The following is a 57,671-nucleotide window of genomic DNA, read 5'->3' on the forward strand; positions in this document are numbered from 1 at the left end:
TGCAACTCTAAAAACAGTATCAAAACCTTTTTCTAAAATATCCTCCAAACGGGTATTGATCTGGTGGATTCTCCAGGACTCCAAAAGGGAATTTTGAAGCCATTCAAAATAAGAAACGGTAACGCCTCCGGCATTGGCTAAAATATCAGGAACAACTAATATATTTTTTTCGTGAAGAATGGTATCGGCATCAGAAGAAACCGGGCCGTTTGCGCCTTCTACAATAATTTTAGCGCGGATATCGCCTGCATTTTGTTTCGTAATAACGTCTTCTTTTGCCGCAGGAATCAATACATCAACTTCTAAAAGCAATAAATCTTCGTGTTTTATGGCAACTGAATTCGGATATCCTTTTATCGATTTATTATTCAAATTATAATACAAAATTAATTCTGGAATATTCAATCCATCCGGATTATAAAATGCTTCTGAAACATCACTTACCGCTACAATTTTTAATCCTTTTTCATATAAAAACAAAGCCGAATGCAAACCAACATTTCCAAATCCTTGAATCGCTGCGGTAGATCTTGCCGGTCTCAATTTTAGTTTTTGAAGCGCCAAAAGACTAATAATACTTACGCCTCTTCCTGTTGCTTCTACTCTGCCCAAAGAACCTCCAGAATGCAAATGTTTTCCGGTTACAACGCCGTGAATGGGTTTTCCGTGTACCAAAGAAAATTCATCCATCAGCCAGCCCATTTCGTCCGGACCTGTTCCCATGTCTGGTGCCGGAACGTCTTTTTCTGGTCCAAAAATATCGGATAATGCTTTGGTGTAAGCTCTGGTTATTTTTTCTAATTCTGTTTTAGAATGTTTTCTCGGATCGCAAATAATTCCGCCTTTTGCGCCTCCAAACGGAATTCCTGTTACGGCAGATTTCCAGGTCATCCATGCTGCCAAAGCTTTTACTTCGTCTAAGTTTACGGCGGTATCGTAACGAATTCCACCTTTTGACGGGCCTAAAGCTGTATTGTGAATAACACGATAACCTTCAAAATTCTCAACATTTCCGTTGTCTAACGTAATGGAGAAATTAACAACAATTTGTTTTTCGGGTCTTTGCAGTTTCTGTCTGATAGACTCATCAAGTTTAAGAATATCTGCTGCTATATTAAAACGATCAATCATGGATTGAAAGGGGTTCTGTTTAATTATTTCTGCACTCATATTATATGTTTTTAGTTTTGGGTTTATTTTTAATTTACATCGCCGCTGCGAAATTTACCTTGATCATTTTTCCATGCATACAACATGGAATTTTAATAAGACAACATCGCATATTGCTGTTTGTAATTCGGTTAGGTCTCATATTTCGATTTTTTAGGGTTTAAAAAAAAAGCCTTTCATGGTGCAATGAAAGGCTAAAAAAAAAATAACTAACAAGTACTTTCTCTATTAACGCCATTTCAAAACGTGATTCATCATGCAGCACATCGCAAGGCTGCAAGTAAAAAACGTCATCATATTTCGGCTATAGTCTTTCATTGTTATTGCAAACGTACAAATAATATTTATAAATTCTATAGAATTAGTAGAGTTAATTTTTACGATATTTAAATCTTAACACAAAACGAACTGTAAACTAAGGTTTTAGATAGTTAAAAAAAATACTACAATTGCGAATAAACGATAAAAACGATAGCAATTAAAGCTAAAAGTAGTCCTGAAAAATTCATTTTGGATAATTTTTCTTTAAAGAAAAACAGTCCAACAAGACTTCCGAGAATAATAACTCCCATGTTCATTCCCGCAAAAACGGTTGAAGGATTTTCTGCGAATGCTTTGTGGGCTTTTAAATAAAACAGAATGTTTCCGAAATTAAAGATTCCGACTAAACCTCCGAAAAGAATATTTTTAGATTCGAATTTTACTTTTTTAAAGGCGGTTTCGTAAATCACAATTAGTATTGCGAAGAATAAAGAAATCGCAAATACCACAAATAAAGAAGTGGTATAAGGAAGTGTTGTAAAAAGGGCAATTTGTTTGAAAAGAATATCGATTAATCCGAAACCTACTAAAACTACCGCAGGATAAATCCATTTATTCTGCGTGTTTTCAGATGGTTTACTTAAGATCAATAAAAGTGCAAAAAAGCCAATTATGAGTCCGATTACTTTATAAGTATTGAATTCTTCTTTAAAAATAAACCAAGCTGCCAAAATCGGAATGAATAATGACAAACGCTGTGCAGCATCTGTTTTTACAATTCCCATATTTTTAATTGAAGCTGCTAAAAAGAGAAAAACAACAGGAAGTAAAATCCCGACAGCAAAATAAATATTCCACGGGGAAGCTGCGTTTACTTCGCTTAAATCCGGACTGAATGTCAAGAAACAAAGCAACAACGCAAATATATAATTGAAGGCAACAATTTGACTTGGATTGGCATTGTAACGACGGGTTATTTTGAAAATTACACCCACAATTACACTGCAAAATATACTGAGAACAAGAAATAACATAGCATTAAATTTGATTGCAAAAATAAGGTTTATTGCGTTATTTCGTTTTATTTTTGGTTTCTTTTACTCCTGCTTTTGTAATTATTATTTGAATTGTTTTTCCTTTTTTATTTTGAATAAATTCAACTGTTCTGCCATTATCATCAGAACGGAAAAATTTAGTTTTAGATTCTGGAAATAATTCTATATCAAAATCTTTATAATAAAGTTTGTTGTCTTTTTTTAAAATTTGAATGCTTTCATATTCGCCAATATATTGATCATAAACAACAGTATCTATTTTTATTTGATGATGCTGGTAGGGAATTTCGACTTCTTTACCAAAACAAATTCCTGCAAGACCGTATGCAATAAAGTGAGACGGCGATTGATTGTTTGACAAAACAGTTATAAAAATATCATCTTTTGTAAATTTATTAAAAGAAGTTACTGTTCCATAAAAACCGCCATCGTGTGCAATTAGCTCATGACCATGATTGTAGAACGGATTGATCATAAATCCTAACCCAAAATTTTCTTTATTATAAGAAGTAAACATTTTCTTTTTTGAAGTTTCAGACAATATAATATTGCTATCAAAAAGCGCTTTATTCCATAAATACAAATCTTCAACTGTAGAATAAATACCATCATGACCAATATTAAAATTCCAGTTGATATAAGGATTTTTAATTAGTTTGTGGTCTTTAAAATAATACGTTTTAGCCAATTTCTGAACGATAGAATCATTTGAAGAAATTCCTGTGTTTTTCATTCCAGCTTTATCAAAAATGTTCTTTTTCAGATAAATAGCATAAGATTCATTTGATAATTTTTCTATTATTCGGGCCAACAAATAATAACCAATATTGCTATAAGCCGTGTTTGTTCCTGGCTCAAACAAAAAAGGTTTTTGTTTGATGTAGTTATAAACACTGTTTTCGTCCAGCGTTGTTTTTGATCTGTACAATTCATCATAATCCATATCTAAGCCAGAATTGTGAGTTAACAACATTCTGAGCGTAATTTTTTCTCCATTGGGGAAATCAGGAAAATAATGGGAGAGCTTATCGTCAAGCGAAAGTTTTTTATTTTCTTCTAATTGTAAAATGGCTGTCGCAGTAAATTGTTTCGTAACAGAGGCCAAACTAAATTTAGTGTCTATTGTATTTTTTACCTGCCATTCGTAATCGGCCAGGCCATAGTTTTTTTTAAGTAGTACAGAATCTTTTTTCGTTATTAATACTGTGCCTCCAAAATTGTTAATTGTCGCTTCAGCATTCATATAATTCTCTAATTTTTCAATCAGTTCTTTTTGTGCAAAACTTATAGAAGTGATAAATAAAAGCAGCAAACTTAATCTTTGTTTCATGATTTATTTTTTACAATTTGTAATTATTTTGTTGAGCATTTTATCAAGCAATTGCAACTCTTCTAATGAAAAACCGTCTAATGCCGTTTCTCTGTTTATTTGAACAATTGGCTGTATTATTTGAATCGTTTCTTTACCTTTTTCAGTCAATTCAATATTAAATTTTCTTCTGTCTTCCTGATGAATGGTCCTGATTAAATAATCTTTCTTTACCATCAATTCGATCATTCTTGTAATCGAGGCATTATCTTTAAAAATTAAGCTTGCCAATTCGTTTTGAGAAATTTTTGAATCATCATTTAGTATCATTAATATCAAACACTGATCTACAGTAATATCTTTTACAGCCTTAGAAATGTTCTTTTGTGCAATTTTTCGATATTCTTTAATAGTATGTTCAATCGAATAAAGGACTGTTCCTGTTGGGTTTTTAAGTTTCATTCCATTTTTATTTGATACAAATATAATTGATATATCAAATAAAATGATAGAAAAATAAATTTTAACATTTAAAAACAAAAAATCCGATAGACGTAAACGCTTATCGGATTTTTTAAAACTGTATTTTAAAACTAGAATTTACTTATATAACTTCCGTAAATATCTCTAAACTGACTGCCTTGTGCAAATCGGTCTTTGCTTAGTTTTTTGTATTCTACTAACGCCCAAAGCACGAATTCTTTCATAAAGTAAACATCTTCTTTGGCTAAATTAGGCTGGTATTTCTTAAGTAAATCATGCAACGGACTAACTTCGTCTAATATTTCTTTGTATTCTTTATCCGAAGCATCGTCTAATAATTCAAAACCACTTTCTGCGAAAAACCAATCTACAATATCAGAGTATGGCGTTTTTTCGTCTGGTTTTTCCAGTTTTTCTATTTTAGGAAAATGCGTTGCAAATAACGTTTTTATGGCAGACCCAATTAAACTTTGCGCAACAGCATCGGCTCCCTCCTGCTCTCCTTCGTAAACCAATTCTACTTTTCCGGTAATTGCGGGAATAATTCCAATGAAATCTGATAAGCGCAAAACGGTTTTATCTGTTCCAGAAATCAACGCGCGACGTTCTGCTGTACTTATTAAGTTCTCAAAAGCAGTAATACTCATTCTCGCACTTACACCACTTTTATTGTCGATGTATTCGCTTTCACGCGCTTCAAAGCTTATTTGCTCTAAAATATCTCTTGCCAATTCCGGTACATAAACCAATCCGCTTTGATTTTCATCAAGTTTAGCTTCTTGTTCTGTAATAGTTCTTGCAATTGCAATTGTTTCCGGATAATGCGTTAGAATCTGAGAACCAATTCTGTCTTTTAATGGTGTAACAATACTTCCTCTATTGGTATAATCTTCCGGATTTGCTGTAAAAATAAACTGCATATCCAATGGCATTCTTAATTTAAATCCACGAATCTGGATATCGCCTTCTTGCAAAATATTAAACAATGCTACCTGAATTCTGGCTTGTAAATCGGGTAATTCGTTTATAACGAAAATACAACGGTTTGCTCTCGGGATCATTCCGAAATGAATTACGCGGTCGTCTGCGTATGATAATTTTAAATTCGCTGCTTTTATCGGGTCAACATCACCAATTAAATCGGCTACAGTTACATCTGGAGTTGCCAGTTTTTCGAAGAAACGATCGCTTCTGTGCAACCATGAAATTGGAGTTTGATATCCCATTTCTGCAATTAAATCTTTTGCAAAGCGCGAAATCGGATTAAACGGATCGTCATTGATTTCTGAACCTGTTACAAACGGAATATATTCGTCAAGTAATTCGACCATTTTACGTGCCAAGCGTGTTTTTGCTTGTCCGCGAAGTCCCAATAAGTTGATGTTATGACGAGATAAAATCGCTCTTTCTAATTCCGGAATTACAGTATTTTCAAATCCGTGAACGCCTTCAAAAACAGGTTTTCCCGTTTTGATTTTCTCACGAAGATTTTCGCGTAATTCGTCTTTGATAGATTTGGTTTTATATCCAGCGGCTTCTAATTCGCCTAATGTTTTTATATTTTTTATTTCCATTTTATTGATTTAAAAAATTGAAGAATAAATACTTCTAACTTCTTTTTGTATTTTTTTATTGTGTTTTTTGTTTGTTCTCGCAGATTTATATATCGTTAGTTAGACGCATTGCAGTGTGTCTCTACAGAAATCTTTGTCATTTTTATTTTCTCACGCAGATCTTGCAGATTTAGCGGATTTATTTGCCGTGTTAGACATACTGTCGTACGTATTTACAGAGCCTTTGCTGCTTTTTCTAAAAAACCTTAGTTACTTAGAACCTTAGCAACTTAGAACCTTTATTTAATCCTTTTCTTCCTATTCGTTTCATAATCCTCAAAAATCATTTCGCCTAAGCCTTTAAGCCCAGTGTAAAACGCTTTTCCTTGATTGGCTTCTGTAAAATGATTCACAAAACGCTGTAAATACGGATCGTTTGCAATCATAAATGTCGTAATCGGAATATGGAGTTTTCTGGCTTGTTGTGCCTGCGTATAACATTTATCTACGATATATTCGTCGAGGCCGTTACTGTTCATATAATAAGAACCGTCGCGTTCGCGCACGCAGCTTGGTTTTCCATCGGTAATCATAAAAATCTGCTTGTTGGTATTTCGTTTTCTACGCAAAATATCCATTGCCAATTGTAAACCGGCAACAGTATTTGTGTGATACGGACCAACTTGCAAATACGGTAAATCTTTTATTGGGATTGTCCAAGCATCGTTTCCAAAAACCAAAATATCAAGTGTATCTTTTGGGTAGCGCGTTGTGATTAATTCCGCTAAAGCCATTGCCACTTTTTTGGCTGGCGTGATTCTGTCTTCTCCATACAAAATCATACTGTGGCTGATGTCGATCATCAAAACCGTACTCATTTGTGCTTTGTACTGCGTTTCTTCAACAACCAAATCATTTTCGGTAAGCATAAAACTTTCAACGCCGTTGTTGATTTGAGCATTTCGTAAACTTTCTGTCAGGGAAATTCTTTCTAAACCGTCTCCAAAATTAAATTCGCGGAATTCGCCCGTATGTTCGTCACCATTTCCGGCATGTTTAGTTTTATGATTTCCATTTCCGGAACGTTTTAAATTTCCGAAAATCTGATCCAAAGCCTGCTGTCGAATCGCACGTTCTGTTTTAGCTGTGATTGCAAAACCAGAAGTTCCATCGTCTTTCGCTTCGTCTTTTATGTAACCTTTCTTTTTTAAATCTTCGATAAAATCATCGATTGTGTAGTTCTCGTCGGTCAGTTTATATTCTTTGTCCAACTCCCGAAGCCAGTCTATAGCTTCATCAAAATCGCCCGAAGTATGGGTGATCAGCTCTTTGAAAATGCCAAAAAGTTTTTCAAACGGAGACTGAAACGGAGCTTCGTATGTCTTAAAATAAAAACCTTTTTTTAGTTCGTTTTTCATAATCCTAAAATTACACTATTTTAGAATTATGAAAAAAGAAACGTTTATTAATTTTTAGTTAAAATTATGAAGTAAAATCTAAGGTTAACACTGTTAAATATAACAATTATTCAAACTTTCCATCAACATAAAACCATGCATTATTTTCAAATTTAAAAGTTGAAAATTCGTAATGCGTTTGTGATTTATTATTGGCATCCAAAAAATAAGCTTTAAATTCTACTGTTGTTTCAGTCGAACTTAAAATCTCTAGTTTTTGCCATTTATTAGCGGTTGCCCATTTTAAAATTTCTGCTTTTGAGTAATATTTTCTTTCGGAAATATAAGTTGTTTCCATCAAATAATCGGCATTATGTGCAGCATACGCCGAATATCTAGAACGCATTAAGGCCAAAGCAGAAGGTGCTTTTTGATTATTTTGAAGATACAATCCGCAGCAATTTTCAAACCATAAACCGGTATCGCAAAAGCATTTTTTACTCTCCATCAACCTGCTCTTCTCCATTGATTTTTACATGAAGCTGATTCAACAAAACCTGATAACGGCTGATTTCTCTTAAATCTTCGTCTTCTTCTGCATGATCCAGCATTTCATCTAAAGTTTCGTTTACTTCAAGTAATTTATTGTTGGCTTCTCTATCGTTTTTAGCAGCAATTAAATCGATAATTTCCTGCACGCTTACTTTTAAATCTTCGAATTTCATATTTTGTTTTTTTGTTTCAGGTTTCAAGTTTCAGGTTTCAAGTTCGCGAAAACGTGAAACTTGAAACCTGAAACTTTTTATTGTTCTTTACTCTCGTTGTATTTTTTAATTATTTCTTTTAATTGCTCTTTACGTGTAATTTCTGCCTGTTTTACCTTGTTTTGGGCTTTGTGCAATTTGTCATTGTGCTTTTTGATATTCCTTTCGTTGTTGCGTCCCATTATATTTCTCTTTTAATTTCTTCTAAAGTTTTCTCGGTGTAAATTAATTCCGTTATGATCTGTTTTCTTAAGTCATCAATATCTTCATAATCAAAATATTTTGCCCAAGAAGTTAATTGCTGCAGATTTCTAATTTGTTTGATGCGTTTTGTAGTTTCAAAACTAGTCCTCAAAACTGCTTTTTTATCATATAAAGGATTATTTCTATGCTGATAATTTACAGTGTTTTTATCGTAATCAGCTTCAATATAATATAGCTTTTCTTCTGCATTATCAGGATGAAATTCGCTCCATGCCGCAAAACCTATTTTTGTTTTCGATTCTGTTTCTGGTTCACGCGCTATAAGACGCCATTTACTGTTTGCGAATCTTCCCCAATGATTCGAAACGCGATACATTCCGGCTTCTGTATAATAATACGTACTTCCGGCTTTACTTTCAAACTGTTTCTTTAAACCTTCAATTTCATTTGGCAGCACTTCATTAAATATACAAAATGTATTTTTGAATGAATTAGGGTGTGGCTTAAAATTTTTCTGCATGTGCAAATATACTGAGATTGTCCCGAACTCCCTAAACAAACAATATATTGCGTAACTTTGCCATATTAATATTAAAAATAAAAGACATGTCTAAAGGTTCACACGAAAAAATGCTGCAAAAAGGAGTTTATACCGGCATTATAGAAAAAGATGAAAACAACAATTATTTTTGTGGCGAATATCTTTTAGATTACAAATTAGCCAGCTCAAACTTTGCTGTAGGTGATTGGATTACTATTAAATCAATAATTGAAAACCCAAGCGATATCAGCTACGATAAATATCCAAAAAAATCTAAAAACTTCGATAAGGCAAATTATAAGCCGGAACAATAGTTTTTTGTTTATTTTATTTATTTTGTTTCAGGTTTAAAGTTTCAAGTTTAGATCCGCAACAAATATTTAAACGCAAAGAACGCAATGTTTCTTTACTGGATTTATTGTATTAACTATATTTAAGTTCGCAAAGCTGGATCAATACAAAGCTTTGCGAACTTTGTACTTTATAAACTACACTTAAATAAAAACTTAGCGCGCTTTGCGTTTAACTAAACTTGAAACTTTAAACCTGAAACAAAAAACTAAAGAATTCAAATATTTTTTCCTTCAAAACTAAAAAGTTAAAAAAAAGTGTACCTTTGCAAAAAATTTGTCGATTTGAACTAATTAATATCGATTTCAAACTAATAGACAAGTAGTTACCTTTTATTTATGAAAAAAATAGTTGAATACCGCAAGTTACTAAACGTAGAAAAAACAGCAGAGCTAAAAGATTTAAAAACAATCTATCGTAATGCGATGAAAGAATCTCATCCTGATAAGTTTCAAGGTGATGATGCTGGTTTAAAAGCTGCAGAGGAAAAAAGTAAAGCTATCATTGAAGCTTACCACTTCTTGGTAAGTATTAATCCTGAGACGATTAAACTTAACTTACCAGAATATACTGAAACGATTTCGACTTGTACTATTACAGATTATAAATTTGTAGAAGGTCGTTTAATTATCGATTTTTCTAACGGAAGTGTTTACGAATACATCAGTGTTCCTAAAGCTACTTACGTGAAAATGGTAAATGCTGATTCTCCTGGAAGATTTGCAAAGAGACATATTTTGAACTCTTTTACTTGGAGAAAGAAAACAAATCAAGAATAGATTTATACCAAAATACAATTAAAAGCACTCTGACATCAGGGTGCTTTTTTTATGCTTAAATATCAGAAAATTGTATATTTAAAAATTAAATAACAATATAATTAAGAGTTTTAAATCAAATTAAGCAAACAAACAAGCTGTTTATAAGACATTTAGAGAGCAAAAAACTATAACAAAATTTTAGGTTACAAAATTCTATATGTTTTATATTTTTAGATACTTTTGTTGCACAAATCAATTAACTAATTAATTTTTTATAATGAAAAAAATACTTTTTTTATTTATTGCTTCTGCAGCGATAATTTCTTGCAGCAAAGTTAAAGACGGAGAATATCTTATTACAGGTACCGCAACAGGAGTTGAAAACGGAAAAACTATCATCTTACAAGGTCAAGATCCTGCTACAAGAATGACTGTTGCACTAGATACAGTGAAAGTTGAAAACGGAAAATTTGAAATAAAAGGAAAAGTAACAGAACCAGCTTTCCATACTTTAATCCTTCAAGGTGCAAACGCTCCATTAGCTTTTATCTTAGAAACTGGAGAAATTACTGTTGCAATTGATAAAGACAGCATCCACAAATCTAAAATTTCTGGTACTTATAATAATGACGAGTATGTAAAATTCAACGAAGATCTTACTAAAACTCAAAAAAGCTTAATCGATTTTCAGAAAAAAAATACTGAGAAAATGAAACAAGCTCAACAAGCTCAAGATACTGCAACTATCAATGGTTTGATGAAACAATACATGACTATTCAAACAGAAGTTCAAGAGAACTCTAAAAAGAAATATTTAGCTTATGCTGAAGGTCACCCAAAATCTTATATTTCTGTTTTGATCATCCAAAGTATGTTGAATGATCCAAGTGCAGATGCTAAAAAAGGAGAAGCTTTATACAACTCTTTAGACGAGTCTTTGAAAAACACAACTCCTGGAAAAGAAATCAAAACAAAATTAGGTCAAGCAAAAATGCCTGCAGTTGGTGCAACAGCTCCTCCAGTTGGCAGCGCTAAATGAAGAGCAGATTTTTCAGCTCCTAATCCAGAAGGAAAAGTAGTTTCACTTAAAGAAAGTTTAGGTAAAGTAACTATCGTTGACTTTTGGGCTTCATGGTGCGGACCATGCAGAAAAGAAAATCCTAATGTTGTAGCAATTTATAAAGAACTACATGCAAAAGGTTTAAATATTATTGGAGTTTCTTTAGATAAAGAAGCTGGTGCATGGAAAGAGGCTATCGCAAAAGATGGATTAACATGGACACACGTTTCAAACTTAAAATATTGGGACGAGCCAATTGCAAAACAATACGGTGTTGAATCTATTCCGGCAACTTTTATTCTTGATGCATCAGGAAAAGTAGTTGCTCAAGATTTAAGAGGACCAGAATTGAAAGCAAAAATCGTAGAATTATTAGCAAAATAATCCTACTTTTACAAATAAGATAAAAAATCTCCCTAGTGGAGATTTTTTTATTTTATTCAATTCCAATGAATTAAAAAATAACTTAAAAATAACTTTAAATTAAGTCTTATTTTTGTTTGGAAATCTAGAAAACGTTGCTATCTTTGCCACCGCTAAGAACAACAAGCGCTAGGCCAGAGACGGGGAGATACTCAAGCGGCCAACGAGGGCAGACTGTAAATCTGCTGTGAAAACTTCGCAGGTTCGAATCCTGCTCTCCCCACTTAAAAGTCCTAATTTATAATTAGGACTTTTTTTATGGGTAAATTTTAAAACCTGCAAATCTTAAGATTTGCAGGTTTTTTTTATTTTACTGCATTTTTCAATTCTTATAAAAGTACTTAAAGTTTCTATGGCAAAATCGTAACATATTGCTTTTGGAGTTGCCTTCAAATTTACCACAAACCCTAAGGCGGTTTTAAGAAAAGAGATTAACGGTTTTTTTGACGCTATAATTCTTAAGATAAAAACTAAATAGTCTCTAATTTATGCTTATGAAAAAAACAAGAAATCCTCCACCAATTAAATTGAACGAAGCGTTTCATTATATCTTAATCTTCTGAACCTATTTAATTCTGACAGTGAAGATTCAAACGTTTTGTAAATCGGAAGAAATAAAAAATGCAGGCTGTCGCCTGCATTTTTTATCTACCTTCATTTGAAGCCAATAACTTCCAATTTATATACATTTAATTTATTTGGGAAGATTTGCTAAAAATGCCAATATATCACTTCCAATTTCCTTTACATGAGTTTCCAGAGCAAAATGACCTGTATCATAAAATTTTACAGTTGCGTCAGGAATATCTTTTTTGTAAGCTTTAGCACCCGCTGGAAGGAAAAATGGATCTTTATTACCCCAAACCGCTAAAAGTTTTGGTTTGTATGTTCTAAAATATTCCTGAAATTTAGGATACAATGCTACATTTGATTTATAATCTCCTATAAGATCAAGCTGAATTTCAACAGACCCCGGACGATCAAGAAAATGCTGATCGAGCGTATAGGATTCCGGTGCAATTAAAGTCACATCTGAAACTCCTGTAAAATACTGAAATTTAGTCCCTTCAATAGTGTAAGTATCTCTAAGAGTATTTCTGTTAGCCTCTGTATTATCACGCCAGTATTTTTGGATCGGATCCCAGATTGTACTAAGTCCTTCTTCATAAGCATTTCCATTCTGAGAGATGATGCCTGTTATTTTTTCAGGGTTGGCAAGCGCCAGACGAAAACCTACCGGTGCACCGTAATCGAAAACATAAATCGAAAATCTCTTAAGTTGTATTTTGTCTATAAAAGACTGCATCGTTTTTGTCAGATTATCGAATGTGTAGGCATATTTAGTTCTGTCAGGAGCGTCGCTGAAACCAAAACCAGGCAGGTCAGGAGCAATTACGTGATACTTCTCACTAAGTATAGGTATCAAATTGCGAAACATGTGGGAAGATGTCGGGTATCCATGCAGTAATAAAATCACTGGTGCATCTTTTGGACCAGCCTCACGATAAAAAATAGTCTGTCCGTCAATATTGATCTGACGATTGTGAACTTCTGCAGCCGAAGTATTTACGGCTTTGTTTGTTTTTGCTTGTGCCATCATTGTTGAATTTACTAAAAAGAGAGCCATTATTGTAAAGGCTGCTACTTTCATTTTATTAATTTGATTCATAATTTATTTTTTATCAAAAGTAAGCCGTATATTTGATCACTCAAAACGATTTATAATGATTTAATAAATCATAAATAATGATACATGAATTTAAATGATCTAAAGTTATTCGAAGCGGCGGCACAGCACGGCAGTTTTACAAAAGCAGCAGAAATGATGTTTACGGTACAGTCTAACGTAACGGCACGCATAAAAAATCTCGAAGAAGAATTTGGAGCTGTTCTATTTACACGGTCCAATCGAAAAGTAGAACTGACACCTGCGGGAGAAATCCTGATGCTTTACACTAAGAAACTGAATCATCTTCTCGACGAAGCCAAACGCTCTATTGGTAAAAGCGATGTTGTAAAAGGACAAGTAAAAATAGGATCTCTTGAAACAATGATGACCATCAAAGGGCCTGAACTCATCAATTACCTTGCTTTGAAATTTCCGCATGTTGATTTACAGTTAAAATCTGACATGAGAGCTGATCTTATAAATGATGTAATGAATTATAAATTAGATGCAGCTTTTGTTCCAGCACCATTGGATATACCAGAACTGGAGCAGATTAAAATAAAAGACGAACAAATTGTTTTAGTCGTGCCTTCAAATTATAAAAATGCAAATGAGCTTTTGAAAAAGAGACCTTTAAAAGCTATTGTATTTGATCAGGGTTGTGTATTCAGAGCTAGATTAGATTCATGGCTAGTAAGCAAAGGAATTTCGCAATACCATAAAACGGTCATGAACTCAATTGAAGGAGTTGTAAATTTTATTGAATCTGGTATTGGATTCAGCGTTTTACCACTCGACATCGTTTCTAAATTTTATAGCAACAGAAACATTAAAACATTTCCCCTTCCGGCTGAACTTGGGCTTATGACCACAATATTAATTTATCGAAAAGACGTTCCGCCCTCGCCTGCTCTTGATGCCTTTATAAGTGTTTGTGAAAATAAATCAGATAATTTTACACAATAAAAAATGACTTTGGACTAGATGTCTTTTACGTCATAAAAAAATAAGGTCATTTTATTTTGATCTTCTAATCCAAATTTAAAAAAAACTGCCCTTCTCAATAATTAGTGAAGGGCAGTTTTTTTTACATTACATCAAAAGTCTTTTGGAGCATCACTATTAAATAATTGTTTAAAGTCATGTTCACTTTAGTAACATATAATGATTTTCAAATGATTGTTTATTTTTTTATTATTTTTAGTGCATGTCCCGGCCAAAAACTTTCCGCTAAGACCATCAATAAAAATTAAATTATTCCATTATGAAAGAGGATTTTATTGCTGTGTTACAGGATTAAAACGATCCAGAAAATCAAGATATAATGGCACGCTTCGTTCAACCCATTCTTCGGATGGCTCAAAGGTCATTCCGTAGTAGGCAAAAAGTGGCTGATAATCGGCTTTTACCCAATCAAATAATGCTTCATAAGGAGTGGTTAAATCTTTAAGATTAAATTTTAAGGGTGTTCCTCGTTGTAAATGCTCTTCTTTTAACCCTAATGTAATAGCCAATGCCACTTTCTTTGCTCTAAACGCAAAAATACTTTTACTTCCATAAGCCCAGCCGTGTGTAAGAACTTCGTCTAACCATTTTTTTAATAATGCAGGACCATAATACCAATAATATGGGAACTGAAAAATGATATGATCGTGTTCTTCTACCAGCTTTTGCTCTGCTAAAATATCAAACTTCTGATCAGGATACACTTTGTGCAATTGATGAATAGTAAACTTATCCGGAAATTTTTCTAATTCCTCAAGCCACTTTTTGTTTATCACTGAGTTATCAATATCAGGATGTGTAATGATGATTAATGTCTTTTTCATTTTTTTTAATTTTAATTAATTATTCTATATCTCTAAATTGGTTTTCAAAGAATACTGAGTACCTTTTTAACTATTGAATTCCAATTAAATACATCTATTTGTCTCAATTAAAGAACCTTGCTTGCAATAAGACAAAATTAGTTTCCTGTTTGGCTCGCCTAATTCTTAAAAAGTTCAAAAAATATCGGTTAAAGTTCAAAGTGAATCTTTGGAAATGATCACACAAAAAGAGCAGAAAAAAATAAACCATATAAGACTATCTAAATCATATCTGGTAAAACCAGCTGTCTATCCAGATAACCCTTATATGGTAAATAAAAGTTTTTAGCATTTAAAACATTTCGTTTTCGCTAAATTTAAAATCGTAAATTATTGCCAGCCGCCGCCCAGAGAGCGGTATAAACCGACTACAGCATTTAACTGTTCCGTTTTTATAGAAGCCAATTCCAGTTCACCCTGAAGCAGAGTACCCTGTGCTGTTATTACTTCCAGATAATTTGCCATACCGCTTTCGAACAACAAGCTTGCATTTTTTGAAGCTTCCTGAGTGGTTTGAACACGTTTTTCGGCTATCTGATACTGTTCTTTCAACTTTTCGATTTTGGTCAATTCATCTGATACTTCACCAACGGCTTTTAATACGGATTGACGAAACTCAATTACTGTTTTTTCACGGTCTATTTTAGCAATCTCAAAACTGCTTTTTAATTTTCCTCTTTGAAAAACAGGCTGTGTAATTCCTCCAGCAACCATACCAAATAAGGAAGCCGGAACATTGAACCAGTTACTGGTTTTGAAGGAGTTTATACCGCCGTTTGCTGTAATAACCAAAGACGGATATAAATTTGCTTTGGCTACTCCGACAGCTGCATTGGCTCCCTGAAGTGCTAATTCCGCATTTTTAATATCGGGTCTGTGTTGCAGCATCGCCGATGGAAAACCTGCATTCAGGTCTTCAGGAATCTGTACGTTTTCTAAACGAGCCTTTCTGTCAATCGCTTTTGGCGCAGTTCCAATCAAAACACTTAAAGCGTTCTCCTGTATAGCTATAAATTGTTCCAATCTCGGAATCAGTTTTGCGGCGTTTAACTGCTGTACTTCTTGTTGCTGTACAGCAAGGGAAGTTACCTGGCCGGCATCAAACTGCAATTTTATAATTCTTAATGTATGATCATTCAGCTGCAGATTCTTTTTAGCAATTTCTAGTTGTGAGTCCAACATCAGCAAATTGTAATATCCTTGTGAAATATCTGAAACCAAACGCGTCTGAACTGCTTTACGCGCTTCTTCGCTTTGCAGAAAAGCCGCTAAGGCACCCGCTTTTTGACTGCGAATTTTCCCCCAGATATCGGCTTCCCAGAAAACACCCAGATTCGCATTGTAATCTTCGATATGTGATTTTCCGGTAAACTGTTTAAGTGTCAATCCATTCAGACTGTTATCCGAAGGACAGCTTGAATTTGCTGCAACTTGTAGTCTGACTTCAGGCAGATTTCCAAGTTTTGATTGTTTGAACAGTATTTCAGCGGCATCTATGTTTTTCAGCGCAAGCTGTAAATCATAATTGGCAACCAAAGCAGAATCAATTAAACTTTGAAGTGTTGCATCTTTGATAAAATTTTTCAAAGGAATTGAACCTATACTTGAAGAATCTTTGGCCGCAAGATCCCGAAAGGTCTCAGGCGCAGCATCAGGCAGCGGCGTATCTTTCGAAACCGAACATCCCATCCATAATAAGGATAGCATTAAAATCGTGATAATATTAAATCGTTTCATAACTGTAGTTTTTAAATGACTGCTCTGATTAAAGAGCAGTCTCATTTGATTTTTTTGATACTTTTTCCTGTAAAAATCGGAAGACTACAAAAAGTACCGGAATAATAAGTAATCCTAAAACAACACCGGAGATCATTCCTCCTGCAGCACCAATACTAATGGAGTGGTTACCCTGCGCTGAAGGACCTGTCGCGCTCATCATTGGTATTAAACCAACCACAAAAGCAAGTGAAGTCATAATAATTGGACGTAATCTTAATTTTGCAGCTTCTATAGCAGCATCGACCAGTGATAATCCTGCATTTCTTCGCTGTACGGCAAATTCGACAATCAGAATCGCATTCTTGGCCAGCAGTCCAATAAGCATGACTAACGCTACCTGAACATAAATACTGTTTTCGATTCCTGTTAAACCAATAGCTACAAATACACCGAAAATACCGGTTGGAATAGACAACATTACAGCCAATGGAAGTATATAACTTTCATATTGTGCAGCAAGAAGGAAATAAACGAATACCATACAAAGAATAAAAATCAAAGTTGACTGGCTTCCAGATGCAATTTCCTCACGCGTTTGTCCTGAAAATTCAAAACTGTAACCTTCCGGCAAATGCTCTTTCGCTACTTCCTGAACAGCTTTAATAGCCGAACCTGAACTATAACCAGGTTTTGGAATCGCATTAACTGAAATGGAATTGAACATATTGTATCTAGAAACAGTTTCTGAACCATAAATTCTGCTCAATTTCACCAATGTATTAATAGGCACCATTTCACCATTTTTATTTTTTACAAATACTCTGTCAATAGACGAAGGATCAGAACGGTCAGCAATATCAGCCTGAACAACCACTCGGTAATATTTACCAAATCTGTTAAAATCTGATGCCTGTACACTTCCAAAATATGCCTGCATTGTGTCAAGAATATCTTTCACATTTACGCCTAACTGATTGGCTTTGTCATCATCAATATCCAGTTGAAGCTGCGGATAATCGGCATTGAAACTGGTAAAGGCTGCACCGATTTCAGGACGTTTGCTTAATGCTTCTACAAATTCTTTTGAAATAGCACTGAACTTATTCAATGTTCCTCCATTTTTATCCTGAAGGACAATGTCTAAAGCTTCCACATTACTGAATCCGGGAACGGTTGGAAAACTAAAAACAAAGAAATTACCCCCGCTGATTCCGCCTAATTTTTTTCTGGCCTGATCCATCACTTCATTTATATTTTTCACTTCTCCTCTTTCCTTATTAGGTTTTAAAAGAATGTAGATAATTCCTTTTGACGGACTCATGGAACTGGTCATGACATCAAATCCAGAAATCGCAGTCACAAAGCGTACAGCATCCATTCCTTTTACTGTGTTCTCAGCCTTGCTCATGATTTTTTGAGTACCGTCCAATGTTGTTCCCGAAGGCGTGTTTACAGCAATCGCAATAAATCCCTGATCTTCTGTTGGTATAAAACCTGACGGAGTTGTTTTTACCATAATTACTGTAGCAAACGCAACAAGTGCCAGACCACCCAAACTCCACCATTTGTTTTTAATCAGAAACTTTAATCCGCCTACATAACGGTTGGTTAGATTATTAAAACTATTATTAAACCCGATGAAGAATTTTTCTTTGAAGTTTTTTGGATGCGATGTTTCTTCTCCATGTTTATGGGTTTCTTTTAAGAATAACGCAGCCAAAGCAGGACTCAAAGTCAAAGCGTTAATTGCCGAAATTACAATTGCAATAGCCATCGTAAAGGCAAACTGACGGTAAAAAAGTCCTGTAGAACCTTCCATAGAACCCACCGGAAGAAATACTGCTGCCATCACTAAGGTAATAGAGATAATTGCTCCCGAGATTTCGTGCATCGCTTCATGGGTTGCCGCCGTCGGGCCTATATGTTTGTGTTCCATTTTGGCATGTACGGCCTCGACGACGACGATCGCATCATCTACGACAATACCAATAGCCAGAATCAATGCAAACAAGGTCAGTAAGTTAATCGAGAATCCAAAAAGATGCATAAAAAAGAACGTACCTAAAAGCGCAACCGGAACGGCAATCGCAGGAATCAAAGTTGACCTGAAATCCTGAAGGAATATGAACACCACAATAAAAACCAGAATAAAGGCTTCAATCAAAGTATGTTTTACCTGATCAATAGATTCATCTAAGGCTATTTTTGTACTGAAAAATATTTCATGTTTAATTCCTGCTGGAAAACTTTTTGAAGCTTTTTCCATTGCTTTTCTAACCGCAATCTGGGTTTCATTGGAATTGGCTCCCGATAATTGAAGAATTCCGATTACAACTCCTTTTTTCCCGCTCAAACGGGTTAAACTGTTGTAAGAAAAGGCTCCTAATTCTACTTTCGCCACGTCTTTTAGTCTAAGAAATGATCCATCTTCGTTAGCTCTGATTGGAATATTTTCATACTCTTCAGGTTTAGATAATTTTCCTTTGTATTTGATTACATATTCGAAAATCTCTTTACTGTTCTGTCCAAATTTACCAGGAGCAGCTTCTAAGTTTTTATCTTGAATAGCTTTCAAAACTTCGTTTGCCGTAATCTGATAATTACTCATTTTTGCCGGGTTCAGCCATACTCTCATCGAATAATCTTTATTTCCGCCGTACAAACTTGCCAAACCAACTCCCGGAATACGTTTAAGTTCCGGTATAATGTTGATTTCAGCGTAATTTCCAACAAAAGTCTGATCATATTTGGATTCATCATCGGTATACAAACCGATTCCCATCATAAAAGTAACATGCTGTTTTGAGGTCGTAATTCCTTGTTGCACTACCTCGGCGGGCAAACGGCTTAGTGCCTGAGAAACCCTGTTCTGAACGTTAATTGCTGCCTGATCCGGATCTGTACCCAATTTAAAATAAACTGCAATAGACAAGGTTCCGTCGTTACTGGCAGTAGAATTCATATACGTCATATCTTCTACTCCATTAATTGATTCTTCAAGAGATGGCGCTACTGAACGTAACACCGTTTCTGCATTCGCACCAGGATACAATGCGCTTACCATTACGGATGGCGGCGCAATATCCGGAAATTGTTGTACTGGCAGTTTTACTAAACTAATTGCACCTAATATTACCAATATGATGGAAATAACGGTTGCCAGTACGGGTCTTTGTATAAATATCTTGAACATAGCTGTAAAAATTAATTTTTGTTACTTAGCTCGACAGCTACTTTAGCTGCCTGTTTTTGAGGCTGGATCTGCTGTCCTTCCTGAAGTTTGTCAATACCGCTTAATACGATCTGATCTCCAGATTTCAAGCCATTTTTTACCAAATAGCTCGTACCGCTTTTCCCGATCACAGTAATTGGGATCTTATTTACTTTGTTGTTTTTATGTAATGCAAAAACGAAAACCTTATCCTGCATTTCTACTGTTGCCGATTGCGGAACCAACAGCACGTTGTCGTGTTTTAAACCTAAACGGATTTTTCCTGTATTTCCTGAACGCAGGTTTCCTCCGGTATTTTCAAAACTGGCTCTAAAAGTAATTGCGCCAGTATTTTTATCAAACTGACCATTTATCATATCAATTTTACCTTTTACAGGATAAATCGAATTATCAGCCAGAACCAACTCAACTTGCGGTAAGTTTTTAATTCTTTCTGCCGGTGTTTTTCCTTCGTAGCTGTTATTAAAGATGCTAAAGTCATTCTCCGCAAGGGCAAAATAAACATGTACTTTCTTAGTATCTGATAGCTGTGTTAAAGCTGTCGGATCTGATGGAGACACCAGGCTTCCCTGTTTTTTAGGAATCAAACCGATATAACCGCTTACCGTTGCTTTAACATTGGTGTAACCCAAATTAATCTGCGCTGATGCCACACTCGCTTTAGCTTGCTCCACATTTGCCACGGCAATTTTATAAGTGGCTTTAGCTGTTTTTAACTGATAATCTGAAACGACTTTATTCTGAACCAAAGGCGTTAATTTATCCACCTCTAATTGTGCATTCAAAACGGCTGCTTCTGAGGCATGAAGACTTGCTTTAGCATTATTGAGCGCTTCTTTAAAAGGCTGTGCGTTAATTTCAAAAAGTGTCTGTCCTGCAGTTACATAAGCCCCTTCTGAAATCAAAACTTTTTGAATGTAACCGCTGACCTGCGGACGTACTTCAATATCGACTACGCCCTGAATAGAAGCTGGATACTCTGAAAAAGTGGTTTCTGAACTTTCATTAATTATACTCACCGGCAAAACGGGCGGTGCTGTCACAGCCGCTTCATCTGCTGAGTTTTTACAGCTGGCAAAAATGGCAGCAGTAAGAGATAAAACAATCAGGTACTTAATCTGATTAGGCCATTTAATGGCTTTAAGTGCGATAAAAAAATTGTAGATAGTTTTCATAAAATTTAAATTATGTTAAAATGATTTTTGTTGATTAATAATCTAACGGCATTAGGTAATGAGATAAAAAAAAGTTAGCCGTTGATCGAGATTGTTATGCCTTTGATGGCATCTTTTAAAATATGCTGATTAAGAGCATCAGTTGTTCCTGAATTCAGATGAATGAGATTAATCGATACTAATCCATGAATGATGGACCAGTAGGTATTGTATTTTAAACAGATTTCTTCTTCGGTAGCCTGTCTTTTCTGAAAAAGTGATTTAATAACTTCTGCCAGTACATCATAAAGTGTATCCGTTTCAGAACTACAGCTTTTATCGGTACAGCGAACCATATCTACTCCATACATTAACCGATAAAGCTCTTTGTTGGTAAAGGCAAAATTCCAGTACGCTACCCACATCGCTTCCATTTTCTTTTCGGCTTTTTGGTGATTGTCACGAGCCTGAATAATGTCTTTTATAAGAATCAGAAAACCCTTTTTGGTGAGTTCCATTAGAATACCGTCCTTATTGGTAAAATATTCATAAATTATAGGAGCGGTATATTCAATCTGATCAGCAATTTTTCGCATGCTTAACGCCTGCCAGCCTTCTTCTTTTGCTGTGTTTAAAGCGGCATCCAAAATTTTTGTCCGGGTCTGATCTTTTATTCTCAAGATTCTTTCTTTACTTCCCATGATCAATATTTGTTATGTTATTAATTCCTTTATTGGTGTTATAAATCAACTTTTGATATCTTAAAGTTGTAATGTTTTAACACAGCAAATGTAGGATCGGGATAAAGGAGTCTATTTCATCAAAAGTTCAAAAACTGTTCTGTAGAGTTCACTATAATTGATGGAGAAATGTTTAAAAAGATCCTGGAGCAACAAAGGTTTGCCATCCTCGTAAATGATTTATAAAACGTTCGCTTAATCCTCTCTGACGGAGATATTCTGCTTTTACCGGAAGTTTTGGACTTTCGTAAAATGGGTTTGCCGCTACCTGAAGAGGAAAGTCCTGTTGTAAAATACCTGCTCGTCCAATTAGTACAAAATCACAGCCTTCGTCCAATAATTCTCCGGCACGTTGTGCACTCATAATTTTTCCGGCAGTACCTAGTCTAACCCCTTTTCTGTTCAGTTCTGTAAAAACACTCAACATTGTTTTTCCCTGAAATTTACCTTCCTGAACCATCTGAGCCGAATCCCACAGTGCCAGATCTAGATAGTCGATCATTTCACGATCAAAAATTTCTGCGGTAACTTCACGAAGTTCCTCAAGTCGAAGTCCGTATCTTTCAATAGACAAACGCCAGCCGATCTGAAAATCCGGTCCGCAGGCTTTGCGTATACCTTCTATGACTTCGATTGTAAAACGGGCACGATTCTGCAGACTTCCGCCATATTTATCTTTGCGGTTATTTAAATAAGGAGACATGAATTCGGAAAGAATCCAGCCAAAAGCGCCGTGAACCGCTACGCCATCAAATCCTGCCAACTGTGCTCTTTTTGCTGCTGTGATAAAACTATCGCGAATGCGTTCCACTTCTTCAGTAGTAATTGCATTTGTATCTGGTACAACGCCATTAGAAGCAGGAGCCGGAATTCCTCCTAACTGCGGATTAGCACGATGGCCTGCGTGATGTAACTGAACAGCCGATAATCCGCCTCCATTACTAATAGCTTTGGCCATTTTGGACAAACCAGGTAAATGTGCATCACTGTGAATTCCTAATTGACGGGCAAATGCAATTCCTCCGGATTCAACCGTTGTCGCACAGGTTTGAACTAAACCATAGCCGCCATTTGCAAGTTGTTCGATCCACAATTGATCATATTCTGATGCGCGTCCATCATATTCACTTTGCTGATTAGTAAGAGGAGCCAGCATAAAACGGTTTCGCATTGCAGGGCCGTGTAAAAGTGTGAGGGGTTTAAATAAATCGGAAACTGACATCTTGATTAATTTTTAATTCAACTTTAATTTTATTTACAGGACAAAATTAGAGTGATGGCAAGGGAAGCCATTTCATGAAAAGTTCAAAAAATATCGGATAAAGTTCAGGTGAGATACTATTTGAGGTTAGCACAAAACCCGGCGAACCATGTTAAACCATGATTATCATCAAAGAAGAGAGTAAGTCGTCTTAACCTCTTTAACTTTTGTGGTAAAGAGGCCAATCCGAACTTAAAGTGTCATTTTTAACACAAAATAAATTTTATAGATATAGAAATACAATACCCTTTTTACATTAAAAAGGGATAACATTAATTTTAGAATTTAGGCACTTTGTCCTCCATCTACATTAATCGTTGTACCTGTAATATACTGTGCATCGTCGCTTGCCAAAAAAGCTGCTGCAACACCAATATCTTTCGGCTGTCCGTAACGTCCCAGAGCTACAGCCTGCAGCATATGATCACTAAAAGGACCGTCAGAAGGATTCATATCAGTATTGATAAGACCGGGCTGAATAATGTTTACGGTAATATTTCTGCTGCCAAGGTCTCTTGCCCAGCTTCTTGTATAGGCAGATAAGGCAGCTTTAGTTGCAACATAATCTCCCATTCCCGGATACGGACTACGGCTTGCCCCTGTTGAACCAATGGTAATGATTCTGCCTCCGTCATTTAAAAATGGCAGGATTGACCTTACGGTATGGGCTACACCAAATACATTGACATTCCACTGTCTGTCATATTCAGATACATCTACGCTCTGATCGTCTACTGTCCCGTTGATAAACAAACCGGCATTGTTCACCAGTATGTCTATTTTTCCTAGTTCAGCTGCTGATTGGATAGCCATTTCGATATTCTGTTTATTTCCTGTGTCGGCTTTTATTGCCTTTACAGTAACACCTAATGACTCGATCTCCTTAACTAATTGTGCTGCTTTTTCATCCGAACTTACGTAGGTGAATATGACATTGGCTCCTTGTGCTGCTAACTCTCTTACGATTCCTTCGCCAATTCCGCGGCTTCCGCCTGTTACTAAAGCTGTTTTGTTTTTTAATTTTGACATGATTATAAATATTAAAGATTGATATTAAATAAAATTGATCCTTTTGTCAGACCGGATTCAAGATCCTGGTGTGCTTTTGCAGCATCAGATAAGGAATAAATAGTGGGGTTTATTTCCCCAAGAATGCCGGAACGAAATGCATCAAAAACATCTTTAGCTGATCTTTTCACACTTTCCTGATCAGGCAGATAACTCCCTAAATTTGGCTGTATAAGTTTTATATTTTTTGAGGTGATTAAAGACCTGTCGATAATTGGACTTCCGGAAGAAAATCCAAATAAAAGAGCTGTCCCTCCATTTTCAAGTAAAACAAGAGACTGATTAAATGTAGCCTGTCCAACTCCATCAAAAACGGCCTTTATTCCTTTACCTTTTGTAAAAGAATAAACGGACTCCTGCAGATCTTCGGTATCTAATGTGATAACGTGGTCAATGCCGTGTGCCAGCGCATATTCTTTTTTGGAGCTGCTTCCAACGGTACCTATTACTGTTGCGCCCAGCGCTTTTGCCCATCGGCTGATTAAGGAACCTACACCTCCTGCAGCTGCATGAACAAGGATAATATCATTTTTCTGAACCGGATAAGCTTCTTTTATAAGCATTCTGGCTGTCATTCCTTTGGCCATTAATGACGCTGCCTGATCAAAACTGATATCGTCCGGAATCGCAATAAGTTCCTGCTCATTAATAAGTCTACGCTCAGCATAAGCACCTAGAGAAAAGAAGTAGCCAACCCTATCCCCTGGCTTAAATTTTTTAGCAAGTGGACCAACAGCCTCAACTGTACCAGCAGCTTCAACTCCGATAATTGTTGGAAGATTACTTAATGGAAAACTTCCGTTTCTAAATAGAACATCAACAAAATTTAAGGCAATCGCTTCTTGTTTGATTAATACTTCATTTCCCTGCGGATCTGCAATACTATCTTTCGTATATTGCAGTACAGATGGTGGTCCCTGTCTGTTTAAACGGACTAAGCTGCTTAGTGATTTTGAATTCATTTTAATGTGTTTTAAAATTTGACATTTTCATAATTCAAAATTGCATTTAAGTGAAAAGATGGATATTGACAAATGCAGGTAAATAATCTTGACATTTGTCAAGTAAAAAGCAGTAAAAAAATATCATACTTTTACAGAAATTAAACCTAAAACTGTTTCCATTGCTTATTATATCACACGAACCGCTATTTTCCTATATAGAATCCAAATCGGGTTTGGAGCTGACTATGTCTGAAAAAGAACTCGTTGCAGCTGTTTTTATGACGAAACATTTACGAAAACGACAATATCTTTTACAGGAAGGCGATATCTGTAAATACATGTCTTTTATTATAAAGGGTGCTGGTCGAGTGTTTGCAGTTAATGACCGCGGGCAGGAACATATCTTTCGTTTTGCGGTAGAAAATTGGTGGCTTGGAGATTTTGAAAGTTATAATTTTAGTACTCCATCCATTTATAACATCGAAATGCTTGAAGATTCTGATGTGTTAATGATTACAAAAGACCATTTGGATGAATTAAGGAAAAATGTTAATGCAGTCGATATTATGATAAGAGAGATCGATAAAAAAGGTGCTGTAGCGACCCAAAGGCGCATTCATTCTTCTATTAGTCTTAACGCAGAAGAACGATACAGCAATCTGCTGCATACTTATCCTAATTTCCTGGAGCGTTTTCCACAGGTCATGATCGCTTCCTATCTTGGTATTACTGCTGAAACGCTTAGCAGGATCCGAAAAAATTTACTAAAAAAATAATACTTTACTGAATAGTTTTTTTGTTTTAATTAATGATGAAGATGCTAAAAAAAAGGAAAGTAATAATTATCCATTATAATGTCAAAATTGTCCATTTGATAAACACATACGGCGATACAACTTTGTAAATCATTAAATTCTGGCTAAAATCTACGATTATGGAAAATCTTAATTGCAATGTTATTATAAAAGAAACTCCTGATGTTTTCTCTTGGAATGAAAGTATTTTTCTCTTCCACTATAAACAAAAGCGAGAAATTAAGATGGCAGATATGTGTGTTCACATGAATCTTATCAGCGTAGTACTAGAGGGAACAAAAGAGATTTTAGATCACGGAAGTAAAATGATTGTACCGGCTGGTTCAGGCTTTTTTATGAAAAAAGGTTCTTATCTGGTTTCCGATAAAGTCGAAGATCCCGATAAAGGTTTCGAATGTATTATAATCTTTTTTTCTGATGAATGGCTTCAATCTCAGGTTGACAGTATATTAGGCAAAAATGCTAAATCAGATTTTGAAAATTGTCCGCAGAATGATCGGGATATGGCGCTGCTGGAAGAAGATGGACTCTTATCTATTTTTATGACACAACTTCAAAGCTGTATGGCTACTAAAAATGATACAAATCGCTTACAGTCATTACTGCCATTGAAAATAAAGGAACTATTACAAATATTAATTTCTGCGCCCAACGGACATCTTTTTGAAGCGCAGCTTCGCAGTCTGGATACACACTTAAATCCAGATTTAGTAAAGCTTATGCAGAGCCATTATAAGGAAAATATATCTCTTGAACAATATGCATTCCTTGCCAACTACAGTTTGTCAACTTTTAAAAGAAAGTTCACCCAAACCTTTAAAATGAATCCCGGAAAATGGATCATGCAGCGCAGATTGGAAGAAGCATATGAATTGCTGAAATCGGAAATGAACGTTACCGAAGTTGCCTATGAAGTTGGTTTTGAAACACCGGCGCATTTTATATCTTCCTTTAAACAGAAATACAGAGATACGCCCAAACAGCTTCAGCAAAAGTTTTAAATTCTAATTTAATCTAAACTTTACAGAACATTTTTTGAACTTTTCATGAAATTCTAACTTTAAGGATGTGGCTAATTTTGTATTGACAAAAAGAAAGAATAGCAAAAATTATTCTTACATGTTGATACAAAATCTTAAAATTCAGAATTATGAAAATGTTTTATTTCACAGACGCAATGTGTTCATGGTGTTACGGTTTTAGCCCGGTCATCAAACAATTAAAAAAAGAGTATCCTGAAATTGATCTGCAGATTATCTCTGGCGGCTTCTCACCGGGAAGTAAACAAAAAGTTGATGCAGACTATAATGACTTTCTTGAATTTCACTGGAACAATGTAAACCAGCGCAGCGGACAGTATTTTGATCATTCAATGAAATTCGTATCCGATACTTTTCAATATGATACAGAACCATCAAGCCGCGCTCTTACAACGGTTCAGCAATTGATCCCCAACAAAGACTTTGAATTTTTGAGTCTTTTACAGGTTTCATTTTATGTGGAAGGTAAAGATATTACAGACGAAAAAATCTTAGCCGGTCTTGCCGAAAAAATAGGAATCGACAGCAAGCTTTTTCTTGAAAATTTTAATTCAGATGAAATGAAACGCAAAACGGTTCAGGGATTTGAATTCAGCCGACAATTGGGCGTAAAAGGATTTCCTACTCTTCTTACTCTTGAAAATGGAGCGGTTAAAGTGATTAGTCACGGCTTCCAGGGTTTTGAAACTTTAAAACCAACTATTGATAGTTATTTAAAAACTACAATAACCGCTGAAGCAGCGTATGGACAATCTTGTAACGACACTTCCTGCGGATGCTAAAGATTATAGAGGCTGATTTTTAAAATAGAAAACTGGCCTCTTTTCTATTAAAATATTCTCTGGGTTTAACTAATCCTGTCTAATCATAATTATTGCTGCCATGAAATCTTTTATTTCATTTATAGAAAAAATTAGAAATAATTTAAAAAAGCCTCTTCCAGCCGAAGCATCCCACAAAGTTATGGAAGCTTTATCAGCAAAATACCTTGACTTAAAGCCTGATGAACAAACACGTAAAAGCGCCGTTTTAATTCTTTTGTACCCGCACAAAAACGAAGTTTATTTTCCTTTGATTTTAAGACCTTTATACAATGGTTTTCATTCGGGAGAAATTGGTCTGCCCGGAGGAAGATATGAATTGACCGATAAAGATTTAATCCAAACGGCATTACGGGAGACCGAGGAGGAAATCGGAGTAAAAATTGAGGATATACAAGTTTTAGGAACGCTTACGGAAATTTATATTGGTCCGAGTAATTTCTTTGTTCTTCCGGTTGTAGGATACCTTCCTCACAGACCTGATTTTATCGCAGATGAATATGAAGTTGAGGAAATATTAGAAGTAAAATTAAATTATTTTGCAGATCCGAAGATTATCGATTCTGCCACGATACCAATCTCAAACGATTTGGTTTTAACACCTTATTACAAAGTGAAAGATCATAAAGTCTGGGGAGCCAGCGCAAAAATGATTAACGAATTACTATCCGTCTCAGGTGAGAATGTTTCTTTCTAAGCATTCGTAAGAACAATTGCATTTTTGATTGATGATTAATATTTCGAGGTAAAGTTCATAAAAAAATCATTCTAGTTTTTGTGGCAGAATCGTGGCACAGTACTTTTTGAAGAAGCAAAAAATCAGTAAAATAAAGGTCTTTCGAGTTTAGGTTCGAATCGGAATGTTACTTACACCATAAGAATTCCTTAAGATTTTCGCTAAGAATATGAAACAGTATCAGAATTTCGTCTTTAAAAATTAGGTTCCGTCGAAAGTACTGACAGTACGCAGAGCACTTTTTGTAATGTCAAAAATAAAAAATCTGCATAATGCCGCAATATAACAAATCAAGTATTCACCACTTATACAACAACTTACAAGCAAAAATCGTTTAGTATTTGTGCATACAAAATTACTTCTGGTAAATAATTTGTATATTTATTGTAACCTTTTACTATCTCGTTTCCTCTACTTTTAAATATAACTATTAAATTTAAAAAAATGGAAACAAACAGTTTAAAAACAAACTTTACACCAACTTTCAATTTATTACGAATAACTTTTGGGATCGTTCCAATTGTAGCGGGTCTTGATAAATTTACCAATTTATTGACAAACTGGGAAAATTATCTTAGTCCGGGAGCTATTAATATGCTTCCCTTTAATCCTCATACTTTTATGATGATAGTAGGAATAATTGAAATTATTGCCGGAATAATAGTTTTAGTAAAACCAGCAATTGGAGGGTATATTGTGGCGGCTTGGTTAACGCTTATTGGCTTGACTTTATTATTTAGCGGCACTTATTTAGATGTTGCGGTTAGAGATTTTGTAATGGCTGTTGCAGCATTTTCATTAGCAAGAATAGCAAAAATAGTATCATAAATTATCTAAATATTGAGTTTACAGTTTTTGATTGTAAACTCAATATTTTCATTGCCTTTTATAATTGCTTTACCTAAAATAAACTATGAAAATAAACGAACAATACTCTGATACTGATATTATAGACAAAATTGTTCAGGGCGAATTTGCTTTGTTTGAAATTTTAATCAGAAGATACAATCCTTATCTCTATAAAATCGGAAGATCTTATAATTATAATCATGAAGATACCCAGGATTTAATGCAGGAAGCCTTTATTTCTGTTTATACTAATCTTATAAAATTTGAAAAACGATCGACATTTAAAACTTGGATTATCAAAATAATGCTAAACTGTTGTTACAAAAAACAGCAAAAATTCAGTTCAAAAAATGAAGTATTAAAAAATATAAAAAATAATGCTATACCAGTTTTTTCAGGGGATCAAAACACTGATACAAATAAGATTATAATGAATAAAGAATTAGGGCACATTATTGAAACCGCATTAAGTCAGGTACCCAAAGAGTATCGTGTAGTTTTTTCACTGCGTGAAATTAATGGATTAAATATTTCAGAAACTGCCGATGTTTTAAACATCAGCGAATCAAATGTAAAAGTCAGGCTTAATAGAGCCAAAACTATGCTCAGAAAAGAAATTGAAAAATCATATACATCCGCTGAAATTTTTGAATTTAATCTAATTTATTGTAATGAAATGGTTGATCGTGTAATGGGCAAGTTACAAGCTTTAAGAGAATAATACCTAAAAAATAGCCTCTCCATTGAAGCATAAAACATTCACATGCATAAATTACAGCGTGAACCATAACAATAAAGAAGTAGAGTTGACACCTTTTTTCCACAGAAATATAAGGCGAATTAGAGATTTTAATGTTCTAATCTTACACATTTTTAGTTTAGTGGCAAAATCATAGCGTATTACATTTTCGAAAGATAAATACTTAGCACAATTAAGCACTGCAGAGTCTAGGTTTGAATATTCAAAGGGTAAAAGGAGTAAAAAGGCCGCTTTTCAATCTTTTCAAGAAACCATAAAAAACGCGGTTAAACCTTCAAATCCAAGTATTAGCAGGTTTTTTATTTTATCGCACTTTACAATTTAGATTCTTTATGAAATAGTGTCTAACTATTCTAAAAAATCTAAAAACTCAATATCTCAAACTTGATTTTTGATTTTATTCTTAATTGTTCAAATATAAAACCATAAAAGAGGTAATATATCTAATTTTTAAAATGTTTTTCTCTCTTTTTTTTATTGTTTTGGCTTGGATCTGACGGCGCTTAATATTACTATAATAAATAATTTATGTGTGTCTTATTGTTAACTATTAGGTTGCATTAGCTTAATACTGTGCTTCTATTTTTGCGGAAAAATAATTCCATGAAAAACTTTATATTTCTTTTTACTCTTTCTTTTTTTCTTACACTATCAGCAAAAGCATCGGATCTTAAAGGTAATGTTTACGATTCTGAAACAGGAGAACCTTTGGTTGGTGTATCAGTTTCGTTGACAAACACCAATGAGAACACCGTTACCGGGCTTGATGGTTCTTTTAAACTTAGTAAATTATCTTCTGGAAATTATACCTTAAAAATTAGCTATACCACTTATCAAAGTATTTCGAAAGAAATTACAATTGACAAAGAAGGTTCTCAAGATTTAAAATTTTACTTGCAGCCTGAAAGCAAAGTATTAAATGAAGTTGTCATTAAAAGCAATGGAGGTGCAAATGAAGAACACACCGCCCGAAGGTTAGAGAAAGAATACACCCAAGTGACCAATATTGTATCTGGTAAAGCAATAGAAATATCTCCAGACTTAACGGTTGCCAATGTAATTCAACGTGTTTCAGGCGTGTCGATAGAGAGAAATAGTAATGGAGACGGTCAATATGCTATTATTAGAGGTATGGATAAACGTTACAACTATACGCTGGTTAATGGAGTAAAAATACCAAGTCCTGATAATAAATATCGTTATGTTCCTTTAGATATATTCCCTTCTGACTTATTAGATCGATTAGAAGTTTATAAAACATTAACTCCAAATATGGAAGGAGATGCCATAGGCGGTGCCGTAAATATGGTAATGAAAGATGCTCCTGCTTCTAAACCTATTTTCAATATTAATTTTTCTGAAGGCTACAATCAGATGTTTTTTGATAGAAAATTTATGGGATACGAATACGACCAGATTAACAAAAAATCTCCGTATGAGTTAAATTCTAAAAATTATGAAGCTACTTCGAAAGATTTTCCAAAAGGAACATTAGATTATAAATACACAAATCCAGCTCCTAATTTTACATCTAGTATTTCGTTGGGTAAACGTTTTTTTGACAATAAACTTGGGATTCTTGTTGCAGGTAGTTATCAAAACTCTTATCGCGGCAGCAACTCTACTCTTTATAATACACAACTTGTTGGTACGGATGCATTTTCAAGCATTGTTAGTAAAAATTATCGTGAATATTCTGAACAGCAAAAACGATACGGTGTACAAGGAAAGCTAGATTACCAGATAAATCCATCGAACAAAATTAGTTTGTACAGTATGTTCTTAAATCTGGATAATATTCAGGCCAGAAATACACTTACCACCGATTATTCTTCTGAGTATCACCCAGAAACTGGTGACGCAAAATTGGTTTATGCTACAAGAACACGTTTTACAAAGCAGCAAATTTACAACAACACTTTACAAGGAGATAATACTTTATTTAATGATCGATTGAAAATTCATTGGTCAGGAGTTTACTCTTTTGCAAGTAATGAAGTGCCGGATAACACCAATATTATTGTTAATGGTGAAGAGAAAAACTTTGTAAGTACCCGTACCAAATTAGCTATTAATCCAATTACACACCGTTGGGAACGTAATACAGATGAAGATTTAGCTGGTTATTTAGATTTAACATACAGAGTAGCTTTATTTGGTAACAATGTCGATTTTTCTGCAGGAGGACTTTACAGAGATAAACAAAGAAGCAGTTTTTATAATAATTATACTTTGGCACCAACAAATCCAAATGCTGTTTACGGTGTAGATTTTACAGATTATACGCAATTAGATTTAGTAGTAAGTAATCCAACGGGCGCAGTAAGCAATTCTTTAACTTATGATGCTAGTGAAAAAACGGCCGCTGGTTACGGAATGTTCAATTATAAAACAGAAAAATGGCAGGCTATAGGCGGTGTGCGTATAGAAAATACCAACCAAGGTTACAATCTTCTTTTTCCTGCCGGAGAGCTTCGCCCAACAGGAAATCAAATTTACACTTATACGCTGCCTAGTTTAACTTTAAAATATTTTTTAAACGACAAACAACAATTACATGCTTCTTATTTCCGCTCGTTAAATCGTCCTGGATTTTACGAAATTGTACCTAGTAAAGTGGTTAACGAAGAATACCAAGAAAGAGGTAATCCTGATTTAAAGCCTGCAGTTGCTGACAATTATGATTTAAGATATGAGTTGTTTCCAGAAGCTGGCTCGCAATTATTTTTAGGTGCTTTTTATAAAAATATTAAAGATCCTATAGAATATACATTTTTGGCCGATGCAACCCGTGGACAAGACACTTATTATAGTCCAGGCAACTTTGGTACAGCAAAAAACTTTGGAGTAGAATTGGATTATATCAAGTTTTTTAACAAAGTTGGATTTAAAGTAAACTATACTTACACCGACTCTAAAATTACGACTCCAAAAGATAAAAAAATTATCGACGAAAATGGGAATCTGCAAAAAATATCAGTAATGCAGACCAGACCGCTTTATGGACAATCGGCACATATTGCAAATGCTTCTATACTTTATAAGGATACTAAAAATGGATGGGATGCGCAAATTGCTGCAGCTTATACTGGTCCTCGTATTAATACCGTTTCTCAATTTGTGGACAATGATTTATGGCAGGAAGGCTTTTTACAAATGGATGCGTCAGTTGAAAAAAGATTTAAATCGCACTTTAGTATTTACCTAAAAGCAAACAACATCTTAAATACGCCAAACAAATTATTTATAAAAGGCACAAATGCAGCAAACGCTAACATTGCAGAAAATAATATAGAATATAAGGGCAGAACACTAATAAGAGATGATTATTATGGTCAAAGTTATCTTATTGGCTTTCGTTACAAATATTAATTAATCCTGAAGAAATTAAATACAAATGAAAACAATTTTAAAAAACCTTAGTACTGCTTTTTTATTACTAATTATAATATCTGTAGCAGGCTGCGAAGATGCGAACAGCGACGTTGACACCAGTGTTGACAGCGGTTCTTCTTCTGGTGAAATCTCAGGAATCTGGCAAAAAGGAACTACACATAATATTACTGGAGATGTAATTATCCCAGAAGGAAAATCACTAACCATAGAAGAAGGTGTTACTGTAATTATGGATCCAGTGGCAAAAACTGAATTTATTGTAAAAGGTAATCTATACTCTTTAGGCACTGCCGACAACCCTGTGAAATTTACAGTACAGGAAAAAGACAGAACTGTAGACAATAAGTTTGGTAAAAAATGGGGCGGAATTTTAGCCACTCAAACTTGCAGTGAACTTATTTTAGACCACACTATTTTAGAATATGGCGGAAGTACTACTTCTGATGCTTCTACATCGGTAAAATTAGGCTTATACAAAGCGGTTGCCGGCGAAAACTTACCTGCTTTGTGGTTCTCGAATGTAAAAGGAAAATTGGTGGTTACGAACTCTATCATTAGAAATTTTCAAGAAGATTGTACTTATATAGAAGGCGGCAGTATTATCTTTTCGAATAATGTTTTCTATACAACAGGTGTTTCTGGAGGCGAGGCTATGAATTTTAAATCAGGCTGTTTAGTTGACGCGGCTTATAATTTGATATATAGCGCCAATACAAATGCATTTAAACTATCTAACGCAGGTCTTAGAAATCCACAAGCTGATATTGTTGCTTATAACAATACTATGGTAAATACCGGATGGCGAAGACCAACTGCAAAAGGCGGATCAATTTGGGTAGAAAATGCTGTAATAGCACACATCTATAATAATTTATTTGCTAATACCCGTTTCGGTATCAAAAGAGATACTAAAAGTTTAGAAGATGCACGCTCAGAGTTTAGCAATAACCTTTATTATGGTTACGACCAAACAACAGTAAATCAATTTCAACCTTCTAAAGATGTAATTGGTGGCAAAAACGACGTTATAGGGACAACTGCAGGACAAAACGATCCAGGTTTTGTGAATTATCCACTAAACAATCCTGTAAGCAGTCCAGATTTTGATATTACTTGGGATTTTCATTTAAAATCTAACTCTACTGCGCTTGGCAAAGGAACCACTAACTTTGTGAGACATTTTAGCAATCCTATAACTTTTAGTAATGGGTTAGCTTATGCTTCACCAGCACCAGCAACTTTTATCGGTGCTTATGGCCCAGCAAAATAAATCAACAATTACATTAACATTTATAAAATGATCAAGAATACACTGCTTATTATAGTTTTACTTTCGTTTTCAGTACAATCAGTTTACAGTCAAACGAAGAAAAAAAGCACTCCTGCAAAAGCCGTCAAAATAATAAAACCAGTTTATGTTTCCGAACCTGTGCAATTTGACAGTGATGATCCTGCTATTTGGATTAATAAAGATGATGCTTCAAAAAGTTTGGTTATAGGTACCGATAAAGAACAAGATGGAGGACTTTATGTATTTGACCTGCAAGGGAAGATATTGAAAGACAAAACCGTTAAAAATCTAAAAAGACCCAATAATGTAGATATTGCTTACGGATTGATTCTTAACGGAAAACCAACAGATATCGCCATTACTACTGAAAGATTAGGAAACGACCTTAGAATCTTTTCTATCCCAGATATGAAACCTGTTGACAACGGGGGTATTAAAGTTTTCGAAAACGAGACCGAACCCGATTATAATGCTCCAATGGGTGTTGCCGTTTATACTGCAAAAGATGGCAAAATATATGTTATTGTAGGACGCAAAACCGGTCCTAAAACTGGCGGGTATCTTTTTCAATATTTATTAGAAGACAATGGAAAAGGAGAAGTAAAAGCTACTTTTGTTAGAAAATTTGGAGAATACAGCGGTAAAAAAGAAATAGAATCAATTGCTGTAGATAACGAACTTGGATATGTTTATTATTCTGATGAGCAATTTGGTGTACGCCAATATTATGCAGATCCATCTAAAGGAAACGAACAATTATCTCTTTTTGCCACAACAGGTTTTGCCGTAGACCATGAGGGTATTTCTATTTATAAGCTGACTGCTACGACAGGTTATATTTTAGTATCAGATCAAGGCGCAAACCGTTTCCAGATTTTTAGCCGTGAAGGCACAAAAGGCAATCCATTTGAGCACAAACACTTAAAGACAGTAAATGTTTTAGCAAAAGAAAGCGATGGCTCAGAAATAACCAGCATTCCTTTAAATGCTGATTTTAAACATGGTTTGTTTGTTGCTATGAGTACCGATAGAACATTTCATTTTTACCGCTGGGAAGACATTGCTGGCAAAGATTTAAAAATAAAGTAGTTTAAACTTTTAGTTGAGGAAGATGAAAATTTACGTTACTCATTTTATATATTGCTGATAAATTGGTCTGCATAAAGACCTCTCCTGGGGGAGGCGCTCTGAGGGTACTGGCCATTGATACTGACATTACTCCATTAATAGACAGCTGCAGACCTGTACTCTCATTGGCCTGCAAGACGAGCCTTCCTTTATTGATATAGAACTGCAGTCCGTTTTTAAGCCTGCAAAGCAGATATTGACAAATAGGGAAAAAGAAATATTGAAATATCTCATTCAAGGGTACAACAGCAAAACTTTATCAGAAAAACTCTTCTTGAGTATCCAGACCATCAGTACCCACAGACGCAATATATTGAGAAAAACACAGACAAAAAACACTACCGAAGTGATCTCTAAGGCAATTAAGGAAGGCTGAATTTAAATTCCAGCAAAAGCGAAGCGATGAGCTGAAAACATTTGATTTGCCAAACAGGCCTGATTAATATTAAAAAGACCCCCTCAGGGTGGCTCTTTCATGAATCTTGTTAATTTACACGCTTGACAGATAGTTTGTCAAGACAAAAGTAAGCCACCGTATTTATTGTATTAGGTAGAATCAGAATCTGTTGAGGCCGTTTGGAAAATTAATATTTTACATTTCCTAAAACTGCCAGATTAGTTGTATTGATATTAATCCAGCCTGTAAGCATCATCAATGATTATCCATTGTAGTTTCTAGAGATTGTACTAAAATTTATCATCTACAAAATCTAAACAGCAAAAAATGCCTTTTATTTTGATGCAGGTTTTATCAAGTCTCTGGTTATACCCCACAAAGTTTTTTCCCTTTTTCATCTCCGACTCAATGATAGGTGTTAACTTATAAACCCATCGCTGAATCGTGACAGATGTGAGAGAAACATACAATCATTGTATCCATTTTTTACCATTTACAATTTTATTTTTCTATCATAACTTTCTTTTTCAAATTTTTTGATTCTTTAATAAACAGGTGAATCATATAAATAGGCAAGCCTTGCAATTTCTTTGGCTGTTTATTTAGCAACTTTTTGAAGCACCTGGCAGTTTCAAATCAATCCTATATAAGTCTGTAAAGAGAAATTATCTGTTTTCATTCATTATAACATTTCAAAAAAGATTATTAATCTTTAAAAATATAAACTTATAGCTAAATTATCTTATAATAATTCATTATTTGACTTATTAATCTTTTATTTTGAAATTTGCAGTATAAATAACTAAAAAGATTAGATGTAAGCGATCATATTAGCAGATTCAAGAATAAACCAAAAAGAAATATATGGAAAACACTCAGGATACCCTCAAGTATGATTTTGCATTCAAGCTAGAAAGCACTTGTTTAGATGAAAACTATCACCCCTTAAGTCAAACGCGTCTGACGACCAATTTTGCAAACTTGGCTAGAGGAGATAATCGTCAACAAAACTTACGTAATGCCTTAAATATGATTAACAATCGATTCAATGCATTGGCTCATTTGGATAATCCTAAAGCTGATCGTTATCTTGTAGAACTTGAAATCATCACAGTAACGATGAGTATTGATGATAAGAATGGCATCAACAATCTGCCGTTGATTGAAGTTTTAAAAACAAATATTTTTGACCGTAAGACTAACCAGCGTATCGAAGGTATCGCCGGAAATAATTTTTCTTCTTATGTTCGTGATTATGATTTCAGTATTTTATTGATCGAGTACAATAAAAATAAACCTAATTTTTGTATTCCTGAAAATTTTGGTGATTTGCATGGAAAACTTTACAAGTGCTTTGTGAGTTCAGCCACTTACAAAGAGCACTTTAAGATGTCACCGATAATTTGCCTAAGTGTATCGAGCAACAAAACTTATACTCGTACTGAGTATCAACATCCCGTTTTGGGTTTTGAGTATCTGCAGGATCAGTATTCACTCACTGATGAATATTTCTCTAAAATGGGTTTAAAAGTTCGTTTTTTCATGCCTCCGAACAGTTTGGCACCAATGGCTTTTTATCATTCCGGAGATCTGCTTGCTGATTATACTGATCTTGGACTAATCAGCTCAATCAGCACCATGGAGACTTTCCAAAAGATTTATCGCCCTGAAATTTACAATGCAAATTCAGCGGCTGGGAAAATCTACCAGCCTAGTCTTAAACACGAAGATTATTCACTGACTCGGGTGGATTATGACCGCGAAGAGCGAAGCCGACTTGCCGTTGAACAAGGTAAATATGCTGAAGAGCATTTCATTAAACCTTACAAGAACGTCTTAGAACAATGGTCTGCCAATTTTGCTATTTAATTAATACAGCACATTAAAAATATTTTGTTATGAAAAAATTAGTACCGACTTCAATTGTTGGAAGTTTACCCAAACCTGCCTGGCTTGCACCACCTGAAAAACTCTGGTCGCCTTGGAAATTAGAAGGAGAGCAGCTAATCGAAGGAAAACAGGATGCTCTGCGTATTTCTCTGCATGAACAGCAGCTCGCAGGGGTAGATATCATTAGTGATGGTGAGCAGACACGCCAGCATTTTGTAACCACTTTTATCGAGCATTTAAGCGGCGTAGATTTTGAAAATCGTAAAATCGTAAAAATCCGTGACCGTTATGATGCAAGTGTTCCAGTTGTTGTTGGAGAGGTTGCACGCCAAAAAGCAGTTTTTGTCGAAGATGTCAAATTTTTACGTAAACTGACAGATCAACCTATAAAATGGGCATTGCCTGGCCCGATGACAATGGTAGACACCTTATATGATGATCATTACAAGAGCCGTGAAAAACTGGCATGGGAATTTGCGAAATTGCTCAATGAGGAAGCAAGAGAACTGCAGGATGCCGGGGTAGACATTATCCAGTTTGATGAACCTGCATTTAATGTGTTCTTTGATGAAGTAAACGATTGGGGAATGGCAGCATTAGAACGCGCCATTGAAGGTTTAAAATGTCAAACTGCGGTACATATCTGTTACGGTTATGGCATACAAGCGAATAATGACTGGAAAAAGACATTAGGTTCAGAGTGGCGTCAGTACGAGGAAATTTTCCCTAAAATTCAAAAATCCAATATTGATATTGTGTCGTTAGAATGCCACAACTCGCGCGTGCCTTTTAATTTAATTGAACTGGTTCGCGGTAAAAAAGTAATGGTTGGTGCAATTGATGTGGCAACCAACACTATCGAAACACCGGAAGAAGTCGCTGACACCCTGCGTAAAACTCTTGAGTTTGTAGATATCGAAAACCTTTACCCTTCGACAAACTGCGGTATGGCGCCTTTGTCCCGAAATGTGGCAAGAGGCAAGTTAAATGCCTTAAGCGCAGGAGCAGAAATTATACGCCGAGAATTTGGGATATAGTCACAATCTACAATGCGTTCCGGGATTACAGTTTTAGGAAAAACTCCATTATCAGCCAGATTGGCTTTAAAAAATTCTAAATTGACATACTAAAGATCAAATTGAAAAAGTTATTACAAGTATTTAGCAAAGCAGGTTTCGACGGTTTCCTGTTAATGATAGGCATCATGATCCTGTTGTCTTATTTTTTGCCTCAGCCAGGAATGGTCAAAAAACCTGTTTCGCTGGAGGAAATTGCCAATGTAGGCGTATCGTTTATTTTCTTGTTTTATGGTTTGCGACTGAGTATTGAAAAACTAAAAGCCGGGCTTGCCAACTGGAAAATGCACATCGTCGTCCAGTTAACAACCTTTTTGTTTTTTCCGCTCATCGTTTTGGCATTTCGGCCATTGTTCATTAACAACGGCTTGGAGCTGCTTTGGCTGGGTATATTTTTTCTGGCAGCTTTACCGTCTACAGTTTCCTCTTCTGTGGTCATGGTTTCCATCGCCAGGGGCAACATTCCCGCAGCCATTTTCAATGCGAGCATTTCAAGTTTGATAGGTGTAGTGGTTACGCCGATCTGGGTTGGGCTGTTCATCGCTTCTGCAACAGGCGATTTTGATGCCACTGAAATCTTTATAAAGCTGATTCTTCAAGTCCTGTTGCCTGTCATCATAGGTATAAGCCTTAACTCCCGTTTTGGCGCCATTGCCGAAAAATATAAGAAACAGCTCAAATATTTCGATCAGGGAGTTATCCTCACCATTATTTATACCTCGTTTTGTAAATCATTCTCCCAGCATCTTTTTGAAGGCTTCACCGCTCTAGAACTTGCTGGACTTGCTGTAGGGATGATTGGTTTGTTTTTCGCTGTATTCCTTTGTGTTGGACTGCTCAGCCACTTGTTTGGCTTTTCAGTTGAAGATCGTATTACTGTTTTATTTTGCGGGTCTAAAAAGTCATTGGTACACGGCACGGTCATGTCAAAAGTACTCTTTCAGCATAGTACCATAACCGGCATCATATTGTTGCCACTTATGCTTTACCACGCCTTTCAATTAATTGCCGCCAGCATCATCGCTCAGCGTATGGCTCAACGGAAAGAAGTGTAATTTTTATAGAAAAAACTTCAATAAGTGGATTGACAAAAAATATCTCCCTCAGATGACGTAGATGATCTGCATCAGCAATAAGTCTAACCACAGAAGAATTTGTAGATGATGTTTAGCTGTTTGTCTTTGACCAGCAATAACAATTTTAAAAAAGCGGTATGAAACTTTTAGAAAAAACACAGTTAGGCGGTGTCAGCCTAAAAAATAGAATGGTCATGGCTGCAATGACCAGAGGCCGTACAGACATAAATGGCTTGGTGGGTGATATGACAATAGAATACTATAGCCAAAGGGCAAGCGCAGGTTTGCTGTTTACCGAATCCATAAGAATCAGTGAAGAAGCTACCGGCAGTCCGCTCACTCCGGGTATTTTTAACAATCAACAAATTGACGCATGGAAGAAAGTAACAGCAGCAGTACACGATAAAGGCGGTGTTATTATAGCTCAGCTTTGGCACACCGGACGCATGGGGCATTCTGTAGACAGGAACGGCAGACTCCCTTTCGCGCCATCACCCCTGCCTATAAGGGGAATGCAGCATTTTACCTCCCAGGGTAAGAAAGATTACGAAATACCTCAGGAAATGACAATCCAGGAAATCAAGCAGACTATAAAGGACTACGGCCACGCCGCAAAAAATGCTATAGCTGCAGGTTTTGATGGGGTTCAGCTTCATGCTGCCAACGGCTATCTGCCCAACCAGTTTTTAGCTGAAAGTGCCAACCAAAGGACAGATGATTACGGCGGCAGCATTCCTAACAAAGCCCGCTTTGTACTGGATGTGATGCAGGAATTAATCAGTGCGGTGGGAAGTGAAAAGGTCGGTATTAAATTATCTCCTTACCATCCCTATGGCGATATGATACTGGATGACCCTGCCACCACCTATACCTATTTGATTGAAGAACTGAACAAACTGGACTTTGCCCATGTGGAACTCATGAGACGCAGTTCCAATTTCCCTTCGCCTGAACATTATGTCGCTGAAAACGAGATTGAATTCTTTGGAAGGAAAATACGTCAGACACTTATTGCTAATTCAGGATATGACAAGGCTTCTGCCGAAGCAGAACTTGAAAAAGGTATAGCAAAGCTTATTTCCTTTGGCACGTTATACATCGCAAATCCTGACCTGCCTGAACGGTTTGAAAAAAATGCCACGCTTAATAAACCGGACAGGGCAACAATGTTTGGGGGTGGTAAACATGGTTACACTGATTATCCACTTTGGAACGAATAAAACTCCTTACAATATAGACCGGTAAACCATACCAATACCCTAAAAAAAAAAGCAATTTCAATGTGAACTTCATACTGAAACATTAATCAGCTCAATTTGCTGCGAAAAGTCACCAAATACAACTAAAAAGCTACCAAATATTATTATTTAAGCGTATTCAGCTGTTTTAAAACACAAAACGAGGGTTATTTGCTTTTTTGCGTGTATTTTTGAAACTTAAAAAGATTTTTATTCCATGGAAGAACTCGATAACACCGATCTACTTTTGCTGAAAATATTGGGTAACAACTCAAGTTTTACCATCAAGGAACTGGCCGCGCAGGTAAATCTTTCGCCAACTCCCGTGCTGCAGCGTGTAAAGAAGCTGGAAAATAATGGGTACATCAAAAAATACATCGCTTTGATTGACCATGAGAAATTTGGACATGGATTTATAGTTTTTTGCAATATAAAGCTCAAACAGCACGATCGTAACATAGGCCACAGCTTTGTCGAGGATATTATGAAAATTGATGAAGTGGTGGAATGTTATAATATTTCAGGAGATTATGATTTTATCCTTAAAGTTTTTGCTAAGGATATGAAACATTATCAGAATTTCGTCTTTAATAAATTAGGTTCTGTTGAAAGTATTGGCAGTACGCACAGCACTTTTGTAATGTCGGAAATAAAAAACCTTCACAACATAAATCTATAATACATCGCTAAAAAAAAGACGTGTCTATGTCTGGACTTGTTACATTCATTGCACAAAAAGCTGATACAATTTTTACTGATCTTTCTCCGGATTAATTTTTATGGCAGAATTGTGGCACTTCATTTTAAAGAAAAACTAAAATCAGTAAAATAATATCTATAGCATTCAGGTTCGAATCGATTTAGGACTTTTAAGTGGGTAAATTTTAAAGCCTGCAAATCTTAAGATTTGCAGGCTTTTTGTTTTTGGCATTTTCATTATGGAAAAATCGTGGCAGATTACTTTTTGCAAATGTTAAACCTAAATAAAATAACCACAATCAAGTTGTAACTCCCTTTTTTTTCCAAAAAGGGAGTTTTTTTTTTAAGATATAATTACTTGGAAATAAAACAAAAAATTGCAACAAAAAATCAGGGTATTAACATTCTGTCCTGTATTATAAAAAACTAAATCTTGCAGAATGTAATTTTCAATTTGAAACGATAGATTTAGGAATGTCTAAGTTGAATCGATTTTAAAATTAAAAAATGAAATACCCTTACTTTTCTCTAGTGTCTGTATTGCTTTTAAACTGTTTATCGTGGACATCTTGTTATGCTCAGGATAAAAAAACAGAAGAGAAAATAGAAGTTTTGCTTGCCCAAATGACCCTTAAAGAAAAAGTTGGCCAAATGAATCAGCTCAACGGACGTAATCCTTCTGATAAATTATATCAGCAGATCCGAAATGGTGAAGTGGGTTCAATATTAAATGCAGAGAATCCCGAATTAGTCAATCAATTGCAGAAAATAGCAAAAGAAGAATCCAGATTAGGAATTCCACTGGTAATTGCGCGAGATGTGATTCACGGTTTTAAGACTATGTTTCCAATTCCTTTGGCGCAGGCTGCTTCATTTGATCCTGAAATTGTAGAAATTGGTTCTCAAATAGCGGCCAGAGAAGCATCAGAAAAAGGAATTCGCTGGACTTTTGCTCCTATGATGGATATTGCAAGAGATTCCCGCTGGGGAAGAATTGCCGAAAGTTTTGGCGAAGATACTTATTTATCTGAGGTTATGGCCGTGGCTATGGTGAAAGGTTTTCAAGGAAAAGATTTGTCTAATCCTTCTTCTATTGCAGCGTGTGCCAAACACTTTATTGCTTATGGCGCATCAGAAGGCGGACGGGATTATAATTTGACAAACATAACGGAAAGACAATTAAGAAACATCTACCTTCCTCCTTTTGAGAAAGCTTTAAAAGAAGCTCATTGTGCTACTATAATGACTTCTTTTAATACAAATGACGGTATTCCTGCCAGCGGAAATGATTTTTTACTGAGAACTGTTTTGAGAAAAGAATGGGGATTTAACGGTGTCGTAGTTACCGATTACAATTGCCTTCGAGATATGGTGCGAATAGGCTTTAGCGAAGATAATAAAGATGCAGCTATGAAAGCTGCCAATGCCGGAGTAGATATCGAAATGGCTTCTGGCACTTATGTTCAAAACATCGAGGCTTTGATTGCAGAGGGAAAAGTCCAGCAGCAAACAATCGACGATGCCGTTCGAAATATATTGCGTTTAAAGTTTAATCTGGGTTTGTTTGAAAATCCATATGTGAACTTAAAAGCGAAATCTACTATTTATTCAGAAAGTCATTTGCGGGCAGCAAAAAAAGCAGCCGAAGAATCTTTTGTTTTACTGAAGAATAAAAATAACATACTGCCATTAAACGATAAAATAAAAACGATCGCGATTATTGGTCCAATGGCAGATGCTCCGCACGATCAAATGGGCACGTGGGCTTTTGACGGGGAAAAAGCGATGACACAAACGCCCTTAAAAGCTTTGCAGAAAGAATACGGAAAGAATGTGAAATTTATTTATGAACCAGGACTTGCCTTTAGCAGAGATAATAATAAAGTAAATTTTTCTAAAGCTGTAACAGCAGCTAAACAGTCTGATGTTGTGCTGCTGTTTCTTGGTGAAGAAGCTATTTTATCCGGTGAAGCACATTCTCTGGCAGAAATAAATTTAAAAGGTGCACAATCAGATTTAATTGAAGAATTGAGCAAAACGGGAAAACCAATCGTTACTATGATAATGGCTGGAAGAGCTTTAACTATCGAAAAGGAAGCAGCACTTTCTGATGCGGTTTTATATTTATGGCATCCCGGCACGATGGGCGGACCCGCGGTTGCCGATATTTTATTTGGAAAATCAATTCCGAGCGGTAAACTTCCTATTACTTTTCCTAAGTATGTCGGACAGATTCCGGTTTATTACAATCATGATAAAATCGGAAGACCTGCTAAAAAAACAGAAACTTTATTGAAAGATATTCCGCTTGAAGCGAAACAATCTTCTTTAGGTACAACCTCCTATTATCTGGATGCTGCTTTTGATAATTTATATGATTTTGGATATGGGTTATCGTACAGCACTTTTGAATATTCAAACCTTACTTTATCAGCAGCTATTTTAACAAAATCAGATGTTTTAACGGTAACTGTGGATTTAAAAAATATTGGAAAATATCAAGCAGATGAAATAGTTCAATTGTACACAGAAGATTTATTCGGCTCGACCGCAAGACCAATAAAAGAACTTAAAGATTTTAAGCGAATCAATTTAAAAGCTGGAGAATCTAAAAAAGTGGAATTTAAACTTCCTGTTTCAAAATTGGCTTTTTGGAATATTGATAATATTTATACTGTTGAACCAGGAAAATTTAGCGTGATGATTGGCGGGAACAGCTTTGATGTATTACAGCAAGATTTTACTGTTAAGCCTTAAAAAGCACTACTTAAAAAACATAAATCAAATAATAATTTACTTGTAGAATAATTTAGGTTCGATTGATAAGCTGACCAAAATTTATAAAGCTTTAAATATTATTTGATTATGCTTTTTTCATAGTTTTAAAAATATATTTTCAGTTTAATTCTTTATAAATTTTAAAGCTTGTTTGTTATTTTCACCAATTCTAATGAAATATGTTCCTCTCTTTAAACTGCTGATATCAATTTTAAAATCATTTGATTTCTCTAGAGATTTTAATTTTAATTGTGCCTGCCCGTTCATATCTAAAACAACTATTGCTGTATAGGCAGGAACATTTGTTACAGTCACAATATTAGAAGAAGGGTTAGGAAATATTGTTGTTTTATTTGATTCGTCTGTATTCAAAATAGTATTTCTATCAGCATCCAGACTTTCAATTTCACTTGCTTTTTTAAGGGCTGATCCCGTTGCTGTTAAACTCCATTGTCCATGCAACTGATTATTATCGTCATATTGATTGAGGTTTTCACCATTAGTAGTATAGCCGCCATAGACTTCAATAATGCGTCCGCTGTGAGCTGCTTTTAGTTTATAAAAACCATTATCTGTAGCCAGTAAAATATACTGTTGATTCAATCCGTTATTAGAAGTCCATTGTGTCAAATTAACAACATTATTTGTATTTCCTCCACCAATATCGAGTGCTTTTCCAGACAGCACACTTGTTATTTTGTAAGCACCATCGCCAACATCCGTAAAAGTAAATTGCTGATTGTTTGCGCCAGATCCATTCCACTGAATAATCGCCGCGCCGTCGGCTAAACTTCCGCCATATACATCCATGTATTTACCGCTTTTTCGGTTTTGAAGAGAGTATGTTCCATTTTTGCCCGTAACTCCGTTTGCCCGTACTTTTATGGAAGTTATAACATTATCCCATGTACCAAGACAGGTGTTATCGCTTGTAAGTGTTATGCTGTTTCCTGAAAAATTATCATTGGCATACCCTATAACTTTATAACCTGCAGGAACTTTTATGGATGAAATATCATCATTAGAAATTCCCTGAGCACTTAATGCGCTGAAATTATAATCGCCGATACCCAGTTTTATAGCATAACCTCCATAAGTACAGTCATGATAAAAAGTAGGCAAAGCTGCTGTAATAATGTTGAAAGCCGTATTTGCCAAAACTAATGCGCCTGCTGCATTAGGATGAAGATTATCATTAAACAATGTATTTCTCTGATTTTTTGTTGGTGTATTAAAATCTATAATAGTGGCATTTTTATTCAGGCTTATTTGTCTGATAAATGGGATAACTTCGTTTTGCGTATTATTAATCTGAGCCGTATCTCCAAAATTAGTTGCAGGCAGGCATACATAAATTTTTGGATTGCGTCCGTTTTGCCTAAACTCATCTATCATTGCCGCATAATCATTGTAGAAATCGTTCTTGTAAATCCAATTACTCGGATGCGCATCGTTGGTACCTAACGATATGATTAGAATATCAGGATTAAAGTTCTTGGCATTGGTAAAAGAGCCTGTATTCCAATAAGGGCTTCCGGCTTTCTTAAGCATGGTCGTTCCGCTTACACCGCAATTTAAAACCGAATATTTACTGCCTAACATTTTGTTAAGCTGAGCCGGCCATGCCTGAGTACCAGGATCAGATAATGTATAACCCGCTGTAATGCTGTTACCAACACAGACAACTCTTATCTGTGACATCATAAAAAGAGGTAATAGCAAAATTAATAATGAGTGTTTTATTTTTTTCATAGTAATGAAGTTTTGGTAAATGAATATGGGTTTATAAAATTTGCATTTATAAATAGTGGACGTATTTGTGATAGGATTGAAAGATTCTTTCCTAAAACAAAAACGTCCACAAATTGAAGTTTATCTCTTATTTAACCAATAGTTTTTTTGTTGAGACTTTATTTTTAGATTGCAGCGAGACGATATAGATTCCGGTTTTCAAAATCGCACGACCATCAATTGTAATGGTATTTTCACCTTTAATATCTTTTGAATAAATCAAAAATCCGGTGCTGTTGAAAATTTGTATCGAATCGTATTTTTCATCTTTAAGTTCAATATTAAGAACGCCTTCGCTTGGATTAGGATACATATAAAATCCAGTAGAATCTACTGCAGAATCAACCTCTGGCGCTGTAACAGCCATTCTACTGGCAACTTGCGACTGTGCTCCATTAAGTGTTGGAATAGACAGATAATCTACATTTAATTCTGTTGTGTTTTCAGAATCTCTAAGTTCAATTGTATTATTTCCCTGAACAAGCGGTAAGGTGATACTTTTTACAGAAAAGCCCACTACATTAGAACTTATTGCGCCTATTCTTGTACCATTTGCGTAAACTCCCATATTTCTTGTACTCACAGCCGGAACTCCTACATTAAAAGAAGCTGCATAATTTCCTGATGCAGGGGCTGGTACTGTCCAGACAATTTTACCGCCAGACTCCATATCAACATATTGACCTGTTGCTCCGTTATTAATTGTGCCGTTTGTAATCGCTGCATTTTCTGCCTGAAATAGCGTTTGTGCACTTGTATTGGTTACCACAAAATTTTGTGTACTCTGTGCACCGCAGGCATTGGTGTATTTTGCTGTATAAGTTCCAAATTGGTTTCCCTGAATATTATTAAGCGTAATTTCACGATTGGTAGATGTGTAACCATTTGGTCCCGTCCAGCTCCATGTACCGCCTGTTGTTGGCTGTGGGCCAAAACTAACATTACCTCCAGCATTTAAGGATGCATTTGCTGTTTGTGTCCACACTCCGTTTATACTTACGTAAGGAACTATTGCTGTTGCTGTACAACCTGTTTGTGTCGCACTCCACCAGTTAAGATTCCAGCCATTTGCTTTTGCTAATAATCTGATAGATTGGATTCCTGCTGTTAAATTTACCGTAGTACTTACTGTAGTCCAGGTTGTCCAATTTCCTGTCGGCGGTAAACTTGTAGTAGCCAGCGTAACACCGTTTTGTTGAAATGCTACCGAACCAGTACCTGTACCACAGGTTCTGTAGTTAATAGTATAACTGCCAGAAGCTGGTACATTAATTACATAATCAATATAATCGTTTGCATCAATCCAGCTTACTACTCTATTGCCGTTGACATCTGTTGAAGGTTCGGTTGAAACTCCATTCATTAAATGATAATTCTCAGCCTGAATTGTATTCGGAATGGATTGTAAAACTGGTGTTACTTGCTGAATTGTTACACAACCAGTAAGTTCCATAGCCATAAAATCGTAACCAGAAGTTTGTGTCGGGGTAGAAAAATTATTGTGTGTAAAATTATAATCAGTTCTTCTATGACTCCAGGCAGCATCTGCATTGGCTTTTAGAAACGGATAATATTTATTCCAAAGATAATTTTCGTTTGCCAATTTTGCGATACCTCGTGCTAATTGTTCGCCGCCAAAACCACCGTTCCAAAATTTATCTTCTGTCATAATACCGCCAGACAAAGAATTAATTTTGGCAATATTTTTATCGGCAACTCTTACTGCATCATCATAATACATCTGCTCTTTTGTTATTTTATAAAGAGAGGCTGCCGAATTGGTTAAAAGTCCATAATTATAAGAATTGTCATCTCCGGAAAAATTGCGGGTTGCATCTGGGTAATAACCTTCGTAAACTCTTCCTGTATTCGGATCCCACAAATGGGTTCTTCCCCATGCATAAATCTGCTTGCATTTATTTAAAATATCGGCACTTGTTGCAGGATCTGAAGTTGCCAGAGTTTCGACCATCAAACAACCCGGAATAATCTGAGGCCAGTTGCTTAAACCACATTTTCCTCCGTCGGGAATCTGATTGTTATCTTCCCAAATTCCGCCATTAAAAGTATTGTCCCATCCGCGGTCAAATACTCTGTACCAATTGTCTACGGCAACATCACGGAAAGTTGTATTTCCTGTAATCTGATAACCGCGTATGCAGGCAATCATTGCCCATTGCAGGTCATCATTCCAGGAATCCCATGTCCAAACCGTTAAATCCTGAGCAATTAATTTTGTCAATAAATCAGAAATAAACTGTTTGCGTTCGTCACTTGGCGATCTAAAATAAGCATCTTCAACTGTTGTGATTAAATACGCCTGCTGCCAAAAGAAAGCTCTTTCTCTGTTTGCCAAAGTCTGGCAGAAATAGGGTGTTTTGTTTCCGTCTCCGGAATTGATCAAGAATGCATCCCGCCAGCCATTATAAACCGTATCGGCATTCGGATTTGGAATTTGTGCATGTGAACATAAAGGACTTAAAATCAGAAGTCCGAGCATCAAAAATTTAGTAATCTGTAATTTTTTTTTCATAATAATTAATGTGGTTTTTGTTAATAGTTATATAATCTTGAATGCGTATTATATTTTAAACTGATAGATTTGAGTTTGTTTTAACCTTAAAAATTATCGCTTGATGTATTAAATACTACTATTATTCCTTATTAAAAGAAAATAATTATACTATTAATCTCGTTAATTATTCAAAACAAGAAAAAGAATTTCCCCCATAATAATGAATATTATAATGGTTTATTATTGCTGAATTTTGGAGCAGTTAACCGTAAAAATGTTTTTCTTGTTATCTTGTTTCTTCACTTTCAATTTCATGAAAGAAACATGATGAACATCATCTAAAACGACGGCTGTTCTAGTATCAGGTTTTGTTACGGTTATAAAAAGGCTTGTAATTTGTAGATTTTTGGCATGGCGTATAAAAACTCCCCACGATGGTAATTCGCCAAACATATCGTATTCGGGATAACTGCTGGGCTTTTCTGGTATGTCTTTGGTATTCTCTATAGCAATTTTAGACAGTGCTTTTTCTGCTCCGCCTGGCAATTTGATTGTTACATTTTTAAGGGTAATATCTGAAATAATTTGCTCTGGAAGACCCGCGATTACAATTCCGGGCATTATTTTTAATGGATTGTTTTCTGCCCGAATTTCTGCGGTAACATTTTGTATGGATACATTGTTTATACTGCCTTTTCGGGTTCCTTTTCTCGCACCGGCACGCAGGAATATGGCATTGCCAATATTAGTTCCTTGCACTCCATCAATTTGAATATTTTCTATTGCAGCACCGTCAACCGCTTCTAACGCAATTGCCGAACGCCTTGTATCGAATACTTTATTGTTTAAAATTTTAATGTCTTTAAAACCTCCCAATGATGCCGTGCCAAACTTGATTCCGCTGGCATCTGTGGTCATACTGTTGTTTCGTATTAAGATATTTTGATTGGCCACATCTGGATTTAAAGATTTTAAACAAATACCATCGTCACTGCTGTTAAAATAAGAATTGAGTACTTTAAAATTATTGCAATCAACAATATCAATTCCGTCATTGTTCCAGAATGCACGGCTTTCAACTCTAACATTATCTACGGTTACTCCTTTGCATTGATTGTAACATTGTACCCAGCAAGCAGAATTTTTAAGGGTTATATTTTCAATTAATACATTTTCACATCCAAAGAAGTTAATAATCATAGGTCTTCTGTCTTCGTCGGGACGATCAATAGAACCGCCTTTTTCTAAGCCTTTATTCAATAATTCGCCTACATTCGCGGCCAATTCTTTTCCCTGACCATCAATAATGCCTTTGCCGGTAATACCAATATTATGTTGATTAAGTCCCAAAAACAAGGCAAGCGATGTAGAAAAATTATGATCAAATGCGGTATTTTGTCTGTCGTAATCAAAAGGATTTACAGAACCTAACAGCACTGCGCCTTCGTCTAATTGAATCGTAACATCCGATTTAAAATGAATGCAGCCCGTTAGGTAAATTCCCTTTGAAAATACAAGTCTGCCACCACCATTTTGACTAATGTAATCAATACCATATTGTATAGAACGTGTGTTAAGAATAGTTCCTCCTGATTGTATACCAAAATAAGAAACATCATAATCTTTTCCTTTCGCAACAATACTATTTGAAGCTAAGAACAGGATTAAAAATGAAACATTAAGCAGCATTAATTTTATAGAAGTTTGATTAGTCATTTTAAAAAAAATTAGTTTCTATTTTAAGGCTTGAAAGCTTCGTTTTAATTGCATTATTTTTTCGACAGACTTTCTGATAATTCTTCTAAAGTCCTTCCTTTAGTTTCCGGCATCTTGACAAAAACCCAAACCAACTGAAATACCATCATCAAACAGAAGAAACAAAACACGGTTGCAGCGCCAATTTCTTTGAATAAAAAAGGTATAAAAGATGGAATTAAAGCGGCTAAAACCCAGTGAACTGAGGTTCCGAAAGAAGTTCCGGCTGCTCTTAATTTGTTTGGAAATAATTCTGAAATAAAAACCCAGATTACAGAACCCTGTCCGATGGCATGAGAAGCTATGAACAAAAAGAAAAACAGCGGAATCAGCATTCCTTTCCATTCCAAATAGAAAGCTATTGTTACTAAGCCTAAGGAAATTATATAACCAAAAGAGCCAATATACATCAGGGTTTTTCTTCCGTATTTATCGATAAGTGAAATCCCGACTAACGTAAAAATCAGATTGACCAAACCGATGCCAATACTGCTAAAAAACGAAGCTGATTTCTCTAAACCCGCCAATTCAAAAATACGTGGAGCGTAATATAAGAATGCATTAATCCCAGAAAACTGATTGAAAAGTGCGATGAAAAATGCCAGCATCAACGGTTTTCTGTATTTTTTCATAAAAATAGATTCGTTGGATATTTCCTGCTGTTTTTCATTTTCCATTGCTTGTATTTCTACAGCCGTTTCTTCCTCTGTATTGATCATTTTTAAAATTTCAATCGCTTTTTCTTTGTCTTTTTTATATTCATAAATCCAGCGCGGACTTTCGGGAATTCCGAAAATCAACAACATGTATAATAAAGCCGGAGCCGATTGTACACCTAACATCCATCGCCAGGAGTTTTCTCCAAAATCCTGCAATAAATAATTGGATAGAAAAGCAATCAAAATCCCAAAAACGATATTAAACTGGTACAAGGCAACCAATTTTCCTCTGTTTTTTGCCGGAGCAATTTCAGAAACATAAGTCGGCGCGGCGATAGTAGAAACTCCAATTCCTAAGCCTCCTAAAAAGCGGAAAATGGAGAAAAAGATTGAATTGTTCGCAAAAGCGGTTCCAACGGCTGAAAGAAAAAATAAAATACCAATTAAGATGAGTGTTTTTTTCCTGCCCAATCTGGTCGTTGGAATGGCACCAAAAATAGCTCCGATAACCGTTCCCCACAATGCAGAAGACATCACAACCAATCCGTGATATAAATCAGAAGTACCCCATAATTGCTGTAATTGTTTGTCTGCTCCGGATATTACAACGGTATCAAAACCAAATAAAAAACCGGCTAATGCCACTACAACAGACCAGTACAATATTTTTTTATTTTTCATCTCTAATTTTGGTTATTTACTTTTTACAATTTAAATAATGGCTAAACTTTCACTGTTATTCTTCTGATGTAAAAGTGGCTGCAGGCAATCCATTTTTATTAAATAAACTTGCTCCGCTTGCATCAGTCCACGCGTAACGCACATAAACAGGTTTGGTTATTTTTGCATTAGAAACGATCACTTTATCATCTTGAATTTTTGCTGTTGCCGGAAGAAAAACTTTATCAGCTCCTGCAATTTCAAAACCAGAAATTTCTTTATCCGGAGTCGATAAACCGTCTCCAACATTATCAAATTCAACAAGTAATGTATCTCCAGCTAGTTCGTTTTTCTTATACAAAGGCCCTGTAATGGTAATCTTTTTTCCATATTCATCGCCTAAAGCAATTGCTGCCAAACGATCGCCAACTGCTTTTTTATTTGGTGGATGAATTGTAGTAAGACTTCCAACATCCAGCGTTACAGCCATTCCGGTTTTTGGTGTATTTAAAGCCAGTCTTTGCGCGTTGCGAAGTGCTGCCGATTTTCCTTTTTGATCGCCACCATAATTATTGGGAGCCAATTGTACAAAGTAGAACGGAAAATCATAATTCCATTTTGATCTCCAGTCTTTTATCATCGCAGGAAATAAAGTTTTGTATTGTTCTGCCCTGCCAACATTTGTTTCTCCCTGATACCAAATTGCCCCTTTTATAGTAAAAGGCACCAAAGGATTGATCATCGCATTGTATAATACGGTTGGCGAATTTGAATTGTATCGGGAAAGATTTGGGCGTTTAGAAAAATCCTGATGCAAACCGTAAGTATAAAATCTATGATCGGCAATTTCGGCTACAAGGCGGGATTTCCATTTTCCGTCAAGCGGAATATTTTCGCCTTTATTATTAGACAATACCATAGACCCTACACTTCCGGGACCGCCTGTATCAATAATTCGTATCGCGAGAGTGTTTGCACCTTTAGTTAATAATGTTTTTGGAATGCTCATTTTTCTTGGTGCATTGGCATAACCGCTTCCGGCTAAACCGCCCACTTTTTTACCGTTTACATAAACGGCATCCATATCATCTACAGAAGCAATATCAAGTTGATAATCAGCATTTGGATCATTAATAGTAAATGATTTTCGCAGCCAGATTGCGCCGTCAAATTCATCGTTTTTTAATCGGTCTATACGTCCCGGAAGTTCCAGCAAGTCCCAATCTGAATCGTCCATTTCGCGCATTGATGCGTTGTAATCATCAAAAACGATATCTTCCCATTCTTTGGTCGTTGCGGGTACAGGTTGTGATTTGCGATTATTAAACCAATCTTTTCTTATAATGGCATTTTCTTTTAATTGAACGATTGGATTTTTGAATTCTGTAAATTTTTCTAACGATGCTTCACTTGTCCAGGCTTCTGCGGGCGTACCTCCAACTGCAGACTGAATAATTCCAATTGGCACATGAAGTTCTTCGTAGAGTTTTTTAGCAAAAAAATACGCTGTCGCACTTACGTTTCCAGAAGTTTTAGGCGAAATAACCTGCCAATTTCCTTGTATTGAATCTATTGGCTGAGATGCCAGATTGAGCCCAACTTTCATAAATCTAATATTAGGCAGATCTGATTTTGCAATTTCTTTTTCAGAATCTAAAATAATGTCGTTTGGCAGCCAGCCCGACAATTGCATTTCCATATTAGACTGTCCGGAAGCAAGCCAAACCTCACCTACTAAAACATCTTTAATAAGCAAAGTTTCGCTGCCACTGGATAGATTGATATTGTAAGGTCCGCCAGCTTTTGGTGTCTCTAGTTTTAAAGTCCATTTTCCGGTTTTGTCTGCTGTAGTTTTAGCTTTTTTTCCCCAGCTGGCAGAAACTGTTACCTCCTTTTGAGGAGTGGTAATTCCCCAAAAAGAAGTATTTTGTTTCTGTTGTAAAACCATGTGATCTGTAAATAAATTAGAGACCGACAATGTTTTTTTATCATTTATCGCGTGCTGAGCGTTACAAATCAATTGCGAAAAGCAAAGGATAAGAAATACGATTTTTTTCATTTATAAAATTTTTCCTGAATGAATATTCGATAGTATTAAATCTTATTTTTTAGGTGTAAGTCTGGCAGCCCAGCCACCGTTTTTAACCATTTTAAACGAAATTTCCTGACCTTGTTTTACTTCACTTTCTACACGTTTGTAATCCATTGCCTGTCTTCCGGCGTTGATTCCGTCCTGAAAAGAACTCATATCGTAATTGGTGTTTTTGGCTAAGAAATCAAGGTTAATTTTAATTTCTCTTTTTTCCTGACTTCCGTTGGTTATTGCGCCAATAAACCATTGATCGCCTTTTCTTTTGGCAACTACCAGATATTCTCCTGCTTTGGCATCTATGGCAATTGTTTCATCCCAAGTAGTTGGTACTTTGGTAATAAATTCTGTACATTCTTTGTTTTGGTAATAATTGGTCGGATTATCTGCCAGCATTTGCAAACCACTTTCAAAAGCGATGTAAAGCGCCATTTGAAAAGTTCTCGTTCCTTTTGCAGCAGCATTTGGTCGGTCGCTGTGATAGATTTCCGGCTGCATGTTGATCATGGCTCCCGGCGTAAAATCCATTGGGCCAACTGCGTTTCTCATAAACGGTAAAAATAAACTGTTGTCTACAGTAGCACCGCCCATTTGTTCTAAGCCTCTTACACCTTCGTAAGACAAAAGATTTGGATATGCATATTCTAAACCTGCCGGTTTAAACGAACCGTGAAAATCTACAAACATTTTATTTTTTGCCGCTTCTTTTACCACACGTTCGTAATAATTTACCATCCATTGGTCGCTGCGATCCATAAAATCGATTTTTACTCCGGCAATTCCCCAATCGCTAAACGTTTTGAATAACTCAAAATGGTGCTCTACGGTAAGCCAAGTAAGCCAAAGAACAATTTTTACGTTTTTCTTTTTTCCGTATTCAATCAATTCAAACAGATCAATATTTGGATTTGGAGTAAAGGGATCTATAGTCGATTTTGCCCAGCCTTCGTCCATAACGATATATGGGATTCCAAAAGTGGAAGCAAAATCAATGAAGTATTTATAAGTGTCTTCATTAAAACCTGATTCAAAATCAACGTGATACGGCGTTGCACCGTTCCACCATTCCCAGCTTACCTGACCTGGTTTAATCCAAGACGGATCTTGTATTTTACTGCGTTCTGCCAAATTATACGTCATCGTATTTTCCAGAAGTTGTTTGTCTTCTTTTGTAATGACAAAATATCGCCACGGAAAATTTCTTTTGCCTGTAGTTTTTGCAATATAATCGGCTTGCGAAGTAATTTTCATACTTCTGTCGCCTTCATCTTCAAAAGTTAATGGCGCTTTCGCGAAAACACCTTTCATTTTATTTGGAGCAATTCCTTTTAAAAACATTGCCGGATAATCCGAAAGATCAGATTCAGAAATTAATATTTTATGATCTTGCGAAGTATTGAACAATGCAGGAAGTGTCGCCATTTTCATATTCGAATTAAAATCCTGTGTATTTACTTTTGAATAAGCGTCTTCATACGAAGTTTTAAAAGAACCAACTTGCTGTAAATGCGCTGTATAATTGTTTGGCGTATTTAGTAGAAATTCTTCATCATAAATAATGTTTTCTGCCGATTTTAGATTGGTTATAAAACGATACGCGATTCCGTTATTATAAGCTCTAAATTCTACGCTGTAATCTCCTTTAAAATTCAATCTTAAAAGATTGTAATTGTTCTTAACTGTACTGAATTTTAACGGAACAACAGGTTTTTCATTAATGTTAATTTGTTCTGTTTTTTTTCCTGTTAGTTTTGGTTGTTTTCCTAAAACGCGGTCTTTTAGTTTTAAACTTAAACTATTGTTTTCAAAAATGGTTTCGTTTCCTAAAAATACGGAATAGGTTATGCTGTCCTTTAAGTTTATCTGAAGTTTTAAATTTCCGTCTGGAGAAGATAATGCTTCTTTCTGAGCAAAAGTGCTTAGTGAAAAGAGCATTAGAAGTAAGAAAATGAATTGTTTCATTATGGTTTATTTTAATTTTTAGTTTTTAGGCTCAATTTTTTTGAATTGCCTCCAGCTTTAGCTGGAGGTTATTATTTGATTTTAGATAAGGCTTTAGCCAAATATCCATAGTTTGGCTAAAGCCAATTCATATCGATTTATATTGATCTCCAGCTAAAGCTGGAGGCTATTCATATTTTACAAAACACATTTCTATGTGTTTAATTTTTCTCGCAGATTTAGCAGATTACGGAGATCTTTTTTAATCTTTTTAATCTTTTTAATCTTTTATCTCGATCGTTATCGGGAGTGTCAAAAAAATATTAATTGACTTTAATTGTCTTTTGCAGTTTAATATCTTGCGATGAAGAACCCACTAAAATTCCGAAATCGCCCGGATCAAAACCAAATGCTTTTTGAGCGGTTTTGAAATAAGAAAAAGCTGCTTCGTCTAAATCGATGGTAACTTTTTTGGTTTCACCTGATTTTAAAAATACTTTCGAGAATCCTTTTAATTCTTTCGCTGGACGAATAACTGGACAAACAGGATCGCTTACATATAATTCTGCTACTTCTGCTCCATCAACTTTACCTGTATTTTTAACATCAAAAGTTACTGTTGCTGCAATTTTAGCATCGTTTTGTTTTAAATCTACTTTTAGGTTTGAATAGGTAAAAGTGGTGTACGATAACCCGAAACCAAACGGAAACATTGGCTCTACTTTCTTGGTGTCGTAATAGCGATATCCTAACATTAATTCTTCTTTGTAAGGCACTCGCATATCTTTATCCGTATCATAATAGTTTTTATTGGTAGGATTGTCTGCCCATTCTTTTTCAAAACTTACCGGAAGTTTTCCACTCGGATTTACTAAACCAAGCAATATTTCTGCAACGGCAGTTCCGCCTTCTTGTCCCGGATAAAAAGCATGTACTAAACCTTTTACTTTAGAAAGCCACGGTGTCATGTGTACATTTCCACCTGCATTTAAAACTACAATTGTATTCGGATTTGCTTTTGTTACTTTATCAATAAGCGTTTCATCCATTTCAAGAAGTTCAAAAGGTCGGTCTGAACCTTCGTGTTCAATTTGAAGATTAAAACCAATACAAACTATTGCCACGTCAGATTCTGATGCCATTTTTATCGCATCGTTATAGTTTTCGTCTGTTGGCTCGTACCATGCAAATCTGATGGAAGCGTCTCCGCCAGATTCAAAATATTCCAGTTTAATGCTATATTCTTTACCAGCCTCAAGATGTATCATTTTATTGGTGATAATT

General features: G+C 35.4%; 46 protein-coding genes, 1 tRNA gene and 1 pseudogene (2 of these 48 only partly in view). 22 read left to right on the plus strand and 26 right to left on the minus strand.

Features of this window, described 5'->3' with window-relative positions:
* From EV144_RS16750 to EV144_RS24210, 10 genes are all read right to left on the minus strand, one after another.
* On the minus strand, window positions 1-1,170 hold the 5' portion of the coding sequence (locus EV144_RS16750) for a Glu/Leu/Phe/Val family dehydrogenase (protein ID WP_243854693.1). It extends 117 nt beyond the left edge of the window; only the first 1,170 of its 1,287 coding nucleotides appear in the window; its start codon is at window positions 1,168-1,170; its stop codon lies beyond the left edge, outside the window.
* Between the two features lie 443 nt (window positions 1,171-1,613).
* Window positions 1,614-2,465, minus strand: a complete 852-nt coding sequence (locus tag EV144_RS16755; RefSeq protein WP_134150319.1) for an EamA family transporter — start codon at window positions 2,463-2,465, stop codon at window positions 1,614-1,616.
* A 37-nt stretch (window positions 2,466-2,502) separates the two neighbouring features.
* Window positions 2,503-3,816: a serine hydrolase domain-containing protein gene (locus EV144_RS16760; RefSeq protein WP_134150320.1), complete on the minus strand. Its 1,314-nt coding sequence runs from the start codon at window positions 3,814-3,816 to the stop codon at window positions 2,503-2,505.
* Window positions 3,817-3,819: 3 nt separating this feature from the next.
* Window positions 3,820-4,257 carry a MarR family winged helix-turn-helix transcriptional regulator gene (locus EV144_RS16765; RefSeq protein WP_134150321.1) on the minus strand — a complete coding sequence of 146 codons (438 nt, stop codon included), beginning with the start codon at window positions 4,255-4,257 and terminating at the stop codon, window positions 3,820-3,822.
* 131 nt (window positions 4,258-4,388) lie between these two features.
* Window positions 4,389-5,852, minus strand: coding sequence for an AAA family ATPase (locus EV144_RS16770; RefSeq protein ID WP_134150322.1), 1,464 nt, complete (start codon window positions 5,850-5,852; stop codon window positions 4,389-4,391).
* Window positions 5,853-6,130: 278 nt separating this feature from the next.
* Window positions 6,131-7,249 (minus strand): vWA domain-containing protein, encoded by a 1,119-nt coding sequence (locus EV144_RS16775; RefSeq protein ID WP_134150323.1) that lies wholly within the window; start codon window positions 7,247-7,249, stop codon window positions 6,131-6,133.
* A gap of 106 nt (window positions 7,250-7,355) precedes the next feature.
* Complete coding sequence (locus tag EV144_RS16780) at window positions 7,356-7,754, minus strand: YchJ family protein (protein ID WP_243854694.1); 399 nt, start codon at window positions 7,752-7,754, stop codon at window positions 7,356-7,358.
* On the minus strand, window positions 7,726-7,953 hold the full coding sequence (locus EV144_RS16785) for a hypothetical protein (protein WP_055091558.1): 228 nt from the start codon (window positions 7,951-7,953) through the stop codon (window positions 7,726-7,728). The genes EV144_RS16780 and EV144_RS16785 overlap by 29 nt, the downstream gene beginning before the upstream one ends.
* 77 nt (window positions 7,954-8,030) lie before the next feature.
* Window positions 8,031-8,174: a hypothetical protein gene (locus tag EV144_RS24205; protein WP_166670591.1), complete on the minus strand. Its 144-nt coding sequence runs from the start codon at window positions 8,172-8,174 to the stop codon at window positions 8,031-8,033.
* Window positions 8,174-8,716: a hypothetical protein gene (locus EV144_RS24210; protein ID WP_166670592.1), complete on the minus strand. Its 543-nt coding sequence runs from the start codon at window positions 8,714-8,716 to the stop codon at window positions 8,174-8,176. Before EV144_RS24210 ends, EV144_RS24205 begins: the two co-directional genes overlap by 1 nt.
* Window positions 8,717-8,802: 86 nt before the next feature.
* Between EV144_RS24210 and EV144_RS16795 the strand changes: the two genes are divergently transcribed.
* From EV144_RS16795 to EV144_RS16815, 5 genes and pseudogenes are all read left to right on the plus strand, one after another.
* Window positions 8,803-9,051, plus strand: coding sequence for a hypothetical protein (locus tag EV144_RS16795; protein ID WP_134150324.1), 249 nt, complete (start codon window positions 8,803-8,805; stop codon window positions 9,049-9,051).
* A gap of 375 nt (window positions 9,052-9,426) precedes the next feature.
* The gene (locus EV144_RS16800) at window positions 9,427-9,867 is read left to right on the plus strand and encodes a KTSC domain-containing protein (RefSeq protein ID WP_134150325.1); all 441 of its coding nucleotides are present in this window, start codon (window positions 9,427-9,429) and stop codon (window positions 9,865-9,867) included.
* 259 nt (window positions 9,868-10,126) lie between these two features.
* A complete protein-coding gene (locus EV144_RS16805; protein WP_134150326.1) occupies window positions 10,127-10,888 on the plus strand; it encodes a DUF4369 domain-containing protein in 762 nt (253 codons plus the stop codon).
* An 18-nt stretch (window positions 10,889-10,906) separates the two neighbouring features.
* Window positions 10,907-11,293 (plus strand): annotated as a pseudogene (locus EV144_RS16810) (peroxiredoxin family protein); the annotation flags it as partial.
* A 181-nt stretch (window positions 11,294-11,474) separates the two neighbouring features.
* Window positions 11,475-11,555 (plus strand) — tRNA-Tyr (locus EV144_RS16815).
* A 471-nt stretch (window positions 11,556-12,026) separates the two neighbouring features.
* Here the strand turns inward: EV144_RS16815 and EV144_RS16820 are convergent.
* A complete protein-coding gene (locus tag EV144_RS16820) occupies window positions 12,027-13,001 on the minus strand; it encodes an alpha/beta fold hydrolase (protein ID WP_166670593.1) in 975 nt (324 codons plus the stop codon).
* A gap of 84 nt (window positions 13,002-13,085) precedes the next feature.
* Here EV144_RS16820 and EV144_RS16825 point away from each other — a divergent pair, with 84 nt between their 5' ends.
* Complete coding sequence (locus EV144_RS16825; RefSeq protein WP_134150327.1) at window positions 13,086-13,967, plus strand: LysR family transcriptional regulator; 882 nt, start codon at window positions 13,086-13,088, stop codon at window positions 13,965-13,967.
* A gap of 311 nt (window positions 13,968-14,278) precedes the next feature.
* Here EV144_RS16825 and EV144_RS16830 read toward each other — a convergent pair whose 3' ends face one another.
* From EV144_RS16830 to EV144_RS16865, 8 genes are all read right to left on the minus strand, one after another.
* Window positions 14,279-14,830: an NAD(P)H-dependent oxidoreductase gene (locus EV144_RS16830; protein WP_134150328.1), complete on the minus strand. Its 552-nt coding sequence runs from the start codon at window positions 14,828-14,830 to the stop codon at window positions 14,279-14,281.
* A 369-nt stretch (window positions 14,831-15,199) separates the two neighbouring features.
* A complete protein-coding gene (locus tag EV144_RS16835; protein WP_134150329.1) occupies window positions 15,200-16,606 on the minus strand; it encodes a TolC family protein in 1,407 nt (468 codons plus the stop codon).
* Between the two features lie 28 nt (window positions 16,607-16,634).
* On the minus strand, window positions 16,635-19,781 hold the full coding sequence (locus EV144_RS16840; protein ID WP_134150330.1) for an efflux RND transporter permease subunit: 3,147 nt from the start codon (window positions 19,779-19,781) through the stop codon (window positions 16,635-16,637).
* Between the two features lie 11 nt (window positions 19,782-19,792).
* Window positions 19,793-20,995: an efflux RND transporter periplasmic adaptor subunit gene (locus tag EV144_RS16845; protein ID WP_134150331.1), complete on the minus strand. Its 1,203-nt coding sequence runs from the start codon at window positions 20,993-20,995 to the stop codon at window positions 19,793-19,795.
* 74 nt (window positions 20,996-21,069) lie between these two features.
* On the minus strand, window positions 21,070-21,675 hold the full coding sequence (locus tag EV144_RS16850; protein WP_134150332.1) for a TetR/AcrR family transcriptional regulator: 606 nt from the start codon (window positions 21,673-21,675) through the stop codon (window positions 21,070-21,072).
* Between the two features lie 172 nt (window positions 21,676-21,847).
* A complete protein-coding gene (locus EV144_RS16855) occupies window positions 21,848-22,936 on the minus strand; it encodes an NADH:flavin oxidoreductase (protein WP_134150333.1) in 1,089 nt (362 codons plus the stop codon).
* A 324-nt stretch (window positions 22,937-23,260) separates the two neighbouring features.
* Window positions 23,261-24,004, minus strand: a complete 744-nt coding sequence (locus EV144_RS16860) for an SDR family NAD(P)-dependent oxidoreductase (protein ID WP_134150334.1) — start codon at window positions 24,002-24,004, stop codon at window positions 23,261-23,263.
* A gap of 11 nt (window positions 24,005-24,015) precedes the next feature.
* Complete coding sequence (locus EV144_RS16865; RefSeq protein ID WP_134150335.1) at window positions 24,016-25,005, minus strand: quinone oxidoreductase family protein; 990 nt, start codon at window positions 25,003-25,005, stop codon at window positions 24,016-24,018.
* 227 nt (window positions 25,006-25,232) lie between these two features.
* On the opposite strand from EV144_RS16865, the gene EV144_RS16870 reads away from it, so the two are divergent.
* The 16 genes from EV144_RS16870 to bglX all read left to right on the plus strand — a co-directional run bounded on the left by EV144_RS16870 (window position 25,233) and on the right by bglX (window position 44,956).
* Window positions 25,233-25,763, plus strand: coding sequence for a Crp/Fnr family transcriptional regulator (locus EV144_RS16870; protein WP_134150336.1), 531 nt, complete (start codon window positions 25,233-25,235; stop codon window positions 25,761-25,763).
* Between the two features lie 158 nt (window positions 25,764-25,921).
* Entirely contained in the window at window positions 25,922-26,803 is an 882-nt protein-coding gene (locus tag EV144_RS16875) for a helix-turn-helix transcriptional regulator (protein ID WP_134150337.1), read from the plus strand.
* Window positions 26,804-26,952: 149 nt separating this feature from the next.
* A complete protein-coding gene (locus tag EV144_RS16880; RefSeq protein ID WP_134150338.1) occupies window positions 26,953-27,624 on the plus strand; it encodes a DsbA family protein in 672 nt (223 codons plus the stop codon).
* Window positions 27,625-27,724: 100 nt separating this feature from the next.
* A complete protein-coding gene (locus EV144_RS16885; RefSeq protein WP_134150339.1) occupies window positions 27,725-28,360 on the plus strand; it encodes an NUDIX hydrolase in 636 nt (211 codons plus the stop codon).
* Between the two features lie 483 nt (window positions 28,361-28,843).
* Complete coding sequence (locus tag EV144_RS16890; protein ID WP_134150340.1) at window positions 28,844-29,227, plus strand: hypothetical protein; 384 nt, start codon at window positions 28,844-28,846, stop codon at window positions 29,225-29,227.
* Between the two features lie 85 nt (window positions 29,228-29,312).
* The gene (locus tag EV144_RS16895; RefSeq protein WP_134150341.1) at window positions 29,313-29,969 is read left to right on the plus strand and encodes a sigma-70 family RNA polymerase sigma factor; all 657 of its coding nucleotides are present in this window, start codon (window positions 29,313-29,315) and stop codon (window positions 29,967-29,969) included.
* A 642-nt stretch (window positions 29,970-30,611) separates the two neighbouring features.
* Window positions 30,612-33,380 (plus strand): TonB-dependent receptor, encoded by a 2,769-nt coding sequence (locus EV144_RS16900; RefSeq protein ID WP_134150342.1) that lies wholly within the window; start codon window positions 30,612-30,614, stop codon window positions 33,378-33,380.
* Window positions 33,381-33,405: 25 nt separating this feature from the next.
* The gene (locus EV144_RS16905) at window positions 33,406-34,674 is read left to right on the plus strand and encodes a right-handed parallel beta-helix repeat-containing protein (protein ID WP_243854695.1); all 1,269 of its coding nucleotides are present in this window, start codon (window positions 33,406-33,408) and stop codon (window positions 34,672-34,674) included.
* Between the two features lie 27 nt (window positions 34,675-34,701).
* The gene (locus EV144_RS16910) at window positions 34,702-35,784 is read left to right on the plus strand and encodes a phytase (protein ID WP_134150343.1); all 1,083 of its coding nucleotides are present in this window, start codon (window positions 34,702-34,704) and stop codon (window positions 35,782-35,784) included.
* Between the two features lie 235 nt (window positions 35,785-36,019).
* Entirely contained in the window at window positions 36,020-36,199 is a 180-nt protein-coding gene (locus EV144_RS24465; protein ID WP_166670594.1) for a LuxR C-terminal-related transcriptional regulator, read from the plus strand.
* Between the two features lie 885 nt (window positions 36,200-37,084).
* Window positions 37,085-38,089 (plus strand): DUF1852 domain-containing protein, encoded by a 1,005-nt coding sequence (locus EV144_RS16920; protein ID WP_134150344.1) that lies wholly within the window; start codon window positions 37,085-37,087, stop codon window positions 38,087-38,089.
* Window positions 38,090-38,118: 29 nt separating this feature from the next.
* Window positions 38,119-39,147, plus strand: coding sequence for a methionine synthase (locus EV144_RS16925; RefSeq protein WP_134150345.1), 1,029 nt, complete (start codon window positions 38,119-38,121; stop codon window positions 39,145-39,147).
* Window positions 39,148-39,248: 101 nt separating this feature from the next.
* Complete coding sequence (locus EV144_RS16930; protein WP_134150346.1) at window positions 39,249-40,241, plus strand: bile acid:sodium symporter family protein; 993 nt, start codon at window positions 39,249-39,251, stop codon at window positions 40,239-40,241.
* Between the two features lie 158 nt (window positions 40,242-40,399).
* Window positions 40,400-41,482, plus strand: a complete 1,083-nt coding sequence (locus EV144_RS16935; RefSeq protein WP_134150347.1) for an alkene reductase — start codon at window positions 40,400-40,402, stop codon at window positions 41,480-41,482.
* A 235-nt stretch (window positions 41,483-41,717) separates the two neighbouring features.
* Complete coding sequence (locus EV144_RS16940) at window positions 41,718-42,179, plus strand: Lrp/AsnC family transcriptional regulator (RefSeq protein WP_134150348.1); 462 nt, start codon at window positions 41,718-41,720, stop codon at window positions 42,177-42,179.
* Window positions 42,180-42,706: 527 nt separating this feature from the next.
* Entirely contained in the window at window positions 42,707-44,956 is a 2,250-nt protein-coding gene (gene bglX, locus EV144_RS16945) for a beta-glucosidase BglX (RefSeq protein WP_134150349.1), read from the plus strand.
* Window positions 44,957-45,100: 144 nt separating this feature from the next.
* Here bglX and EV144_RS16950 read toward each other — a convergent pair whose 3' ends face one another.
* The 7 genes from EV144_RS16950 to EV144_RS16980 form a co-directional block, all read right to left on the minus strand.
* On the minus strand, window positions 45,101-46,729 hold the full coding sequence (locus EV144_RS16950) for an RICIN domain-containing protein (RefSeq protein ID WP_134150350.1): 1,629 nt from the start codon (window positions 46,727-46,729) through the stop codon (window positions 45,101-45,103).
* Between the two features lie 127 nt (window positions 46,730-46,856).
* A complete protein-coding gene (locus EV144_RS16955) occupies window positions 46,857-49,301 on the minus strand; it encodes a carbohydrate-binding protein (protein WP_134150351.1) in 2,445 nt (814 codons plus the stop codon).
* Between the two features lie 222 nt (window positions 49,302-49,523).
* A complete protein-coding gene (locus EV144_RS16960) occupies window positions 49,524-50,999 on the minus strand; it encodes a glycoside hydrolase family 28 protein (protein ID WP_134150352.1) in 1,476 nt (491 codons plus the stop codon).
* Between the two features lie 53 nt (window positions 51,000-51,052).
* Window positions 51,053-52,378: a sugar porter family MFS transporter gene (locus EV144_RS16965; RefSeq protein WP_134150353.1), complete on the minus strand. Its 1,326-nt coding sequence runs from the start codon at window positions 52,376-52,378 to the stop codon at window positions 51,053-51,055.
* Window positions 52,379-52,433: 55 nt separating this feature from the next.
* The gene (locus EV144_RS16970; protein WP_134150354.1) at window positions 52,434-54,416 is read right to left on the minus strand and encodes a sialate O-acetylesterase; all 1,983 of its coding nucleotides are present in this window, start codon (window positions 54,414-54,416) and stop codon (window positions 52,434-52,436) included.
* A gap of 42 nt (window positions 54,417-54,458) precedes the next feature.
* Entirely contained in the window at window positions 54,459-56,408 is a 1,950-nt protein-coding gene (locus EV144_RS16975; RefSeq protein WP_134150355.1) for a glycoside hydrolase family 97 protein, read from the minus strand.
* A gap of 302 nt (window positions 56,409-56,710) precedes the next feature.
* Window positions 56,711-57,671: the final stretch of a glycoside hydrolase family 3 C-terminal domain-containing protein gene (locus EV144_RS16980; protein WP_134150356.1), read on the minus strand. The gene runs 1,541 nt beyond the window's last position; 961 of the gene's 2,502 nt are visible here — the last part of the coding sequence; its start codon lies beyond the right edge, outside the window; it ends in the stop codon at window positions 56,711-56,713.

Origin of the sequence: Flavobacterium sp. 270, assembly GCF_004368785.1 — a bacterium.
Lineage (GTDB): Bacteria > Bacteroidota > Bacteroidia > Flavobacteriales > Flavobacteriaceae > Flavobacterium.

Coding starts and splice junctions, on each gene's coding strand:
- EV144_RS16755 (WP_134150319.1), bottom strand. CDS start 2,465: ATGTTATTTCTTGTTCTCAGTATATTTTGCAGTGTAATTGTGGGTGTA.
- EV144_RS16760 (WP_134150320.1), bottom strand. CDS start 3,816: ATGAAACAAAGATTAAGTTTGCTGCTTTTATTTATCACTTCTATAAGT.
- EV144_RS16765 (WP_134150321.1), bottom strand. CDS start 4,257: ATGAAACTTAAAAACCCAACAGGAACAGTCCTTTATTCGATTGAACAT.
- EV144_RS16770 (WP_134150322.1), bottom strand. CDS start 5,852: ATGGAAATAAAAAATATAAAAACATTAGGCGAATTAGAAGCCGCTGGA.
- EV144_RS16775 (WP_134150323.1), bottom strand. CDS start 7,249: ATGAAAAACGAACTAAAAAAAGGTTTTTATTTTAAGACATACGAAGCT.
- EV144_RS16780 (WP_243854694.1), bottom strand. CDS start 7,754: ATGGAGAAGAGCAGGTTGATGGAGAGTAAAAAATGCTTTTGCGATACC.
- EV144_RS16785 (WP_055091558.1), bottom strand. CDS start 7,953: ATGAAATTCGAAGATTTAAAAGTAAGCGTGCAGGAAATTATCGATTTA.
- EV144_RS24205 (WP_166670591.1), bottom strand. CDS start 8,174: ATGGGACGCAACAACGAAAGGAATATCAAAAAGCACAATGACAAATTG.
- EV144_RS24210 (WP_166670592.1), bottom strand. CDS start 8,716: ATGCAGAAAAATTTTAAGCCACACCCTAATTCATTCAAAAATACATTT.
- EV144_RS16795 (WP_134150324.1), top strand. CDS start 8,803: ATGTCTAAAGGTTCACACGAAAAAATGCTGCAAAAAGGAGTTTATACC.
- EV144_RS16800 (WP_134150325.1), top strand. CDS start 9,427: ATGAAAAAAATAGTTGAATACCGCAAGTTACTAAACGTAGAAAAAACA.
- EV144_RS16805 (WP_134150326.1), top strand. CDS start 10,127: ATGAAAAAAATACTTTTTTTATTTATTGCTTCTGCAGCGATAATTTCT.
- EV144_RS16820 (WP_166670593.1), bottom strand. CDS start 13,001: ATGAATCAAATTAATAAAATGAAAGTAGCAGCCTTTACAATAATGGCT.
- EV144_RS16825 (WP_134150327.1), top strand. CDS start 13,086: ATGAATTTAAATGATCTAAAGTTATTCGAAGCGGCGGCACAGCACGGC.
- EV144_RS16830 (WP_134150328.1), bottom strand. CDS start 14,830: ATGAAAAAGACATTAATCATCATTACACATCCTGATATTGATAACTCA.
- EV144_RS16835 (WP_134150329.1), bottom strand. CDS start 16,606: ATGAAACGATTTAATATTATCACGATTTTAATGCTATCCTTATTATGG.
- EV144_RS16840 (WP_134150330.1), bottom strand. CDS start 19,781: ATGTTCAAGATATTTATACAAAGACCCGTACTGGCAACCGTTATTTCC.
- EV144_RS16845 (WP_134150331.1), bottom strand. CDS start 20,995: ATGAAAACTATCTACAATTTTTTTATCGCACTTAAAGCCATTAAATGG.
- EV144_RS16850 (WP_134150332.1), bottom strand. CDS start 21,675: ATGGGAAGTAAAGAAAGAATCTTGAGAATAAAAGATCAGACCCGGACA.
- EV144_RS16855 (WP_134150333.1), bottom strand. CDS start 22,936: ATGTCAGTTTCCGATTTATTTAAACCCCTCACACTTTTACACGGCCCT.
- EV144_RS16860 (WP_134150334.1), bottom strand. CDS start 24,004: ATGTCAAAATTAAAAAACAAAACAGCTTTAGTAACAGGCGGAAGCCGC.
- EV144_RS16865 (WP_134150335.1), bottom strand. CDS start 25,005: ATGAATTCAAAATCACTAAGCAGCTTAGTCCGTTTAAACAGACAGGGA.
- EV144_RS16870 (WP_134150336.1), top strand. CDS start 25,233: ATGTCTGAAAAAGAACTCGTTGCAGCTGTTTTTATGACGAAACATTTA.
- EV144_RS16875 (WP_134150337.1), top strand. CDS start 25,922: ATGGAAAATCTTAATTGCAATGTTATTATAAAAGAAACTCCTGATGTT.
- EV144_RS16880 (WP_134150338.1), top strand. CDS start 26,953: ATGAAAATGTTTTATTTCACAGACGCAATGTGTTCATGGTGTTACGGT.
- EV144_RS16885 (WP_134150339.1), top strand. CDS start 27,725: ATGAAATCTTTTATTTCATTTATAGAAAAAATTAGAAATAATTTAAAA.
- EV144_RS16890 (WP_134150340.1), top strand. CDS start 28,844: ATGGAAACAAACAGTTTAAAAACAAACTTTACACCAACTTTCAATTTA.
- EV144_RS16895 (WP_134150341.1), top strand. CDS start 29,313: ATGAAAATAAACGAACAATACTCTGATACTGATATTATAGACAAAATT.
- EV144_RS16900 (WP_134150342.1), top strand. CDS start 30,612: ATGAAAAACTTTATATTTCTTTTTACTCTTTCTTTTTTTCTTACACTA.
- EV144_RS16905 (WP_243854695.1), top strand. CDS start 33,406: ATGAAAACAATTTTAAAAAACCTTAGTACTGCTTTTTTATTACTAATT.
- EV144_RS16910 (WP_134150343.1), top strand. CDS start 34,702: ATGATCAAGAATACACTGCTTATTATAGTTTTACTTTCGTTTTCAGTA.
- EV144_RS16920 (WP_134150344.1), top strand. CDS start 37,085: ATGGAAAACACTCAGGATACCCTCAAGTATGATTTTGCATTCAAGCTA.
- EV144_RS16925 (WP_134150345.1), top strand. CDS start 38,119: ATGAAAAAATTAGTACCGACTTCAATTGTTGGAAGTTTACCCAAACCT.
- EV144_RS16935 (WP_134150347.1), top strand. CDS start 40,400: ATGAAACTTTTAGAAAAAACACAGTTAGGCGGTGTCAGCCTAAAAAAT.
- EV144_RS16940 (WP_134150348.1), top strand. CDS start 41,718: ATGGAAGAACTCGATAACACCGATCTACTTTTGCTGAAAATATTGGGT.
- bglX (WP_134150349.1), top strand. CDS start 42,707: ATGAAATACCCTTACTTTTCTCTAGTGTCTGTATTGCTTTTAAACTGT.
- EV144_RS16950 (WP_134150350.1), bottom strand. CDS start 46,729: ATGAAAAAAATAAAACACTCATTATTAATTTTGCTATTACCTCTTTTT.
- EV144_RS16955 (WP_134150351.1), bottom strand. CDS start 49,301: ATGAAAAAAAAATTACAGATTACTAAATTTTTGATGCTCGGACTTCTG.
- EV144_RS16960 (WP_134150352.1), bottom strand. CDS start 50,999: ATGACTAATCAAACTTCTATAAAATTAATGCTGCTTAATGTTTCATTT.
- EV144_RS16965 (WP_134150353.1), bottom strand. CDS start 52,378: ATGAAAAATAAAAAAATATTGTACTGGTCTGTTGTAGTGGCATTAGCC.
- EV144_RS16970 (WP_134150354.1), bottom strand. CDS start 54,416: ATGAAAAAAATCGTATTTCTTATCCTTTGCTTTTCGCAATTGATTTGT.
- EV144_RS16975 (WP_134150355.1), bottom strand. CDS start 56,408: ATGAAACAATTCATTTTCTTACTTCTAATGCTCTTTTCACTAAGCACT.